The following is a 57,671-nucleotide window of genomic DNA, read 5'->3' on the forward strand; positions in this document are numbered from 1 at the left end:
GACAAGGCGGAGGCGTCGGCGGCCCCTCCGCCGAAGGCCGAGGCCATCCGCAAGGCCTCGACAGCCTCGTCCAACCGGCCGAGCTGGCGCAGGCTGACGGCCCGGTTGGTCCAGGGGCGGGGATCTCCCGGCAGCAGATCCGCGGCGCGGGTGTGGGACGCCAACGCTTCGTCCGCTCTTCCGAGACCTTGCAGGGCAGCACCGAGATTGAGATGGGCGTCGGCCAGGTCGGGCGACAGCCGTGCCGCCTCTGCATACCGGTCCGCCGCCTCCGCCATCCGGCCTTGTGCAGCCAGCACAAGTCCGAGATTGAAATGGGCGCCGACATGGCCGGGATCGCGCTCCAGCGCCCGCCGTTGCGCTGCCTCGGCCTCGGCAAGCCTGTCCAGACGTTGCAAGACGATTCCGAGATTGGCGTGATAATCCGCCACTCCGGGGACTAGACCAACGGCTTTGGAAATCAGATCAATGGCTTGAAGGTTGTCGTTGCGCTGGTGGTTGAGAACGCCGAGCAGATGCAAGGCGTCGGCATGGAGCGGTTCGGCTTGTAACACCCGCCGATACAGGGGCTCCGCAGCGTCCAGCGCTCCTTGCTGATGATGGCGCAGTGCATCGGCAAACCAGTCGGCAGGATTCACAGTTCACCTGAGGAAAGTCTGGTAAGCAGCTGAACTGCCTTTTGTATGGCGTCTTTGACGCCATCGCCAGCATCGGGCTGGATGCAGCGCATGGAGGGAAACCAGGGGCGAACTGCGGTGCCGAGCTGGGTCCAGTCGCGGCGGCCCAAACGCCAAACCGGAGTGCCGAGCGCTGCCGCCATCTCCCCGGCGGACGACGCCACGGTGATCACAAGATCGAGGTTCGCCATCAGGGCGGCGGTGCCCTCCAGATCGGCGATCTGGTCGAGGTCGGGCCAGTGGTGGAGGCACACGCCCAAGCGCTCCTCGATGGCGGCGATCTCCGCTTCCCGCCCGTCATATTGCAGGCTGACGGCATGCAGGCCGCGCAGGCGCAGCAGGGCCGCCCAATCCTCCAGTTCCGTGTAGGAGTGGCGGCGTTCGGTGGTGAGGCGCTGGCTGGTCCAGGCGATGCCGATTTTCAGGCCGGGTCCGAGAGCGTCCAGACGCGACCGCCATGCCGCGGTCCGCATCGGGTCAGGCTTCAGCCAGCCGGCGGGCGGCGGTGGGACGGGAGCGGTCCGCCAAAGCAGGCGTGGCAAGGAGCCGAAGCCCAGATGGCAGTCGGCGTCGGCCGGCCGTCGCGTCGGTTCCCGCACGGTGGTGCCGGGGAAAGAGCGCTGGAACAGCGGGACCAGCCGCGGTTCGCATTCGACGATGGTGCCGGGAAAGCGTGCCAGTGCCTCCGGCAGCAGGGCGCCGAACATCAACTCGTCGCCCAGCCCCTGTTCGGCCCACAACAGCAGACGGCGCCCGGCGAGGTCGCCACCGTCCCATTCCGGGACGTTAAAAGGGCGCTTCGGCTTCAGTCGGCCGGACTCGAAGCGGACGGCGTAGTCTTTCCACCCCTCGGCCAGCCGGCCCTGGCGCAGGCGCAGGATGGCCCGGTTGAAGCGGGCAAGCGCCTGCGCCGGATCGGCCTCCAGGGCGTGGGTGAACGCCTGCTCGGCAGCCGTTTCGTCACCGAGATCCTGAAGGGCGAGCGCAAGATTGGTGTGGGCGGCGGCATAACCCGGCCGCAGATCCAGCGCCCGGCGTTGCAGATCGGCGGACTCCACGGCCCGTCCTTGCAAGCGGCGGATGGTGCCGAGATTGGTCATCGCCTCCGCCATCGTCGGGTCGAGCCGCAGGGCGCGGGCGAAGGCATCGCCGGCCGAGGCGATCCGGTCGGCGCACTGGAGGGCAAGGCCTTGGGCGTTCCAGCCCTCGGCATCCGCCGGCTCCAGCATCAGATGGCGGCGGTGGGCTGGCAGGGCATCGACGCCGCGGCGTTGCAGCGATCCGGCCAAGGCGAGTGCAGCCGGCGCATGGTCCGGCCGGTGGGCCAGCACAGCACGCAAGGCCGCCTCTCCCTGCTCGCTCTGCCCCAGGTCGAGCAGGGTAAGGCCGAGGGCGGCGCGTGCTTCCAGCAGGGACGGGTTGGCCGCCACTGCATGGCGCAGCAGCGGTTCCGCCTCCGCCGAACGGCCGAGGCTGCGCAGCACGGCGCCGAGGTTGCCCTCCGCCTCCGCATAGTCGGGGCGGGCGCGCAGGGCGGCGCGGTAGGCGTCGGCAGCGTCCTCCGTCTTGCCCTGGGCGTTCAGCGCATTGCCCAGCGTGTTCGCCGCCTCCGGAAACGGGCGGCGCAGGCGCAGGGCGTTGCGGGCGGCGCGTTCCGCCTCGGCGGAGCGGCCGAGCGCCTGGAGGGCGTAGGCGAGGTTGGCGTGGTAATCGGGAACGTCGCGTCTGGCTGACACCGCCTGCCCGATCAGGTCGGCGGCATCGGTGAAGCGGCCGGTCTGGCAGGCGATCATGCCCAGCAGGTGCAGGGCGTCCGGCTGGCGTGGCTGGGCGGCGAGCGCTTGGCGGTAGAGCGCATCGGCTTCTGCCAAACGGCCGGACTGGTGCAGCGGCACGGCCTGCGCGACCAGCGCTGCGGCGCTTGCCGCAGCGGTGTTGCCGGATTTGCGCTGCCCGGAAATGCGCTGGTTACTCATGCCCCGTGCCGTTCCTGTTGGCTACGGGTAAGGGATAGCACGATTCCGGTGCGGTGGAATGGGGGCGCGGCAGTCACCGCGCCCCCAGCCCTCCCTTGATTTACGCCCCCACGCCGACCGGCGGGGTCGGAGCGGCGTTGACTGGGTCGGCGAGCTGGGCATCGACCACGGCGACGGCGGTCATGTTGACCAGGCCGCGGGTGGTGACCGACGGGGTGACGATGTGGACCGGCCGCTGGACGCCCAGCAGGATCGGACCAACATTCTGCGCCTCGCCCAGGATCTTCATCATGTTGAAGGCGATGTTGGCGGCGTCCAGCGTCGGCATGACCAGCAGGTTCGCCTCCCCCTTCAGGCGGCTGTCGGGCAGCACTTCCTTGCGGATGGCCGGCGCCAGGGCGGCATCGGCATGCATTTCACCGTCGATCTCGACGTCCGGCATCTGCTCGGACGCCAATTCCACTGCCGCGCGCATCTTGCGGGCGGACGGGGTGTCGGCGCTGCCGAAGTTGGAGTGGGAGAGCAGGGCCACCTTCGGCTCGATGCCGAAGCGCTTCACCTCGTCCGCCGCCAGCCGGGCGATCTCGGCCACCTGCTCGGCGGTCGGGTCGGGGTTGACGTAGGTGTCGGTGATGAAGTGGACGCCCTTCTGCGAGATCAACGCGTTCATCGTCGCGGCGACCTTCACGCCGTCGCGCAAGCCGATCAGGCCGCAGATATGCGCCCAATGCTCGTTGAAGCGGCCGGTGGTGCCGCAGACCAGGGCGTCGGCCTCGCCGCGGCGGACCATCAGGGCGCCGAAGACGGTGGGCTGGGTGCGGACCACGTTGGCGGCATGGCTGGGCGAGACGCCGCGGCGGCCCATCAGCTTGCGGTAATGTTCGGTGAAGTTGTGATAGCGCGGGTCGCGGATGATCTCGATGACCTCCACGTCCTGGCCGATCTTCAGGCGCAGGCCCATCTCGGCAATGACACGCTCGATCACCTCGCGGCGGCCGATCAGCACCGGATGCGCGATGCCGTCGTCGACCACCACCTGGGCGCAGCGGATCACGCGCGGGTCCTCGCCCTCGGCATAGACGACGCGCTTGGGCGCGGTCTTGGCCTTGGTGATGACCGGCTTCATGAACAGGCCGGACCGGATGACGTACTGGTTCAGCTGGTCCTGATAGGCGCGGAAATCGGCGATGGGCCGGGTGGCGACGCCCGAATCCATGGCCGCCCTGGCGACGGCCGAGGACACCTCGACGATCAGGCGCGGGTCGAAGGGCTTGGGCAGGATGTAGTCGGGGCCGAAGCGCAGCGATTCACCGACATAGGCCGACGCCACCACGTCCGACGGTTCGGCGCGGGCGAGGTTGGCCATGGCGTGGGTCGCCGCGATCTTCATCTCCTCGTTCACCGTGGTGGCGCCGACGTCCAGCGCACCGCGGAAGATGAAGGGGAAGCACAGGACGTTGTTGACCTGGTTGGGGAAGTCGGAGCGGCCGGTGGCGATGATGGCGTCCGGACGGGCTTCGCGGGCCAGATCCGGCATGATCTCCGGTTCCGGGTTGGCGAGCGCCAGGATCAGCGGCTTGTCGGCCATGCGGGCCAGCAGCTCCGGCTTCAGCACCTTGGCACCCGACAGGCCGAGGAAGATGTCGGCGCCGTCGATGACGTCGGACAGCGTGCGCGCCGCGGTGTCGTGCGCGTAGGCGTCCTTGTACTCGTTCATCTCCTCGTTGCGGCCCTTGTGGACCACGCCGATGCGGTCGACCAGCCAGACATTTTCGCGGCGGACCCCCAGCGACAGCATCAGGTCCAGACACGCGATGCCGGCGGCCCCGCCGCCGGTGGAGACGACCTTGACCTTCGAGATGTCCTTGCCGACCAGGGCCAGCCCGTTCAGCACGGCCGCACCCACCACGATGGCGGTGCCGTGCTGGTCGTCGTGGAACACCGGGATCTTCATGCGCTCGCGGCAGCGGCGCTCGATCTCGAAGCAGGCCGGGGCGGCGATGTCTTCCAGGTTGATGGCGCCGAAGGTCGGCTCCAGCCGGACGATGGTATCGACCAGACCATCGACGTCCAGCTCGTTCAGCTCGATGTCGAAGCAGTCGATGCCGGCGAACTTCTTGAAGAGGACGGCCTTGCCTTCCATCACCGGCTTGGCGGCCAGCGGCCCGATGTTGCCCAGCCCCAGCACCGCGGTGCCGTTGGTGACGACGGCAACCAGATTGGCGCGCGCCGTCAGCTCCGCCGCCTTCGACGGATCCTCGGCAATGGCGGTGCAGGCATGGGCCACGCCCGGCGAATAGGCCAGTGCAAGATCGCGCTGGTTGGCCATGGGCTTGGTCGCGACGACTGCCAGCTTGCCGGGCCGCGGGTTGCGGTGATACTCGAGCGCCATCGCCTCAAAATCGCCGGACATCGGGTCTCTTCCTCCGGTTAACGAGATTTCAGTTAATTCTTTGGGTTCACTTCACCTGGATGGCGGTTATAGCCCATTCGGACTGATGCGCCAACCACTGGGAATACAGAAAGGGACGATTCGAACCAAATCGAAGCGTCCCCCTGATCTTACAGGAACCTTTGCCGGGCCGGATGGATCATCTTTGGAATTTCCAAAACCGGCCCGCACATGCTTGCCGCGGGTCTTGTGCAGCTGCTCACAGACGGGCCAGGGCCGGCTCCTTGAAGTGCTGCTGGTATTCGGCGACTGCCTTGCTCTCGTCGAACTCGCCTTCCATCTTGGCGACGACGACGGTGGCCACGCCGTTGCCGATCAGGTTGGTCAGCGCACGGGCCTCCGACATGAAGCGGTCGACACCCAGCAGCAGCGCCAGGCCTTCGATCGGCAGGACGCCGGTGGCCGACAGGGTCGCGGCCAGCGTCACGAAGCCGCCGCCGGTGACCGCCGCTGCACCCTTGGAGGTCAGCATCAGGATGACCAGGATGTAGAGCTGCTGCCAGATCGTCAGGTCGACGTTGAAGGCCTGGGCGATGAAGATCGCGGCCATCGACAGGTAGATCGAGGTGCCGTCGAGGTTGAAGGAGTAGCCGGTCGGGATGACGAGGCCGACGACATGCTTGGAGCAGCCGAACTTCTGCATCTTCTCCATCATCCGCGGCAGCACGGATTCGGACGACGAGGTGCCGAGGACGATCAGCAGCTCCTGGCGGATGTAGCGGATGAAGTTCCAGATGCTGAAGCCGTAGGCCTTGGCGATGCTGCCCAGCACGACGAAGATGAAGATCGCCATGGTGAGGTAGACCGAGGCCATCAACTGGCCGAGAGCGGTCAGCGACGAGATGCCGTACTTGCCGATGGTGAAGGACATGGCGCCGAAGGCACCGACCGGGGCGACGCGCATCAGGATGCCGATCACGCCGAACAGCGCATGGCTGATCTTGTCGAAGATGTCCTCGACGACCTTGCCCTTCTGGCCCATGGCGGACAGCGCGACGCCGAACACCACCGCGAAGAACAGGATCTGCAGCATGTCGCCCTGGACGAAGGCGCCGACCACGTTGTCGGGAACAATGCCGACGACGAAGTCGATGAAGCCGTGCTCCTTGGCGGAGGTGGCGTATTTCTGCACCGCGTCGGCCTTCAACTGGCCGGGGACGATGTTCATGCCGGCGCCGGGGCGGACGAGGTTGACGACGATCAGGCCGATGCCGAGCGCGAAGGTGGTCACCACCTCGAAATACAGCAGGGCCTTGCCGCCGACCTTGCCGACCTTCTTCAGGTTGCCGATGGAGGAGATGCCGGTCACCACCGTCAGGAAGACGATCGGGCCGATGACCATCTTGACCATCTTGATGAACAGGTCGCCCAGCGGCTTCATCTCCACCGCGATGGACGGGTAGAAGTGCCCCAGCAGGATGCCGATGCTGATGGCGGTCAGAACCTGGAAGGTCAGGTTGGTGTAGAAGGGCTTCTTCACCGTGCCATGCCGGACGGCGGTCGCGTCTGCGCTCATGCTGCTCTCCTCGTGGCGTTCCTCAGAACGGCGTTCCTGGCGGGGTGCCCGTTCTTTCGTCCGGCATTCGGCGCCGGCTGGGCGGGCGGCCCCCAACTGATTGCCTATGAAAGCAAGCGGTGGGCCAATTGCTGAATCCAGCAACATCAAGCATTTGGCGAAATGGCGAGGGCGAGAATCCGCACGACACAGGGTCCGGCGATGTGCGAAAATCCACACACTTCACAGCGCTGCGGCATCATTGTTGCGGCGCAGCATGACCAGGGGCGGCGTTGCTTATCCATCCGGGCGAACAGGCGACAGATTCAACCACCCCTCCTGCCCCGGCCGTGACGCTCTCGCCGGCGGCGCAGCTGGTGGCGCGGGCGCTGGAACGGCCGCGCCGGCTGCTGCTGGCCGCCCTGCTGCTGGGCGTGCCGGTGGCGGCCGGGCTTGCGGCGGGCTGGGCCTCGTCGCTGGCGCAGGAGGATCTGCGGGAGAGCGCCCGGGCGCAGCTGGCGCTCTACAACGCCAATCTGCGGGCGGAGCTTGAGCGGCATGCCGCCGTACCGCTCGCCCTGGCGCAGGATGCGGAGGTGCGCGCCCTGCTGGCCAACCCGACGCCGGATGCCGTCGACCGGCTGAACCGCAAGCTCCAGGACATCGCCCGCGCGCTGGATGCGCTGGCGCTCTATGTGATGGACGCCAAGGGAACGACGGTGGCCGCCAGCAATTGGAACAGTCCGGCCAGCTTCGTGGGCGAGAATTTCTCCTACCGGCCCTATTTCCGCATGGCGATGGACCAGGGCGAGGGCCACCATTTCGCGCTGGGCACGACGTCGCTGGTGCCGGGCTTCTACACCGCGAACCGGGTGGTGGCGGAAAACCGCACAGTGGGGGCGGTGGTGCTGAAGCTGGGCTTCGACCGGCTGGAAGCGGCATGGACGCCGGGGCAGGAGAGGCTGCTGGTGACCGACCGCGACGGGGTGGTCTTCATCACCAACGTGCCGTCCTGGCGCTATCACGCCCTGCCCCGCCGCCTGCCGATCAGCCTGCCGATCATCCCGGAAGGCACCAGCGAGGGGTTGGACGTGCTGCCCTGGGCCTTCGGCGGTGCTGCCGACCGCATCGCCCTGGAGGAGAAGGACGGACAGAGGCGCTATCTGCTGACCTCGGTCGCCATGCCGGGCGGCGACTGGACCCTGCACAGCCTGACCAGCCTGGACCCGGTGACCGCCCATGCCTGGGTCGCCGGGCTGCTGGCCGCGGCGGCGGTGGCGATGGCGGCGCTCGCCGCCTATGCCGTAGCGCTCCGCCGGGTCGCCCTGGTGGAGCGGATCGCCCTGCAGGAGGAATCGCGGGCGGAGCTGGAGCGCCGGGTCGCCGCCGCCACCGCCGACCTGCGCGCGGCGGAGAACGAGTTGACCCAGGCGGCCAAGCTGGCGGCGCTCGGCCAGATGTCGGCCGGCATCGCCCATGAGATCAACCAGCCGCTGGCCGCCATGCGCAGCTTCGCCGACAACGCGGTGGTGCTGCTGGAACGCGGGCGGCTGGACTCGGTGCGCGACAATCTGGCGGAGATCGCCGAGCTGACCGACCGCATGGCCGCCATCACCCGCCAGTTGAAGGGGTTCGCCCGCCGCGCCTCCGGCACGCTGGGGTCTGTGTCGGTGCAGGGCGCGGTGACCCAGGCGCTGGCCCTGCTGGAGGCCAAGCTGCGGCGCGACGACATCGTCGTCGAGGCCGATCTGCCCGACCAGCCGGTCCGGGTGGTGGCTGAGGATGTGCGGCTCCAGCAGGTTCTGGTCAATCTGATCGGCAATGCCGCCGACGCCATGCGCGGCTGTCCGGTGCGCCGCCTGCGCATCGGGCTGGTCGCGGCCGAGGGGGAGGCCCTGCTGAGTGTCGCCGACACCGGCAGCGGCATCGCCGAGGCCGACCTGCCCCGCCTGTTCGTCCCCTTCTTCACCACCAAGGAAGCCGGCGAGGGGCTGGGGCTCGGGCTGTCGATCAGCCATGGCATCGTCGAGGATTTCGGCGGCAGCCTGACCGCCGCCAACCGCACCGGGAAGCCCGGCCATGGCGCCGTCTTCACCCTGCGGCTGACCGCCGCGGAGCAGCCTCCCAAGGAGCAGAGTCAATGAGCCGGTCCATTCCCGAGGTCGCCGGCACGGTGGCCGTCGGCAGCGTGATCTTCGTCGATGACGAGCGCGCGGTGCGGCTGGCCGGGCAGCAGGCGCTGGAACTGGCGGGGTTCGAGGTGACGGCCTGCGACGGGGCTGAGCGTGCCCTGCGCCATGTCGGCCGCGACTGGCCGGGATGCCTCGTCACCGATGTGCGCATGCCGCAGATGGACGGGCTGGCCCTGCTGGCGCGGGTGCAGGAGATCGATCGCGACCTGCCGGTCATCCTGATCACCGGCCACGGCGACGTGCCGATGGCGGTGGAGGCGATGCGCAACGGCGCCTATGATTTCCTGGAGAAGCCCTTCCCGTCCGACCGGCTGACCGAGGTGGCGCGGCGTGCGGTGGAGAAGCGCCGGCTGGTGATGGAGAACCGCCGGCTGCGGGCGCAGATCGCCGGCGGCGTCGACCCGGCGGAGAGCATCGTCGGCCGCACGCCGGGCATCGAGCGGCTGCGCACCACCATCGCCGCGGTCGCCGACACCGACGCCGACGTTCTGGTGTTCGGCGAGACCGGCACCGGCAAGGAGATGGTCGCCCGCGCGCTGCACGCCGCCAGCGGCCGGCGCAAGAACCCCTTCGTCGCGCTGAACTGCGGCGCCATGCCGGAATCGATCTTTGAAAGCGAGCTGTTCGGGCATGAGGCCGGCGCCTTCACCGGCGCCGCCAAGCGCCGGGTCGGCCGGATCGAGCATGCCGGCGGCGGCACCCTGTTCCTGGACGAGATCGAGAGCATGCCGCTGGCCTTGCAGGTGAAGCTGCTGCGGGTGATCCAGGAACGGGTGGTCGAACCGTTGGGATCGAACGAGCAGGTGCCGGTCGACCTGCGGGTGGTCGCCGCCACCAAGTCCGACCTGCGGCAGGCGGCGGATGCCGGGAAATTCCGGGCCGACCTCTATTACCGGCTGAATGTGGTGGTGCTGACCATTCCGCCGCTGCGTGAGCGGCGCGACGATATTCCCCTGCTGTTCCAGCATTTCGTCGCCCAGGCCGCCACCCGCTACAACCGCGAGCCGCGGGTGCCGAGCCGTGAGCAGATGCAGCGCCTGATGGGGCAGGACTGGCCGGGCAATGTCCGTGAGCTGCGCAATGCGGCCGACCGCTTCGTTCTTGGGCTGGAGGATGTGGCGCCGGTGGCGGTCTCGGCACCCTCCCCCCTGTCGCTGGCCGAACAGGTCGATCTGTACGAGAAAGGACTGATCCAGGCCGAGCTCGTCCGCCACCGCGGCAGCGTGAAGGCCGCCATCGAGGCACTCAACATCCCGCGCAAGACCTTCTATGACAAGCTCAAGCGCTACGGGCTGAGCCGCGACGACTTCCTCGACTGAGGGCCTGCGACATTTTATGGCCCATTCGGCGAACGGAATGGTCATTGTCGCCGAAGGGTTATTGCGGCACCCTACCGGGGGTTGATCGGCGGCAATCTCGGGTGCGGCGATGGACGGGGTGAATTCAAAAGCCTTCCGTTTCTTCAATCGCAGGACGGGAGAGCATTTCTATACGGCGAGCACGGCCGAGCGGGACGGCATCATCGCCGGGATGGCCGACATGAGCTATGAGGGCGTCGCCTTCCTGCAAGGGGGCGGCGCCAGCGATCCGGTGTCGGTGGCCCGCTTCGTCAGGCTGGACACGGGAGAGCATTTCTACACCGCCAGCGTCACCGAACGGGACTACATCCTCCAGAACATGGCGGACCGTTACCGGCTGGAGGACCCGCAGGCCTTCCTCGCCTCCGCGACACCGGACCATCAATTCTCCCAGCCCGTCTACCGCTTCCTCGACACGGCGACCGGCAGTCATTTCTTCACCGCCTCCGACAGCGAGCGGGACGGGGTGATGGCGAGCCTGTCGAGCTATCGCTACGAGGGGGTGGCCTTCTATGCGAAGCCCACTCCACCGCTTCCCCCTGCCCCGTCGGGCGCTTTCGACGAGACGTGGTATCTCCAGGCCTATCCGGACGTCCGCGATGCGGTGAATGCCGGCTGGATGACCGCCCGCACCCATTACGACGCCTTCGGCAGGCGCGAAGGCCGCATGCCGAACGACATGGCGGCGCTGGACGGCAACGACCATTGGATCGCCTTCGACGGAGCGCCCGGCCATGTCCGGATCCTGAATGGCGGATCCGGCGACGACATCCTCGATGGGATCGACGGATACACCATTTCCACCAGCACCATGGTCGGTGCCTACAGCGGCTACAGCGACTCCAGTGACAGGCTGTTCGGCGAGACCGGCGACGACACGCTGTATGGTGCGCAGAACGACACGCTGAATGGCGGAAGCGGCAACGACACTTACTACGTCCATTCCTCCGGCGTGCTGGTGACCGAGGGGGCCGATGCCGGGACCGATGAGCTTGTCCTGATCGAGGACAGCATCAGCGGCTATTTCAACTATTCCATGCCGGTCAACGTCGAGCGGATGCGGGTTTTCATCAATCCGATCAACAACCCGTCGGTTCCGACCATCGCGGGAAGCGGCGCAAACGACTGGATCGGTGCCGGGAGCACCACGACCCAGATCCGCCTTCTGGGCGGTGCCGGCAACGACACGCTGAATGGCGGTTACGGCATGGGTGGCGGTGCGGTCGTGGAGGGGGGCGACGGCGCCGATTATCTGCTGGCGGTCGGATACAACGACGCGCGCTTCTACACCTGGGTGGGATCGGCCAACGACACGCTCAGCGGCGGTGACGGCGACGACACTCTGGTGGCCTGGACCGGCAACGACCGCCTGACCGGCGGCAGCGGTGCCGACACCGTCCTCATCGATCTCGGCTCTCCGCCGAGCCGGCTCTGGCAGGATCCGAAGGCCTGGTCCTCCTATCCGGGGCCCGGCGGCAATTCCTATGTCCTGTGGTCGGGAACGACGGTGACGACGGTCACTGATTTCCAGCCGGGCGTCGATGTGCTGAGCTTCCGCCACACCTCGCTCAGTCTGTCCGACATCATGGAGCGCTTCACCGATCGTGCGGACGGAATGGGCGTGGTGGCCAGCTTCACCAACGGCGAACTCGGACTTCCGCCACCGGGGGTTACCGGCAACGGCTTCACGCTTTCGCTCGACAATGTGAAGCAGTGGCAGGTCTCGGCCAATTGGTTCTCGGTTTCCCCGACCTGACGGGATGGCCGCCCGAGGGCCCGGCAGGCCTGCCCTGCAACCCCCCCCATCGGGGCAGTTGACGAACGCCCAAGCTTGCCAGCGGTCCTGCCGGTTCCCATGTGCCGTCTCCACCCGTCCGGCCGGCGCCGCGGGTGGTGCTGTGGGACGGACCTTTCCTTCGTTCCCGCTGTTGTACCGATAGACCGTGCAGCACCGACGTCGAAGGGGACGGCCTGAGAATGTCACCGAGGATTAGCACCATGACCCCCCGTCTCCTTGCGGAGCTTCTGGAACCGATCCTGACCGCCGCGGATGACGACGAAGAGGGCCTGTCGGAGGCCGTGAACCTGACCGCGGAGGCCATGGCGGCGCTGGGCGCCACCGTGCTCGACCCGAACGGGCAGCCGGCCCGCGGGGTGTCCGATGAACGGGCCGTCGTCGCCGCCTTGAACACCTACGCGCACAACCTGATGCGCGACGGCCGTCTGGACGATGTGGTCGAGGCCCTTCAAGTGGCCGAGCGGATCGGCCGCATCGCCCATCTGCCGCACCACCCGCGTACCGTCTGACAACTCTTTTGGGAGAAGGGCGCGGTCGTTCGTGGAAGCGGCTTTGCGGGTGCGGGAACTCCTTCGCTCCGTGCTGCCCCTCCGTGCTGCTTGAGCGACGTGCCACCCAGCGCTCAACAGGGGAGGAGCCCTCGTGCCCACTGCGCCGCAGCCACATGCCCAGCCGTCCGTGCTGGCGAACCCGCTGGAAAGCGAGATCCTGTCCCGCCTCCAGGACGACCTGCTGCCGGACCATCTGCTGACCCGCCGCTGGTATGCGGCGAAGGACGCCGGACGGCCGGTCGTGCGCATCGTCGATGCCCTGCCGCTGCCGCTGGCCGGCGGGGCACAGGCCCAGCTCTGCCTGCTGCGGGTCGAACCGCCGGGGCGTGATCCTCAGCTCTATCAGCTTCCCCTGATCCTCGACCGCGGCACCGGCGAGGATGCATCGGCCATCGCCGGTTCCAACGATTTGCAGAGTCACGGCCGGCTGCGCGACGGCTATGCCGATGACGGCGTGGTCCGCGCGCTGCTGGGCGCCATCCTGAAGCGCGACACGGCGCCCGGCGAAACGGCGCTGTCCGCCGGCCTGACCGCCGGCCACACCCGTGCCTGCGAGGCGATGGCCGACCGGCTGCGCGCCGACGCCCCGCTGCACCGGATGACGGCGGAGCAGTCCAACACCTCCATCCGTATCGGCGACAGCGCCATCCTGAAGGGCCTGCGCAAGCTGGAGCCCGGCATCCATCCCGAACTGGAGGTCAGCCGATTCCTGACCGAGGTGGCGCAGTTCCCCAACACGCCGGCCCTGCTGGGCTGGGTGGAGCGGGCCAACAGCTCCGGCTCCACCACGCTGTGCGTCATGCAGGAACTGGTGCCGGAGGCGAAGGACGCCTGGGGGCATGTCATCGGCTACCTCAACGACCGCGTCGCCCGCTTCGCGGACAGTGACGCGGCCAAGGCCGCCGATGCCGACAGCGTCGCCTTCCTGCGCCTGCTGGGGCAGCGGACGGCCGAGCTGCACCGGGCGCTCGCCACCCCCGGCGGCGGCGATGCCTTCACGCCGGAGCCAGCGACGGCGGAGCGGCTGACGGAATGGGCGGGCGGCGTGCGCAGCCTGGCCAAGCGCGTGCTGGAACGGCTGCGTTCCGCGGGGCCGGCGCTGGACCCGGCGATTTCGGCACAGGCCAACGCGCTTGCCGCCAGCGAGGCGGCGGTGATGGCGCAGATCGACGCGCTGATCCCGGCGACCGCCGATCTCAGCGCCATGCGGCTGCACGGCGACTATCACCTGGGTCAGGTGCTGGTGTCGCGCGGCGACGTGCAGATCGTCGATTTCGAAGGCGAGCCGATGCGCCCGCTGGCCGAGCGGCGGGCCAAGCATTGCATTCTGCGCGATGTCGCCGGGATGCTGCGGTCCATCGCCTATGCCGCCGCCATGGCGCGCGACGCGTTGCCGGCCGGTCTCGACGCGTCGGCGCGCGACGCCCGTACGGCGTGGCTGTCCTGGTGGGAGGGGGCGGCATCGGCCGCCTTCCTCGACGGCTACCGCACCGCCATCGGCGATTGCCCCGGCTTCCCGCGCGATCCGCAGGCGGCCCCGGCCCTGCTGAAGCTGTTCCTGCTGGAAAAGGCGCTGTACGAGGTCGGCTACGAGCTTGCCAATCGGCCGGGCTGGGTGGCGATCCCGCTGGCCGGCGTCACCGCCATCATCCGCGCCGATGCCGGCCCCGAGATCGCCAGCCGCGACCGTGACCGCATCGCCCCGGTGGACGAGCGGCGGCGCAGCCATTCCATGCCCTTCGGGGCGGAGGTGCAGGCCGACGGCTCCGTCCGTTTCTCGATCTGGGCGCCGTCGGTGGCGTCCGTGCTGCTGTCGCTCGACGACGGCGGGCAGCCGGTGGCGATGGAGGATCAGGGCGGCGGCTGGTTCAGCCTGACCACCGCGCGGGCGCAGGCGGGCAGCCGCTACCGCTTCGTCCTGCCGGACGGGCTGGCGGTGCCGGATCCGGCCTCGCGTTTCCAGCCGGACGACGTGCATGGCTCGTCCGAGGTGATCGACCCCGGCGTCCATGCCTGGACCGACGCCGCCTGGACCGGCCGGCCCTGGCACGAGACGGTGCTGTACGAGCTGCATGTCGGCACCTTCACGCCCGGCGGCACCTTCCTGTCGGCCATCGAGCGGCTGGACGATCTGGTCGAGCTGGGCGTCACCGCCATCGAACTGATGCCGGTCGCCGACTTCCCCGGAACGCGCAACTGGGGCTATGACGGCGTGCTGCCCTTCGCGCCCGACAGCGCCTATGGCCGGCCGGAGGATCTGAAGGTTCTGGTGCAGGAGGCCCATGCCCGCGGGCTGATGGTCTTCCTCGACGTCGTCTACAACCATTTCGGGCCGGAGGGGAACTACCTCCACGCCTTCGCCAACAGCTTCTTCACCGAGCGGCACAAGACCCCCTGGGGGGCGGCGATCAACGTCGACGGCGAGCGCAGCGGGCCGGTGCGCGACTTCTTCGTCCACAACGCGCTCTATTGGCTGGAGGAGTTCCACCTCGACGGCCTGCGGCTCGACGCCGTCCATGCCATCATCGACGACAGCGACCGCCATGTCCTGGAAGAGCTGGCGGAGCGGGTTCACAGCCATTTCCAGAACCAGCGCCATGTCCATCTGGTGCTGGAGAACGATGCCAACCAGGCGCGCTTCCTGGCCCGCCACCGCGAGGGCGATCCGCGTTGGCACTCCGCCCAGTGGAACGACGACCTGCACCACTGCCTGCACAGCGCGGCGACCGGCGAGGATGGCGGCTACTACGCCGACTATGCCCACGATCCGGCAAAATGGGGCCGCACCTTGGCGGAAGGCTTCTCATTCCAGGGTGAGCCGTCGGCCTACCGCGACGGCGAGCTGCGCGGGGAGCCGTCGGCCCATCTGCCGCCGACCGCCTTCGTCACCTTCATCCAGAACCACGACCAGATCGGCAACCGCGCCTTCGGCGAGCGCATCTCCCACATCGCCAAGCCCGAGGCCGTTCGCGCCGCCACCATCCTTTATCTGCTGGGGCCCGGCATCCCCATGCTGTTCATGGGCGAGGAATGGGCATCGGCCAAGCCCTTCCCCTTCTTCTGCGACTTCGGCGAGGAGCTGGCCGAAGCGGTGCGCAAGGGCCGGGCGGAAGAGTTCGCCAAGTTCCCCGAATTCCAGGACCCCGAGGCCCGTGCCCGCATCCCCGACCCCACCGCGCCGGAGACTGCGGAGTCGGCCAAACTGGACTGGGAGGCCCGCGGGGCACCGGAACATGCCGGCTGGCTCGACTGGTATCGCCGGGCGCTTGCCCTGCGGCGGACGGAGATCGTGCCGCGGCTGGACGGCGTTCCCGGCGGTGCATCGAGCCACGGCGTGGCCGGCAAGACCGGCCTGACCGTCTGCTGGAAGCTGGGCGACGGCAGCCGCCTGCATGCCTTCGCCAATCTGGCAGACAGCCCGGCATCCGGCTTCCCCGAAGCCAATGGCCGCGTGCTGTGGACGGAGGGTGCCGGGCTGACCGGCGACACGCTCGGCCCCTGGTCGGTGGTGCTGTGGCTGGAGGAGGCCTCCGCACTCGACCGGCTGGCCGACCGCATGGGGGTGGAGCGCTCCTTCGACAATGCCGCCGGGGAAACCGTGACGGCCAGCGAGGACACCGTCCGCGCCCTGTTATCGGCCATGGGGGTGGAGGCGGGGGATGAGGCCGCCGCACTCGCCCATCTCGACCGGCTCGACGAGGAGGAGTATGGCCGCGCCCTGCCGCCGGCGGTGGTCCGCCGGGCGGGCGAGGCGGTCACCGTGCCGGTCACCCTGCCCAATGGCACCCGCACCCTGCGCTACACCCTGACGCTGGAAAGCGGGGAGACGCAGAGCGGCGTCGTCGGCTTCGGCAGCCTGCCGCGCTGCCGCTGCATCACCGCCGGCGACGTGACCTATGCCGAACGCCGCCTGCCGCTGGGCAAGGTGGCCCAGGCCGGCTACCACACGCTGCGGGTGGAGACGGAGCATGGGATTGCGGAGACCCGCCTGATCCTGGCGCCCGCCCGCTGCCATCTGCCGACGCCGATGCTGGTGGGGGAAAAGCTGTGGGGTCTGTCGGCGCAGCTCTACACCCTGCGCAGCGGGCATGACTGGGGCATCGGCGATTTCGGCGACCTGCGGACGCTGGCCGACATCGCGGCGGCGCGCGGGGCGGCGGTGATCGGGCTGAACCCGCTGCACGCCATGTTCCTCGACAATCCCGAGCATGCCAGCCCCTATTCCCCGGCCAGCCGGCTGTTCCTGAACCCGCTCTACATCGACGTCACCGCGGTGGCGGAGTTCCTCGACGATGCGGATCTGCGGAAGGAGGTCGCCTCGCCGGAGTTCCGGCAGGCGCTGGACGCGGCTCGCGCCACGGCCAACGTCGATTACACGGCGGTGTCCGGGCTGAAGCTGCCGATACTGGAAAAGCTGTTCGCCAGCTTCCAGGCCTCGGCCAAGCCGGAGCGCCGCGCCGCCTTCGACGCTTTCCGGACAGAGGGCGGCATCGGATTGGAGCGCTTCGCCACCTTCCAGGCGCTGCGCGAACGCTTCGCCGCCGAGGGCAAGGCGGACTGGCACCGGTGGCCGGCGGAATTCCACGATGCGACGGCCCCGGCGGTGGAGCAGTTTGCCAAGGAGCATTCCGACCGTGTCGCTTATTTCGCCTGGCTGCAATGGCTGGCGGACGACCAGCTGCGTCTGGCGGCGGAACGGGCCGCCGAACTCGGCATGGCCATCGGCTTCTACCGCGACCTCGCGGTCGGTGCCGATGCCAGCGGGGCGGAGACCTGGATGACGCCGCAGGCGGTGGTGGACGCCGCCCATGTCGGCGCCCCGCCCGACCTGTTCAACCCGGCCGGCCAGGATTGGGGGCTGCCGCCCTTCCATCCCCAGGCGCTGCGTGCGGCGGGATACCAGCCCTTCATCGATCTGGTCCGCGCCAACATGCGCCATGCTGGGGCGCTGCGCATCGACCATGCGATGGCGTTGCAGCATGTCTATTGGATCCCGGACGGCCGTCCGCCGGGCGAGGGCGCCTATGTCGCCTATCCGATGGAGGATCTGCTGGGCATCCTGGCGCTGGAAAGCCAGCGTCACCGCTGCCTCGTCGTCGGCGAGGATCTCGGCACCGTGCCGGAAGGCTTCCGCGAGCGGATGACCGAGGCCGGGGTGCTGAGCTATCGCGTCGTCTTCTTTGAATGGACCGAGGACGGCGCCTTCAAGGGGCCGGACGAGTATCCGGAACTGGCGCTCGCCACCGTCGGCAGCCATGACCTCGCCACGCTGCGGGGCTGGTGGGAAGGCGACGACATCACGCTGAAGGCCGAGACGGGCCTTTATCCGGCCGATGACGAGGAGGAAAAGCAGCAGGTCCGCCGGTCGGCCGACCGCGGCGCCCTGGTCGATGCCCTGCGTACCGCCGGGATCGCCCTGCCCGCCGGCTTCGACGCCGACAGCCCCTATGACGAGGCGCTGGACCATGCGGTTCACGCCTTCCTCGCCCGCACCAACGCCGCCCTGGCGGTGGCGCAGCTGGACGACCTGACGCGCGAGCGCGATCAGGTCAATTTGCCCGGCACCACCGACCAGTACCCCAACTGGCGCCGCAAGCTGTCGATGACGCTGGAGGAACTGGCCGACGCGCCGGAACCGGCGGCGGTCGCCGACATCCTGGCGGCGGCGCGTCCGTCCTCCGCCCCCGTCCGCACCTGACACCCAGGTCCTTTCCCACTCCGCCCTTCCCATTCCGAGGAGCACACACCCATGGCCCCCGCCGCCGGCAAGCCCATCCCTCGTGCGACGTACCGGGTCCAACTGAATGGCGAGTTCGGTTTCGACCGCACCGCCGCCATCGCCGACTACATCGCCCGCCTGGGCGTCAGCCATCTCTACGCCTCCCCCTATATGAAGGCGCGGCCGGGCAGCACCCACGGCTACGACATCGTCAACCACAACGAGCTGAATCCGGAGGTCGGCGACCAGAACGACTTCCGCGAACTGGTGGAGGCGCTGAAGCGCAACGGGCTGGGCCAGATCCTGGACTTCGTTCCCAACCACATGGGGGTCGGCGGCGCCGACAACGAATGGTGGTTGAACGTGTTGGAGTGGGGGCCGGAAAGCCCGTATGCCGGGTATTTCGACATCGAATGGGAATCCGACTACCGCTATCTCCAGGGCAAGCTTCTGGTGCCCTTCCTGGGCGACCAGTATGGCGCTGTTCTGGTGTCGGGCGGGTTGGATCTGCGTTTCGACAGTGAGACCGGAAGCTTCGCCGTCTGGGCCTATGACAGCCACAAGCTGCCGGTGCGACCGCAGGATTACGGCACCATCCTGGGCACCGATCACCCGGATCTGGAGCGCATCGGCGACGCATTCGCCCATCTTGCCTACGCTCGGCCCCATCAGATCGCGCGGGCCGGCGTTCAGAAGGCGGAATTGGCGACACTGGTTGCGACCCGGCCGGATGTGGCAGACGCGATCAACCAGCGGCTGTCCGTCTTCCGCGGCTATCAGGGAGAGATCGACAGCTGGGGCCACCTGCACGAGCTGATCGGCCGCCAGAATTGGCGCGTCGCCTATTTCAAGGTGGCCGCCGACGACATCAACTACCGCCGCTTCTTCAACATCAACGAACTGGCCGGCCTGCGCATGGACGAACCGGAGTTGTTCGACGTCGCCCACCGCATGGTGCTGAAGATGGTGGAGGACGGCACGCTCGACGGCATCCGCATCGACCACATCGACGGGCTGATCGACCCCAAGGGCTATTGCGAGCGGCTGGTCGCCGCGTCCTCCAAGCCCTTCTATCTGGTGGTCGAGAAGATCCTGGCCCGGCATGAGCGGCTGCGCGAGGATTGGCAGATAGACGGCACCACCGGCTACGAATACGCCAACCTGATGGGCGGCCTGTTCGTCGATCCCAAGGCGGAAGAGGCCTTCACCCGTCTCTATGCCGACTTCATCGGCCGGCGCGACAATTTCGAGGAGGTGGTGCGGCAGTGTAAGATCCGCATCATGGAAAGCGAGATGGCGAGCGAGCTGAACGTGCTGTCGCGCAAGGCGGCGCGCATCGCTCGCTCCAACCCCGCCACCGCCGACTTCACCGCCAACATCCTGCATCAGGCGCTGAAGGAGACCATCGCCCGCTTCCCCGTCTATCGCACCTATGTCGACGGCGGCGTGCCGAGCGATCTGGACCGCCGCGACATCGACTGGGCGATCTCGCAGGCGCGGCGGGTCGAGCAGGGGCCGGACAGTTCGGTCTATGATTTCCTGCAACGCCTGCTGACCACCGATCTGGTGGCCGCGCCCAAGAGCGGCTACAGCCATCGGCAGGTCACCCGCTTCGCCATGCGCTTCCAGCAGTACAGCGGGCCGGTGATGGCCAAGGGGCTGGAGGACACCGCCTTCTACCGCTACAACCGGCTGGTGGCGCTGAACGAGGTCGGCGGCCATCCCGACCATTTCGGCGTCAGCGTCTCGGCCTTCCACCGCGCTAACCAGGACCGGGCCCGCAACTGGCCCGGCAACATGCTGGCCAGCACGACCCACGACACCAAGCGCGGCGAGGACACCCGCGCCCGGCTCTACGCCCTGTCGGAGATGCCGGAGGAGTGGGAGCGGCAGGTCCAGACCTGGAGCCGGCTGCTGCGCGCCCGCCGCGGCGATGTGGAAGGCACCGCCCCGCCCGACCGCAACGACGAGTATCTGTTCTATCAGCTGCTGCTCGGCGCTTGGCCGGCGGAGCTGACCGGTGCCTCGGTCGACCGGATCGAGCAGTCGGCGATGACCGCCTTCGCCGAGCGCATCGTCGGCGCCATGACCAAATCGATGCGCGAGGCCAAGGTGCATTCGACCTGGGCCGCACCCAACGAGGCCTATGAGGGGGCGGTCGTCAGCTTCATCCACGATGCGCTGGACGTGACCCGCCGGAATGCCTTCCTGGAATCCTTCCTGCCCTTCCAGGCGTCCCTGGCCCGCATCGGCATGGTCAACGGCCTCGCCCAGACCCTGCTGAAGCTGACCAGCCCGGGCGTGCCGGACATCTATCAGGGCTGCGAGCTGTGGAACCTCAGCCTCGTCGATCCGGACAACCGGCTGCCGGTGGATTATGACGCCCGCCGCACGATGCTGGAGGAGGTCGAGGGCCTCGTGGAGCATGGCGCGGTTGCCGGCCTGCTGGAACGCTGGACCGACGGTGCCGTGAAGCTGGCGGTGACCCGTCAGGCCCTGGCGGTCCGTGGCGAGATGCCGGAGGTCTTCGGCGCCGGCGAATATCTGCCGCTGGAGGCGACCGGCGAGCGTGCCGACCATGTGGTGGCCTATGCCCGCCGCATCGGGGACGAAACCGTGGTGGTGGCCGTGCCGCGGTTGGTCGGGCAGTTGGGCGAGAAGCCCGATTGGGGCAACACCGCCATCCCGCTGCCGCGCGGCGCCGGCTGGCGCAACCGCCTGACCGGCGTGGAGGTGGAGGGCGGCGACGCGGTGATGGCGGCGACGCTGTTCGCGGATCTGCCGGTGGCCCTGCTGTCCGCCGAGGGCTGACGGCCGGCCTGGAACGGGGCCGGCCTGGAACGGGAAAGGGCGCGCGGGTGACCGCGCGCCCTTCTTCTTTACCGTACTGCCCGGATCAGCGGGCGGTGCTGCCGGTGCCATTGGACGAACCACCCATCGAGCCCGACGGCTGCTGCGTGCCGACCGGGCCGTCGGAGCCGGTGCCCATTGAGCCGCTGTTGCCCAGGCTGTTGCCGCCGGTGCCATTGGTCGAGCTCGAAGAGCCCGAGCCGGTCATCGACCCGCTGCCCATCGAAGACCCATTGGACGACGAGCCGCTGGTGGCGCCGCTCTTGCTGTCCACGCCGCCCATGCTGCCGCAGCCGAGCTGGTTGTTCGACGTACAGGGCGGGTTGGTCTGGTTGGAGTTGGTGCTTGAGCCGGCGCTGTTGGCCGCCGGGCTGCCGGAGATTGAACCGCTGTCGGCGGCGAAGGCCGGGGCGGCCATCAGGGCCAGGGCGGTGGCGGCGCCGATCATCAGGCTCTTCATGAGGATTCCTTTCGCTGTGCGGCCCATCAACGCCGGTGCGGCGGCGGGCCGGAAACTTGTCGGTGGGGAGCCGGTTCGTCCCCGCTTGCCATCACACCAACAGGCCCGGTCCGGAATGATCGCGCGGCAGGCGAAAACGAAAACGCCCGCCGAAGGGCGGGCGCTTCCTGGCAACTCAAGGACGGCGAGCGGTCAGGCCGTGCGCGCCTTCGGCAGGCCGGCGGCCATGGCGGCGGAGCCGTGGAAGATCTCCAGCGCGGCCGGCGTGGAGGACGGGCGCAGGCCGCCCAGGATTTCCCCGGCGGCGCCGACGGCCTGGACCAGCGCATCCGGCATCACCGGCTTGCGCAGCAGGCCCATGGCGAAGGCGCGGGCTTCGGCGGCATGGTGATCGAACCCGGTCATCAGCAGCGACGGAATGCCATTCTCTTCCCACAGGCGGCGGGCCAGGACCAAGCCATTCTCCCCACCGGCGAGATTGACGTCGACCAGCGCCAGTTCGGGACATTCGCGGGCACCGACCCGCGTAGCCTTGGCGGCGTCGCGCAGCGGTCCAACCACGGTATAGCCCGCATTCTCCAGAACGGCTTTCACGGCCGGACCGATCAGCGGATCGTCCTCGACGACAAGCACCTTCAAGACGGCATGCTCCCTTGAATGACGGTGCGGGCTTATAGCCCGTTCCATCCGGTTTCCGAAGCCTGTTCGGCTTCGATCAACTGAACCGCCCATGTTTGTCGCGGTTCCGCTCCGTTCAAGAGGTCGAAGGGGTACTCCCTTCCGGTCATGGCGCCCTACTGAACGTCCGGGTTGGAAACATACACCATCGCAGAGCGTTTTACCCGGACGCGAGAGAGGATACACGCAATGGCATTCGTTGAGATGACCGACACGTCCGGGGAAACCGTTTTGGTGAACCCCATCGCCGTCGCCTATCTGCGCAGCGCAGGCGACGGCGGCACCGATCTGTATTTTGCCGGCCGGGCGGAGCCGCTGCGGCTGACCGGGGCGCCGTCGGACATCGTCCGCGCCCTGGAAAACGCCGCACCCACCCCGCCCGATCCCACCCTGTCGCTGCTGGCTTGACGACAAGCTCAGGCGCGGGGGTAATTGGGGGGACGCTTCTCGAAGAAGGCGGTGATGCCCTCCGCCGCCTCCGCCCCGTGCAGGGCCTCGACGAAGAAGGCGGCCTCGCGGTCGAGCTGGTCGTCGGGCGCGCCGAAGCCGCTCTCGATCAGCCGCTTGGCCCGGCCGATGGTGAGCGTCGGCCCGTCCGCCAGCCGCTCCGCCCAGGCGAGCGCCTCGGCCAGCGTGGCGCCGGGCGCCACCACCCGGTTGACGATGGCGAGCTGGGCCAGCCGTGCCGCGCCGATCCTGCCGCCTTCAAACATGATCTCGGCGGCCAGCTGCGGCGTCGCGGCACGGGCGAGGAAGGCCGACGCTCCGCCGTCCGGGTTGAGCCCGACCTTCACATAGGCGAGCGTGAACACGGCATCCTCCGCCGCGACGATCAGGTCGCAGCCGAGCGCCACCGAGAATCCCGCTCCGGCGGCGGCCCCCTCGACGGCGGCGATCACCGGCTTGGGGCAGGCACGCATGGCGCGGGTCCAGCCATGGAAGTGCTCCAGGCTGGTGCGCGTCATCTCCGGGTCGGCCTTGGCGTTGCCGAGCAGCCGGCCCAGATTGCCGCCGGAACAGAAGGTGCCGTTGGCCCCGGTCAGGACGATGGCGCCCACCCCCGGATCCCCGGCCGCCTGCACCAGCGCGTCGCGGGCGGCGGCCATCATCTCCGGCTCCAGCGCGTTCTTGGTGGCCGCATCGTCCATCGTCAGCACCGTCACGCGGCCCTGGCGCGCGACGGTCAGTTGTCCGCTCATAGCTCGGTTCCCTCCCGGTTTTCGCTGCCCGGCCGGTATTTGAACATGCCTTCCGACGTGGCGATCAGGGCACCGGTGTCGCCGTGGCGGATCTCCGCCGCGATCCCGATGATCTTGCGCCCGCCGCCGCGCAGCCGGCCGGTGGCGATCAGCGTACCGGTGCGCGCCTGACCCAGGAAGCTCGTCGACAGGGACAGCGTCACCACCCGCCTTACCCGGCCGGGGAACGGACAGTATGTTGCCGAGAATCCGGAAACCGTGTCCAGAAGCGTCACCAGAACCCCGCCATGCACCACGCCGGCCCGGTTCAGGTGGCGGTCGTCGATGGCCATCGTCAGCTTCGCCTCGCCCTCCTCCCAGCGACTCAAGGCGTAGCCCAACAGGCGCTGGAAGCCCGATTCCGGCTCCCCGTTCAGCAGATCGTCCATACCTTGTTCGTCCATCCCCTGCCCCATCACGCGGCCGTTTCGTGCGCGAAGTAAAGCGCGTGAAGGCGCTCCAGGTCCACCCGGTCGCCGCGCGGGAAGGCGCCCATCATCGGATGGTCCACCGCCGTCATGTCGGGGAGATCGAGGGGTGCTGCCTCGTCTGATCGTTGGTCACGCTGACGGATGTGAAAATGCCTGTCAGAAAATGAAACTGAATTTTGATGATCAAAATATGTGTGGGGGATTGGAGGTCTGCCGCGCGTCTGCGCGGGCTTGCCAGCCGGACCGAAGCGGTTAACCTTTTCCCCGAAATCATGGCCCGGACCGTCGGGCCGATAAATCGCAGGAGGGTTTGGGATGATCGACCTCTATTTCTGGCCGACGCCGAACGGCCACAAGATCACGATTTTTCTGGAGGAAGCCGGGCTGGACTACAGCTTCAAGCCGGTGAACATCTCCACCGGCGACCAGTTCAAGCCGGACTTCCTGGCCTTCTCGCCCAACAACCGCATGCCGGCGATCATCGACAACGCCCCGGCCGACGGCGGCGAGCCGATCAGCGTGTTCGAATCCGGCGCCATCCTTGTCTACCTTGCCGAGAAGACCGGCAAGTTCCTGCCCGGTGACGTGCGTGGGCGCAAGACGGTTCTCGAATGGCTGTTCTGGCAGGTCGGCGGCCTCGGCCCGATGGCCGGCCAGAACCACCATTTCGTCCAATACGCGCCGGAGCGCATCCCCTACGCCATGGAGCGCTACGTCAAGGAGACCAGCCGTCTCTATGGCGTGATGGACAAGCGCCTTGCCGACAACGAGTTCCTGGGTGGAGCCGAACTGTCCATCGCCGATATGGCGAGCTACCCGTGGATCGTCCCGCACGAACGCCAGCAGCAGGATCTGGACAACTTCCCCAACCTGAAGCGCTGGTTCACCGCGATCAAGGAGCGGCCGGCGGTGGTGCGCGCCTATGAAAAGGGGCAGGAGATCAATCCCAACCGCACGCCCACGGTGAACGAGGACAGCAAGAAGATCCTGTTCGGCCAGTCCGCCGACACGGTGAAGCGCTGAGATCGGGGTCCCAATTTCCCTCTCCCCCAAGGGAGAGGGAAATTGGGACAACTTCGGATAGGTCCCTACCACTTCGCGGCACCCGTTTGCGCCGCGCAGACATTCGAGGGGCCCCGGCGTAGACGGGACCGTTCGTCTGACCAGCGTGTTGTTTTCGGTAGAGAATATCTACCGGAGATGCCGCGCCGATGAGCATCTGGCCACGCACCGACTCCGACGGCACCCTTCCGCAAAGGGCGACCGGTTCCACAACCCCAACCGGGATGCAGCCGGCCGAGTTGCGGCCGGCCGAGATACAGGTCGCCCTGCGCCCCCTGCCGTCGATGCCGGAGCTGGCACGGGCATGGACGGAGCTGGAAGGCCGGTCCGACCCCTCCTTCTTTCTGTCCTGGACCTGGATCGGGCCCTGGCTGGCGCAGTTGCCGGACGGGATCGAGCCGCAGCTGCTGGTCGCCCGCCAGGGGGGTGAGACGGTCGGGATGGCCCTGCTCTGCCCGCGCCTGCGCCGCCGGTTCGGGCTGCTGCCCAGCCGCTGCTGGATGCTGCACGAGACCGGCGACCGCAGCTATGATCGGCTGTTCATGGAGTATAACGGCATCCTCGCCGACCGCCGTGTCGCCGACGAGGTGACGGATGCGATGCTGCACTGGCTGGGCGAGCGGTTGAGCGCCAATGACGAGCTGGTGCTGGGCGGCCTGACCCTGGCGGCGGAGCGGGCGGCCCGGCGGGTTGCGGCGCGGACCGGCCACACGCTGCAACTGCGCATTGCCGATTCCGCCCAATGGGTGGACTTCGGCACGGTACGCGCGGCGGGCGGCGATTTTCGCGGCGGGCTGGGCCGCAACACACGGGCGGCGGTGAACCGCAGCGAACGGCTCTATCGGGCCCGCGGTGACCTCGAACACCGCGTCGCCACGACGGTGGACGAGGCGCTGGAGTATTTCGCCGGGCTGGAGGTGCTGCATCAGGCCGGATGGCAGGCGCGTGGGCAGGCCGGCGCCTTCGCCAATGCCGCCTTCCGCCCCTTCCACGAAAGACTGATCGCCGAGGGACTGCCGCGGGGTGCCGTGCGGCTGAGCCGGGTGAGCGCCGGCGGGCAGGCGGTCGGCTATCTCTACAACTTCGTCCACCGCAACCGCGTTCTGAACTATCAGGGCGGCTTCGCCTTCGAGGCCGACAACCGGCTGAAGCCGGGGCTGCTGAGCCATGTGCTGGCCATCGAGGACGCACTGGCCCGTGGCGAGGATTGCTACGATTTCATGTCGACCCCGGCCGGACACAAGCCGCTGCTCTCCAACGCCGAACAGCCGATGAACTGGCTGACGCTCGGCCCCGACCGGTTCAGCCGGCGGATGGAGGCGCATGTCCGCCGGGCGCGCGGGGTGATGGCCGATGCGGTCAAGCGGTCGCTGCGCGGATGGATCGCGCCGGCCAAAGGGATTTGAGCGCGGGATCTGAATGGGGAGTTGGCGATGAAGACCGGGACGAAAGCCGGGCCGCTGGCCTGCGTGTTGGGCGACATGGATCTGGTGCGCCCGCTGGGGCTGGCCGGCATCCGCTGTGCCGTGGTCGGACCGCCGGGCGGGGCGACCGCCCAGTCCCGCTTCACCGCGCAGGTGATCCCCTGGCAAGGCGGCAACGACAGGACGCTGGTCGACCGCCTGCTGCGCTTCGGCGCCGCCCAGTCGCAAAAGCCGGTGCTCTATATGGAGGAGGACGCCCAGCTGCTGATGGTGTCGCGAAACCGCGAGCGTCTGGCCTCCGTCTTCCGCCTTCCGCTGGCCGACGCCGAACTGGTGGAGACGCTGGTGGACAAGGGCCGGTTCCAGGCGATGGCGGAACGGCTGGGCCTGCCGGTGCCGCGCACCCGACGCCTGCACCCCCTGCCCGGCAGCGAGGCGCCGGATCTGGACCTGCGCTATCCCCTCATCGTCAAGCCGCTGACCCGCCGTCCGCCCTGGGACGAGATTGAGGGGCTGGGCAAGGCGATCCGGCTAGACGGGCATGATGAGCTCCGCGCCCTGTGGCCGCGCCTGATCCCGGTCGGCATCGAGTTGCTGGCGCAGGAGTTGATCCCCGGGCCGGAGACGCGGATCGAGAGCCACCATGTCTATATCGACGCCGGCGGTGCGGTGGCCGGGGAATTCACCGGGCGCAAGATCCGCACCTACCCCGTCGATTACGGCCACAGCACGGCGCTGACCATCACCGACATCGACGGCGAGAGCGCCGATGTGGCGGCGCTTGGGCGGGAGATCGCGGCAAAGATCGGCCTGCGCGGCGTCGCCAAGTTCGACTTCAAGCGCGACCCGGACGGCCGGCTGCACCTGCTGGAGATCAACCCGCGCTTCAACCTCTGGCACCATCTGGGGGCTGTCGCCGGGGTGAACCTGCCGGCGCTGGTGCAGGCGGACCTGACCGGCCGGCCCCGCCCTGCTCCAGCCAAGGCACGCCCCGGCGCCTGCTGGTGCCACATCAGCAAGGACCGGCTGGCGGCGCGGGAAAGCGGCGTGACGACGGCGCGCTGGCTGGCCTGGGTGGTGCGCTGCGAGGCGAAGGCGATCACGCCGGACGACCCGATGCCCTTCCTGCGGCCGAAGCTGGACCGGCTGCTCGCCCGCATGCCCGGCGGCATCCGGTCCGCCCGCCTCGTGAAGCCATGACCCCCGACAACCCATGAAGATCGCCCTGATCTCCGACATCCACGCCAATCTGGAGGCGTTGCAGGCGACGCTCGACGACATCCGGGCGGAGGGGGCGGAGCGCATCGTCTGCCTCGGCGACATCGTCGGCTACAACACCGACTTCGCCGCCTGCATCGCCCTGCTGCGGCAGGCCGGGGCGGTCTGCATCGCCGGCAACCACGACCGGGCGGTGGCGGGCCTGATCGGCACCGACGGGTTCAGCGGTCCGGCGGCGCGCGCCGTCGCCTGGACCGGGGCAAGGCTGGACGAGGACAGCCGCGCCTTCCTGGCCGGCCTGCCCCTCACCGCCGATGTGGACGGGACGCTGGTCGCCGTCCACGGCGCGCTGCATCCGGAGGTCGGCAAAGAGCTGGTCCGGCTGGACGATGACGGGAAACGGGACTTGAGCCTGCGGGCGCTCGCGGCGCATCCATCGGGCGCGCGGATCTGCGCCTTCGGCCACACCCACCGGGCCGGGTTGTGGGAATGGCGCGACGGCGCGGTGCATGCTTTGCCGTTGGATGGGGGAGCGGAGTTGCGGGCGGACGGGCTCTACCTGATCAACCCCGGCACGGTGGGAGAGCCGCGCGGTGCCGATGCCCGGGCCTGCTTCGCCTGTTACGACACCGCCGCACGCCGCGTCACCCTGCATCGTGTCGCCTATGCCCGCCGCGCCGCCCTGGCGAAGACCCGGCGGGCGGGGCTGGCGCCACGTTTTGCCGCAGTTCCCGCACCCATTCGGATGAAGTTGATCGAAATACTGAGACTTCTTGGGGTCTACGATTGGTTGAAGCGTGCTCTTCCCCGCCATGTGCCATCAATATGACAATCCCGTAACGCGGCTTTGCTTCAACAAAGACTGGAAAATGAGCATAATCCGGCACGGGGGCAAAGGTGACGCCGGGCTATGGACATTATCGGTATTTCAATCGGCGCTGCCGGCAGGGTGCGGACCCGGCCCGGCAGGACATCGTCGTCCCTGACCGCATCGCTGGCGCTGGGCCTTGTCATCGGCCTCGCCACGATTCTGCCGGCCGCGACCCTGCCGGCCCAGGCGCAGGAGACTGATGCCTCCCCCAAGGCGAGCGTGGCGGACAGCGGGCCGGTGCGGCTGACGATCCTCTACACCCAGGGCACCACCGACCTGGACGAGACCGCCGGGCGCGGCGGCATGGCCCGGCTGGCCGGCACGATCCGGCAGGAGCGGGCCGCCCATCCCAACCTGCTGGTCCTGCATGGCGGACAGACGCTGGCGCCGTCGGTGCTCGCCTTCTACGACCAGGGCGCCCACATCATCGACCTGCTGAACGGCATGACCATCGACGCGATGGCCGCGCTGAACCGCGAATACCACCATGGCGACGACCGGCTGAGCGCCCGCGCCTTCGAGGCCGGCTTTCCCATCGTTACCACCAACGCGGTCGACCGCTCCACCGGCCGCACGCCGGACGGTCTGGAGGCGGCGGTGGTGCTGACCGCCGGCCCCTTGCGCATCGGCGTGATGGCGGCGACGCCGGTGCTGACGCGGGAGACCACCCGAACCCAGCGCACGGAATTCCGCGATCCGGTGCGGGCGCTCACCGCCAAGGCCGCGGCCCTGCGGGCCGAGGGCGTCGATCTGGTGGTGGCGATGACCGGCTATGCCGGCGACACCCACCGCAGCGTGCTGGCCGCCCGCCCGGCCGACATCGTGCTGTACCAGGACCGCAGCCGCCCCTTCGCCGTCGATTACGACGGCCGGTTCCTGTCCGCCACGGTCGGGCCGCAGGCCGCCTGGGTGCTGGCGATCGACCTGACGATACAGCGGACCGCCGGACTGGACGGCCAGACGGTGGTGAGCTGGATCCCGGCGCCGCGCCTGATCGATACGGCGACGGTGGCGCCCGATCCGGCGGTGCTGATCCAGGCCAAGGCCTATGCGGCGCGGCTCGACACCATGCTGCGGATGGAGGTGGGACGTCTCACCGCTCCCCTCGACACCCGCAAGGAGTCGCTGCGGACAGGGGAGAATGCCTTCGCCAATGCGGTGGTCGACACGCTGCGCGAGGCGCTGGACGGCGACGTGGCACTGTTCAACGGCGGCGGCATCCGCGGCGACCGCCAGTATCCGGCCGGCACCCTGCTGACCCGGCGCGACATCTACACCGAACTGCCCTTCCACGATGTCGGAGTGGTGCTGGACGTCTCCGGACAGCAGCTCTGGGATGCGGTGGAGAGCGGCGTGTCGGCGGTGGAGCAGTTGCAGGGCCGCTTTCCCCATCTGTCCAATGCCCGGGCCGAGATAGACCTCGCCCGCCCGCCCGGCCAGCGGCTGCGCAGCCTGTCGGTCGGCGGCAAGCCTGTTGCCTTGTCCGGCCGCTACCGTCTGGCGACCAGCAGCTTCCTGGCGGCGGGGGGCGACGGTTACGGCATCCTGGCCGGCGCACCGCGGCTGGTGGAGGACCGCAACACGGAATTCGTCTCCACCCAGATGATCGACCAGATCGCCCGCAGCGGCGAGTTCGTTCCCCGGCTGGACGGCCGCATGACGGTGAGGCGGTGATGGACGGGTTCTCTTCCACCGCCTTGTCGTCACCCCCCTTGCCGGCAAGCGATGCGGCGGTCATGGATGGCACGGCACGGCGCAAGCCGCAGGCGCCGCCGGGCCGCCCGCGGCGGTTCGGCATCGCCGTCCGCATCACGCTGGGCCTGTCGGTGATGGCGCTGCTGGTGCTGCTGATCGGCGGCGTGTCGATGTCCTCCTTCCGCCTGTTCCGGGCGGAGGTGGCGGCGCTGTCCACCAACACCCTGCCGGAAGTGATCACCAGCGCCGAACTGCACGGATCGTTGCAGAAGCTGGTGGCGCAGCTGCCGCAGCTCGCCGCCGCGGCCTCGACGCCGCAGCGCCGGTCCATCTATGACGGGCTGGTGACGGAGCTGGATTCGATGCAGCTTCTGGTCGCCCGCATGCGCGGGCTGATGAAGGAGGGCGATCCCGGCGCGGGCGAGCGCGACGGCAATGTCCGCCTGCTGGAGCAGACCCGCTCCACCCTGCTGATCCTGGCCGCCACGGTCGCCGACCTGAACGCCGAGGTCACGCGCCAGATCGAATATGGCGACCGCCAGGCCGAAGCCGCACGCGCGCTGAGCCGGCTGGCGGCGGCGATCGAGAGCATGCCCGACACCGGCGCCTGGGCGGCCCGCATCGGGGCGCTGATGGCGCGGGCGGCGGGAGCCACGCAGCTGGATCATCTCAGCCGCCTGAAGGGCGAGGCGCGGTCCGCCGAACGCACGCTGGCCGAACTGGCCCGCCTGTCGGGCGGCGCCCCGGACCCCACCGGGCAGATGATGTCCACCGTGCAGGAAGAGCTGTTCTCCCTGCTGGTGGCGCCGGGCGGGCTGTTCGAGAGCGCCATCGACAGGCTGCAGGCGCGCAACCGCGCCCAGGCGCTGACTGGTCAAGCCCAGGTCCTGGTCGAGACGGTCGAACGCTCCACCCGCACGCTGTACGATTCCATCCGCGACCAGTCGGCCGAGCGCACCGATGCGCTGGCGGCGCTGATCGCCGAACGCACCCGCACGGTGATGGTGCTGGCCGGAACATCGCTTCTGCTGGCGGTGTGCGTCTATTTCTTCTTCCGCCGGTTCCTGTCGACGCGGCTGGTGGCGATGAACCGGGCGGTGCTGGCCCGGCTGTCGGGAAGCCGCCAGTCCCCCCATTGCGGCATTGCGGCGGCCGGCCGGCCGGGTCGGGCCGACCAGCCGGTTCCGGTCGATCAGCCGGTTCCGATCCCGGTGGACGGCGACGACGAGATCACCGACATCGGCGCCTCGATCCGCTATTTCATCGAGGAGATCGACCGACGCCAGCAGGCCCTGGCCGACAACGAGCGGCGCTTCCGCGATCTGGTCGAAGGCTCGATCCAGGGCATCGTCATCCATCGCGATTTCCATGTGCTCTATGCCAACGACAGCTTCGCCGCCATGCTCGGCATGACGGTGGCGGAGGTGGTTGCCCTGCCCTCCCTGCTGTCGGTGGTGGCGGTGACGGAACGCCAGGCGCTGATCGAGGGGTACGACCGGCTGCTGGAGAACGGGCAGTCGACGCCGCGCCGCCGCATCCGAGCCTGCCGGTCCGACGGCGCCGGGCTGTGGGTGGAGCTGACCGGCCGGCGCGTCGACTGGATGGACGGCCCGGCGATCCAGGCGGTGGTGGTCGACGTGACGCGCGAGGTGGAGGCGGAGCATGCCCTGCGCCAGTCGCGCGATGCCGCCGAACGCGCGCTCGACGAACTGAAGGCGACCCAGGCCAGCCTGATCCAGGCGGAGAAGATGGCCTCGCTCGGCCAGCTGGTCGCCGGCGTGGCGCATGAGGTGAACACCCCCATCGGCATCACCATCACCGGCGCCTCGCAATTGCAGGCGCTGATCGGCGAGCTGTCGGACCGCCACACGGCGAACGCGCTGAAGAAGTCGGACTTCCAGCGCTTCCTCAGCGACGGGATGGAGATGGCCAGCCTGATCCTGTCCAACAGCACCCGTGCCGCCAACCTGGTGCAGAGCTTCAAGCTGGTCGCCGTCGACCAGTCCAGCGACGAGCGCCGCCCCTTCCTGCTGCGCGATTACATCGACGAGCTGCTGCGCAGCCTTCACCCGACCTACAAGGCGCGGACGGCCCTGACCATCGACGTCGCCTGCCCGGCCGACCTGGAGCTGGACGGCTATCCCGGCGCGCTGTCGCAGATCCTGACCAACCTGATCATGAATGCGCTGGTCCATGCGCTGGATCCGGAACAGCCCGGCCGGATCGCCATCGCCGCCCGGCTGCTCGGTCCCGACATGGTGGAGCTGTCGGTCGGCGACGACGGCAACGGCATCGCGCCGGACGTGCTGCCGAAGATCTTCGATCCCTTCTTCACCACCCGGCGCGGGGCGGGCGGCAGCGGGCTGGGGCTGCACATCGTCTACAATCTGGTGACCGGCCGCCTGCACGGCACCATCGGGGTCGAGAGCCGTCCCGGCGAAGGCACCCGTTTCACCCTGCGCTTTCCCCGAGTCACCGCGGGCGCCTAGAACCGGCGGCGGCTTTCCCATCCGTCCGATCCCGCCTGCGTTTGTCCGCAGACGATCGGACATGCGCAGGTATGGCGCCATCCGCCCAATCCACGCCTGCCCGCCGGTGCCGGTTGAATTCACGTGCAAACAGTCGGTTTCCTATACAAGCTTCCAGTGTTTTTACCGTTATGCGGGAGCTTGATCGCAATGAATTTTAATCGGCGAGATTTTCTGGCAACGGCAACTGCTGCTGCGGGTTCCTCCCTGCTGCCGTTCGGCCCGGCGCGGGCGGCAACGGCGAAATACGTTCGCTACAGCGCGACCAGCGACGAAGGCAAGGCGATGCTGCGCAGCTACGCCACGGCGGTGCAGAAGATGGTGGCCCTGCCCCCGGACCATCCGCACAACTGGTTCCGCAACGCCTTTGTCCATTTCATGGACTGCCCGCACGGCAACTGGTGGTTCTATGTCTGGCACCGCGGCTATATCGGCTATTTCGAGGAGACGGTGCGCAAGTACAGCGACAATCCGAATTTCGCCTTTCCCTATTGGGACTGGACGCTCCTGCCGCAGATCCCCAACGAGATGTTCGACGGCGCCCTGACTCCGGTCAGCGAAGCCTTCCTTCCCTACACCAAGGATCTGACCACCTTCACCGCCTACATCAAGCCGGCGATGAAGGCCTATTGGGACACGCTGAACGAGGCCCAGCGCAAGCAGCTGGACCTTCGCGGCTACAGCAGCTTCGACAAGCTGTGGGACGACGTCACCGGCTGCAGCCACGGCAAGTGCGATCCCGGCAACCAAGCCTTCGCCGCGACCGACCGTGCGCGCTACCTGACCCGCGAGAACCCGAAGCTGGACGACAAGACGGCAAAGGCCTGTTCGCCCCACACGGTGCTGACCGGCCTGCTGCCGGTGGACTACTACAACGCCGACGTGACGCACAGCTTCACCAGCTCCAAAACGGCGTCGCACAACGTCATGCCGGGCAAGGACACCCAGTTTTCGGTGCTGGAAGGCCAGCCGCACAACCTCGTCCACAACTACATCGGCGGCGTCGGCCCGTGGGATCCGGGCCCCTACGGCAACATGACCAACTTCCTGTCGCCGGTGGATCCCGTCTTCTTCCTGCACCATTCGAACATGGACCGCCTGTGGGACGTGTGGACGCGCAAGCAGCAGCGGCTGGGCCTGCCGATCCTGCCGACCGACAAGGAGGAGCTGTCGCAGCTGTCCCGCGAACCCTTCCTGTTCTTCGTCCGCGCCGACGGCAGCTATGTCCTCGACGGCCGCGCCGGTGACTATCTCAGCACCGAACGGTTCCAGTACGAGTACCGGCATGGCTTCGGCGACGCGGAATCGGCACAGGTGGCGGCGGCAAAGCCATCTGCTCCGGTCAAGGGCACGGTGGCCAAGGGCGTGGGATCGGTCCAGCTGTCGGCGGCGCCGTCCAGCCCGGTGGTGATGGCAGTCAAGGTGACCCGCCCGGCCGGCAGCAATGCCCCGCGGAACTTTGACCTGCTGATCAACGCACCGGCCGGCGTGACGACGGTGGCGGCGGACAGCCCCTATTACGGCGGCACCATCGGCTTCTTCGGTCCGGCCATGCACGGCATGGCGGACGATGCCACCTTCACCCTGCCGCTGCCCGAGCCCGCGCGCACCGCGGCACTGGCCCAGAGCCCGGCCGCGCAGGCGCCTGCGCCGGCAACCGCAACGCTGGAGGTCCGCATTGTCCCATCCAACGGCTCCGCCACCGCCGCGCCGGCGGTCAAGGGGGTCTCGCTCCACACCCTCTAGGGCTTGGCGCCGTGCCAAGCTGCCGGCCGCCCTGCTCGCGCTGCTGGTCCTGCTGACGGGCCAGCCCGCGGGCGCGGCACCGGCCGGTCAGTCCGGGAGGCCGGACGGGAATGGGGAAACGACGCTCGCCCTGCCGCATCCGCCGAGGCAGGGCGAGGCCGCCATCCTGGCGGTCACCCTGGGCGTGCTCACCCGCGGGCAGACGGTGGAGGTCACGACGATGGACGGCCAGCTCATCGGAACCGCCGCCCCTTTCGGCCCCCAGCGCGGTCAGGGCGCCGGAACGGTCACCATTCCAGTGCCGGCCGGGGCCATACGCGACGGTCGCCTGACGCTCCGCCTGCGCATCACCGCCTCCGGCTCCCCTCCCCGTCCGCCGACGGCTGAGGAGGTCGGAGAGCTGCGGCTGTCCGTCATCGGCCCACCGCCCTGACGGCGGCGGTCAGCGCACCGGCCCGTCGAACCAATGCCGGCCCTGGCGGTCTTCCACCTCGATCACCCAGACGTCGGGGTCGTAGCGGAGCTGGCGGGCGATGTAGGCGTCGGCATCGGCCTCCGGCACCGGGTCGGCGCCGGTGCCGCGCGCCCAGAACAGCCGCTCGCCATCGGCCTCGCGTGTCTGGACCAGCACGGAGAAGGTCCGGTCAAGCCGGTTGATTTTCAGGATCACGGTGCCGCGGCTGGGATCGCCCTTGCGGACCACGGTCATCGCCACGCCCTGGGAATCGGCCGTGCGGATATGGGCCGAGACCCAAAGATGCGTCGGAAGGCGGTCGTCCATTGCCGTGACGGGCTCCTGATCGTCAGCTCTCGCTGACCTGGGATTTTCGCTGGTCTTCGACCCTCGCTCTGCCCGGCCGGCCGGTGTAGAGAAGAGTGCATGGCTACACTCCTGTACGCTCTCAACGCCGCCGTCAACCACCACATGGCCGGCCATGCCGATGCGGCGGCCGACGCCTACCGGAGGATTCTGGCGGCGGACCCGGCCCAACCCGACACGCTGCACCTGTCCGGCGTCCTGCGGGCGCAGACCGGCGACGCGGCCGCCGCCGTGCGATGGATCGCCCGCGCGGTGCGCGTCCGCCCGTCCGCTCCGGCGCCCTGGGGCCATCTGGGAGCGGCCCTGCGGGCGGCGGAGACACCGGAGCGGGCGGAACCGGTTCTGCGGCGCGCCCTGGCGCTCGATCCGGCCGACGGCGACGCTCTGGAGGCGCAGGGCGCCTCCCTGCATGCGCTGGCGCGTTATCCCGATGCGCGGCGCTGGCTGAAGCGTGCGGCCCGGCTTCGGCCCGGCCATGCGGCGACCTTGCTCAATCTCGGCACCGTCCTGCGCGACCAGCGCCGGTTCGACGAGGCGGAGGCCTGCTTCGACGCCGTGCTGGCGCGCCAGCCGTCCCGTGCCGACGCCCATCTGGCCCGCGCGGTGGGGCGGCTGGTGCGCGGCGACCTGCGCGCGGGATGGGAAGGGTTCGAGCACCGCTGGCAGCGCTTCGCCACCCCGCCCTGGGCCGGACAGCCGCCGGGCGGCGCCACCATCCTGCTGCACATGGACCAGGGCTTCGGCGACGCCATCCAGTTCGTCCGCTACGCCCCGCTGGTGGCACAGATCGCCGCGGCGGGTGGCGGGCGGGTGATCCTGGAAAGCCATATGCTGCTGTACCGCCTGTTCAACCGCTGCCTGGGATCGTCGATCCAGGTGCTGTCGCGTGGCGAGGATCCGCCGCCGCATGACATTCACTGTCCGCTGATGAGCCTGCCGCGCGCCTTCGGCACCGGTCTGCCGGACATTCCGGCCACCGTGCCCTATCTTGCCCCAGACCCCGGCGACGTTGCCCGCTGGCGCGACCGGCTGGACGGGCTCGATGGACCGGAGAAGGGCGGTGCGGCCCTCCGGGTCGGGCTGGTGTGGGCCGGCAACCCCCAGCACCGCAATGATCGCAACCGCTCGATCCCGGCAGCGGCCCTGCTGCCGCTGCTGATGGTGCCGGGCGTGCGCTTCGTCAGCCTGCAGACTGGCGAGGCCGCCGCCGCGCTGGACCGCCTGCCCGGCGTGACGGTGCCGAACGCGATGGAGCGGGTGCGCGACTTCGCCGACACCGCCGCCATTCTCGCCAACCTCGACCTGCTGGTGACGGTGGACACCGCCATCGCCCATCTTGCCGGGGCGATGGGCGTGCCGTGCTGGCTGATGCTTCCCCATGTGCCGGACTGGCGCTGGCTGCTCGACCGGGCCGACAGCCCTTGGTACCCGTCGCTGCGCCTGTTCCGCCAGCCGCGCCCCGGCGACTGGGCCACGACGCTCGGCACCGCCGCCGCCGTGCTGAAGGCGCAGGCCGCCCGCGCCGTCCGGACCGCCCGATAGAGGCGGCAACTTCGGCGGGAGCTTTCTGCCCCTCCGCCCCGGCGGCACTAGGCGAAACTTTCCTACCGGGCGGCAATTTCCGGCCCCGCCATACAGCTTGTTCAAAGAATACAGCGTTTTCAATGGCTTGAATCCGGAGCGGGAGTTGGCACTCCGCTTGCTAGATAGGGCGCAGAAGACCTTTGCCCTTTCTTTCGGAGACCCCCGGCCATGAGCATCTTCGGTTCGATGACAACCGCCGTTCTCGGCCTGAATGCCCAGTCGAAGGCGCTCGGACATATTTCGGACAACATCGCGAACAGCTCGACCATCGGCTACAAGCGTGTCGATTCGGCCTTCGAGACGATGGTCCTTCAGTCCAGCCAGCGTCTGCACGAGCCGGGCGGGGTCACGGCGCAACCGGTCTTCATGAACAACATCCAGGGCAGCCTGACCCAGGTGCAGAGCCCGACCAACATCGCCATCCAGGGCCAGGGCTTCTTCAGCGTCACCAAGGTGGCGACCCAGGGCTCCAGCACGCTGGTGCAGACGCAGACGGGCACGGTCAATTCGTCGGCCGCCTTCTACACCCGCGCCGGCGACTTCGAGCTGGACAAGAGCCGCTATCTGGTCAACAGCGCCGGCTACGCCCTGAACGGCTGGCTGGTCGATCCTGTGACGGGCGTCCTGCACAAGGACCAGGTGGCGCCGATCCAGGTCAACTCGCTGATCGACAAGCCGGTGGCGACCAACACCATCGACCTGGCGGCCAACCTGCCGGCGACGCCCAAGGAAGGTGAAAAGGTTCCCGACAGCAGCATTCAGATCTTCGACAGCCAGGGCAACCCGCGCACCGTCAACTTCAAGTGGCGGCAGCAGGCGGACAGCAGCTGGCGCATGGTCCTGGACGCGCCCGGCTCCAACACCAAGCCGGTCGACGGCACCTTCACCGGCAACCCCGCCACCGTGACCTTCGGCCAGAACATCGCCGGCCAGACGGCGGTGGCGCAGGTCAACGTCATCACCATCGCCGGCAACAACACCAACGGCCAGGACAACCTGCGCATCGGCGACACCTATTCGGTGAAGGTCGACGGCACCAACTACAGCCTGAAGATCACCGCCGACAACATCGGCTCGATCCGGACCTACTCCGGTCTGGCCGGCGCGCTGGCCAACCAGATCAACTCCGCCTCGCCGGCGGCGTCCGTGCTCGCCACCTCGTCGGGCCAGACGATCCGCGTCACCGCCCGCGAACCCGGCACGCCCTTCAAGCTGAACACGGACGTGGTGTCCGGCACCAACACGACCAACACCATCGTCAACCAGACCTCGACGGCGGCGACCGCAAGCGCGGGTGAAATCGACAAGTTCCAGTTCCCGCAGACCCAGGTCGAGGTCGGCGACTCCTTCACCATCAACGTGAACGGCACGCCGATCAGCTACACGGTGACCGCCGCGACCTATCAGAGCTATTCGTCGGTGAGCGACGTCGTCTCCCAGCTGGCCGGCAAGATCAACCAGGCGCTGGGATCAAGCGTTACCGCCTCGTCGGCCGGCAACATCCTGTCGATCCAGGCCAATGCGGTGAACACCAACGTCACCTCCAGCGCCACGGTGACCAACTCCTCCACCGCGGTGAACACGATGAGCTCGCTGCCGTCGGTCTCCAGCGTGGCCGGCGTCCGCCAGAGCCGCACCGTCACCCTGACCGGCACGCCGGGCGACATCGGCACCCAGTACACACTCAGCATCAACGGCACGGCGGTGACCTACAGCACCACCGGCGAAGAGATGACGATGGAGGACATCACCGCGGCGCTGGCGAACAAGATCAACTCCAACACCTCGCTGCCGGTGACGGCTACCGCGCAGGGCGGTGTCATCACCGTCACCTCCAAGACCGCGGCCAGCCCGACCAACACCAACACGATGACCGGCACCGGCACGGTGACGCTGAGCGGATCCACGGTCGACATCGGCGACACCTACAACATCACGGTCGGCGCCACGACCTATCCGCTGACGATCACCAACGCCAATTACGGCCTGTACGACACGCCGGCCAAGGTCATGCAGTATTTCGCCTCGGTCGTCCCAGGTGCTACAGCCAGCGGCAACACGCTGACGGCGGCCGGTGCGACCGGCACGGTCGTCGACGCCCCCGCCGCCCAGTTCACCCTGGACCAGAGCGCCGTCGCCGGCCAGACGCCGGCCCATATCGGCCTGACCTTCGGCAAGACGCCGGAGACGGTCGGCACGCTGACCAACATCTCCACCGCCCTGGTCGGCACCGGTTCGGCGGTCAGCGCCGCCAACCAGTCCGCCGGATCCGACGCCAACGTCACTTTCACCGTCGATTACGGCTTCGGCCCGCAGCAGATCACGCTGAACCTCGGCAAGTACCAGAAGCCGGGCGGCCTGACCCAATATGCCGGCGAGGAGATCAACGTCACCCAGCTGGTCCAGAACGGCGCGCCACGCGGGCAGTTCAAGGACGTGGTGTTCGGCGACAACGGCACCGTCATGGTCAACTACGACAACGGACGGTCGAAGATGGTGGCGAAGGTGCCGATCATCACCTTCAACAACCCCAACGCCCTGCAGCGCGAATCCGGCGGCGTCTTCATCGAGAGCGAAGAGGCCGGCAAGCCGAACTTCAACGATCCGGAGACGAACGGCGCCGGTGCCGTGGTGGCGAACAGCGTCGAAAGCTCCAACGTCGACATCGCCGACGAGTTCACCAAGATGATTGTCACCCAGCGGAGCTATTCCGCCAACGCGAAGATCGTCACCACCTCGGACGAAATGCTTCAGGAAGTGCTGGGGCTGAAGCGCTAAGCGCGGCCCTGACCTTTTGATGTCCTGATCGCTTCCCTACCGATCGCCAGCTTTCCGATCGCCGGTTCCCTGATCGTTTGAATGGGGGGCGGCAGCCGTCCCGGCACCGCCCCGACCATCCCGATCCGTGAAAGGTCTCCCGCCATGTCCCTCTTCGCAGCCTTGAACAGTGCCACGGCCGGGCTGCGCACGGTCCAGTCCAGCGTCAAGCTGGTTTCGGACAACATCGCGCAGGCCAACGACCCGAACCGCACGCGCCACACCGCCCAGCAGTCGGTGGACGCCAGCGGCCAGGTCGTCAGCACGACCTATCGCCGGGAGGTCGACAAGGCGCTGATGGCCCAGGTCATGGACCTGACCTCGCGCGATGGCGGATCGCAGGTGACGACCACCTATATGCAGCAGTTGGGCGACCTGATGCGGACCACCAACGGGACGCCGCTGCTGAACGACTATTCCGACAAGTTCCAGGCCGCGATCAAGACGCTGTCCACCTCGCCGGAGGACGAGACCGCCCAGTACCAGCTGGTCCAGGCGGCCGAAAACTTTTCGCGCGAAATCCGCCGCGTGTCGGAGGGGGTGGAGCAGATCGACCGCGACATGAAGACCGACATCACCAAGTCGGTCGATACGGTCAACGACCTGCTGAAGCAGATCAATTCGATCAACAACGACATGGTGTCGCTGCAGGGCCAGGGGGCCGCCGCCAACACCGTCGCCGACAAGCGCGACGGGCTGGTCCGCGAACTGAGCACCTATATGGGCATCCGCACGGTGGAGCGGCCGGACGGCCGGCTGGCGATCTTCACCCCGTCGGGTCTGGCGCTGGTCGATGCGCAGCCGGCAAATCTTTCCTATGACGGCGGCAACATCAACCTACAGGTCGGCAATCAAGTCACCTCGATCAACAACCACCTGACCACCGGCAAGCTGGGCTCGCTGATCCAGATGCGCAAGGACGGCTCGACCACCGAGCCGCCGACCCCGGCCAGCGGCGACCCGACGACGGAGATCATCCGCAAGCTGCGCTCGCAGCTGGACGAGTTCGCCAAGGCCTTCACCGGTCCGACCAAGCCGGGCGAGCCCACCAGCTTCGCCGACGCCTACGACAATGCCAGCCCGGCCGCCGCCGGCGAACAGGCCAACCAGTTCTTCACTGGAACCGACCGTTTCACCATCACCATCAACGCCAAGCTCCTGGACAACACCAGCAAAATCAAGCAGTCCGCCATCGGCGACTTGGTCAAGGCGGTCAATGCCGCCGGCCGCAGCTTCAGCGCCGACGGCCTGCAGATGAAGGACACCACCTACAGCGCCATGGGCAGCGCCATCACCGGCACCTGGATGGCCGCGGCCAAGACCGCCAGCACCGCGGCCACCTCCAACAAGGAGTCCATGCAGCTCCTCAGCGAGCGCTACCAGTCGCAGACCGGCGTGAACATCGACGAGGAAATCGCCCAGCTCCAGCAGCTCCAGACCTCCTACCAGGCTTCGGCACGGGTCATGCAAGTGGCCAATGCAATGTTTGATGCGCTGGAGGCGGTGGTCCGATGAGCTCGATAACGGGAGTCAGCAGCTACTCGAAATATCTGAGCCTTGTCCGGAACCTGTCCGGGGGCCAGAACGACATCAACAAGCTGTCCGAACAGCTGACCACGGGGAAGAAGTCGGTCGATCTGAACGCCTATGGTCCGGAGGTGCAGAAGCTTCTGGACCTCAGGGCGGAGATGGCGAAGAAGACCAACTACATCCAGAGCATCAACACCGCCGCACCGCGCGTCGCCGCGACGGACAAGGTGCTGACCTCGATGGAATCCATCGTGTCGAGCTGGACCTCCAGCACGACCTTCCCCTTCCAGCCCGGTCCGCCCAGCGTCACCACCCCGACCAACACCAATCCCGACGGGATGAAGCTGTCGATCGACGCGTCCAAGTCGACGCTGACGGTCGGCGCCAAATACACGGTGACCGCGGTCCCGTCGCAGCAGGGCACCAACGGCACCTTCGACGTCACCGTGACCGACGGTCTGGGCGGCAAGACCACCCGCGCCATCAACCTGGGCACCACCCCGCCCAACGACGGCAAGGGCTACAACTTCAACATCTCCGGCGGCCCCGGCGAGGGTGCGATCCTGAACCTGACCTTCGACAGCCTGAAGGCGGCGTCGAGCAGCAGCTTCTCGGTCAGCTTCCCGCAGGCCGACCAGGTCAAGGACCGCGCCGAAGGCGCCATGCGCGACATCCAGGCCCTGCTGAACCAGCGCTTCGGCGACCGCTACCTGTTCGCCGGGTCGCGCTTCGGGACGGAGCCGGTCACCGACCTGACGGCGACGACGCAGACCAGCAAGATCACCCTGAACGGCGCGGTGGTGAACACCGACGATTATTTCGAGGTGACCGTCTCCGGCAAGACCTTCGGCTATCAGATCCAGGCGTCCGACCCGAAGACGCTGACCTTCGTCGCCCAGACGCTGACCACCCAGATCAACGCGGCCACCCCGCCGCTGCCGATGACGGTGTCGACCTCCAACGGCATCATCTCCCTGGTCGGCCAGCAGCCTGGGCAGAAGTTCGACCTGTCCGCCCGCGTCGTCAACTCCGCCACGGTGGAGAACACCGCGACTGCGCCGTCGACCACCCAGGCGCCGACGGCCACCCTGCCGCAGATCGACCGCTTCACCCTGAACGGCGCGGCGGTGGACATCGGCGATACCTTCGAGTTCACGGTCGCGGTCGGCGATCCCGACGATCCCTATAACCAGAACTATTATCTGAAGAATCCGACCGAGCCGCACGACCTGCCGCCCTATCAGTCCTACAAGGTCAGCTACACGGTCAGCGACACCGACTATGCCGCCGGCGTCACCAATGTCGGGCAGGTGGCCGACAAGCTGCGCCAGCAGTTCGGCAATCTGAACCCTGCCCCGCCGGTCACCATCGACGCGCTCGGCAACGGTCCGAGCATCGCGCTGACCAGCACAGCCAATGCCGATCCCAACCACCCCGGCCGCTCGTCGCTGTTCTCGACCAGCGCCAAGGTGACGAACGGGTCGCTGCAGAACACCATCTCGGTCGGCACGCTGCCGCCGGAGCAGGACAGCCAGACCGCCGTGCCCAATGCCGAGCCGCCGGACCTGCCCTTCTACGATTCAGAATATCTGACAAAGGGCAAGAATGCCGACGCGTACCGCAAGTCGCAGGTGACGATCGACGACAATTTGAACCTGACCTACGGGGTCAGCGCCGACGATCAGGCGTTCCAGACGCTGGTGAAGGCGATGCAGCTGGTGCGGACGGCGGCGGCCAACCCCGGCAAATGGACCGAATACAGCACCCAGGCGCGCGAGATGCTGACCCAGGCATCGGACCAGATCCGCTCGGTCCACGCCAAGGTCGCGTCCGACGCCGCCACGCTGGAGACCAACAAGGACGCCCACACGGACTCGGTCGCCACCCTGACCGACCGTCTCGCCAACATCGAGGGCATCGACCAGACCGAGGTCGCGGCCCGGCTGAGCAGTGCGATGAATGTCCAGCAGGCGACCTACACCGTTGCCGGCCAGACCCAGAAGCTGTCGCTGCTGAATTATCTGGCCTGAAAAAGAAGGGGGCGGCCGGACCGGCCACCCCCCTTGCTTTCCGTCAGAGTCCGCAGCCAATCACTTGGAGCGGCCGGCCGACTGGGTGAAGTTGTCGTAGGGCAGCTCGGCCACGCGGAACCACAGCTGCACCTCCTCCAGGAAGGGCTTCCAGCTGTCGTAGACGGCCTTGAAGTCCGGGTTGGTCTTCGCGATGTCGTCGTACAGCTCAAAGGCGATCTTGTGGGCGGCCTCCATCAGGTCGCGCGGATAGGGGCGCAGCAAGGCGCCCTTGGCGACCAGACGCTTCAGCGCCTTGGCATTCTCGGCGTCGTAGCGGGCGGTCATCGCGCCGTTCGCCTCGGCGCAGGCCGCGGTCATGATCGCCTGATAGGACTTGGGCAGGGCTTCCCATTCCTTCTGGTTGATGTAGAGCGAGACCTGCGGCCCGCCTTCCCACCAGCCCGGATAATAGTAGTATTTGGCAACCTGGACGAAGCCCAGCTTCTCGTCGTCATAGGGGCCGACGAACTCGACCGCGTCGATGGTGCCCTTTTCCAGCGCCGGGTAGATGTCGCTGCCGGCGATTTGGGTCGGGGCGGCGCCCAGCTTGGCCATGATCTGGCCGGTGATGCCAGCGATGCGGATCTTCAGGCCGTTGAAGTCGGCCAGCGACTTGATTTCCTTGCGGTACCAGCCGCCCATCTGGGCACCGGTGTTGCCGGCCGGGAACTGCACGATGCCGTGCTTGGCGAAGAAGGTACGCATCACCTCCTGGCCGCCGCCATACTGGAACCAGGCGTTCTGCTGGCGGGCGTTCGGGCCGAAGGGGATCGCGGTGTCGAAGGCGAAGGTCGGATCCTTGCCGACATAATAGTAGCCGCAGGTGTGGCCGCACTGGACGGTGCCGTTCTGCACGGCGTCCAAAACCTGAAGACCGGGGACGATCTCACCGGCGGCATGCACGCGGATCTGGAACTTGCCGTCGGTCGCCTCCGACACGCGCTTGGCGATCAGCTCGGACGTGCCGACGAGGATGTCGGTGCTCTTCGGGAAGCTCGAAGCCAGACGCCACTGGATGGTCGGCTGGCTCTGCGCGATGGCCGGGGCCGCGAGGGTCGAGGCGGCAACGGTCGAAACGGCACCGACACCGGCCTTGGTGAGAAACGCTCTTCTTTCCACTCCCGCTACTCCGCAAGATTATTGCTATTGCCGACAATTTCCACGACCCGCGATGAATCAGGGAATTTCAGCGACTTAGGCGAGAGCGTAACAAAGCATCCGATGCGGCGCCCTGCATCGCATAAATGTGCATGCCTGCCTTTCGAGGGTGTAGCCGGCACCCTCGAAGAGCTTATGCGGGGGAGGCTCAGGCCGGGTTGCGCAAGCGTCCCAGGAAGACCGACAGCGGCGGCATCACCAGCGTCCGTCCGTCGGCGGTCAGCTCGGGCACCGGGGCGCCGGGCGCGCGGGGAACCAGCAGGGCTTCCGGCTCGCCACGGCCGCGCAAGGCGAATTCGGCCGGCCGGTCGGCCATGTTGAAGACGGCGAGCAGGCGGTCGTCGCCAGTGCTGCGCTCGCCCATGCAGCGTTCGAAGGACAGCAGGTCGCCATGCTCCTCGACCGCGGAAACGCCGCCACTGCGCAGCGCCTCCAGGTCGCGGCGCAGCGAGAGAGCGGCCCGCCACACCGCCAGCGGGCTGCCCGCCGTCCGTTCCTGCCGGTCGACGGCGAGGCCGCGATGGATGTCGGGCACCGGCAGCCAGGGGTCGGCGACGGTGAAGCCGGCATGGGGCTCGCCGGCCCGCCAGGGCATCGGCGTGCGGCTGCCATCGCGTCCCTGGAAATCGGGCCAGTAGGTGATGCCGAACGGGTCGCGCAGCTGGTGCTGCTCCAGCACCGCGTTGGGCAGGGCCAGTTCCTCCCCCTGATAGAGGCAGACGGTGCCGGGCAGCGAGGCGGCCAGCATCGCCAGCAGGGCGTTGAAGGCCTGTGGATCGGCACCGGCCGGCAGCCAGCGGCTGGCGGCCCGCTCCACATCGTGGTTGGACAGGCTCCAGCAGATCGAGTCCGGCCGTCCGGCGGCGCTCAGGGCTTGGGCGAATCCCATCGCGCTGAAAGGCTGCTTGGCCAGCGACAGGGTGTAAGCGGCGTGCAGTCCCTGCGGCGTGCAGTAGGCGGCGATGCGCTGGCCGGCGCCGGGCTGGCTGGACAGCTCGCCCAGAAGGACGCGGCCGGGATAGCGCTCCACCGTTTCGCGCAGGCGGGACAGGATGCTGCCGATGGCCGGGTGCATCATGTCGTAGATGTGCTGCTGCAAGGCGAAGGGCTTCAGCGGCGGTTCGGACCCGCGCCAGACGGCGGCGGGGTTGGAGCGCAGCTGCGGGTCATGGGCGAAGAAGTCGACGGCGTCGATGCGGAAGCCGTCGACCCCGCGCTCCATCCAGAATTCGGCCGTCTCGCACAGCGCATCCATCGCCGCGGGGTGGTGCAGGTTCAGCGCCGGCTGGCTGGACAGGAAATGGTGCAGGTAATATTGCCGCCGCCGCGGCTCCCAACTCCAGGCGGCGCCGCCGAACACCGACAGCCAGTTGTTCGGCGCGGTGCCGTCGGGCTTGGCGTCGGCCCAGACATACCAGTCGGACTTGTCGTTGTCGCGCGACCGGCGGCTTTCGACGAACCAGGGATGGGCGTTGGAGGTGTGGCCGCAGACCAGATCGACCAGCACCTTCAGGCCCAGCCCATGGGCGCGCTCGATCAACCGGTCGAAGACGGCGAGATTGCCCATGCGCGGATCCACGGCCCGGTGGTCGGCGACGTCATAGCCGAAGTCGGTGCGTGGCGACGGGTAGAAGGGGCTGATCCACACCCCGTCGACACCCAGCGAGGCCACATGGTCCAACCCCTCGATCACGCCGTCGAGGTCGCCCCAGCCGTCGCCGCCGTGGTCGCGGAAGCTGAGCGGATAGATCTGGTAGAGCGCCGCCCCGTTCAGCCAGGACAGGTTCGGGCCGGACGATTGGGAAAGGGAGGGAGTGTGGGGCAAGGCAGCAGGCTCCGCGCCGGGTGGTGCACATGCGGGTCGCAGAGGTGCGGCTCGCGGTATCAGCTTCCTGCCTCATGGCTAACGAAAGGTTACCGACCGTTCGTCGTCACAGGACTAGGACGTTCGACAGGACCGGCCATCGGGGCAGAAACTTGCGGGTGGGTGCCCTGGGACTTGGCCGCATTGAGGCGCTGCGGCTATACCAGCGGCGCGGTCATGGCGGGTCTGGCCGAGAGGCGGAAATGCGGCGGGACGGGACGGCGGTTGAAATGGCCATGGCGAAAGGCGAAAAACGGCTGGGCCGTTATCGGCTGCTCGACCTGATCCGGCAGGACGGCGACCTGCGGCTGCACCGCGCCCTGGACGCCAAGGGGCAGGCGGTGGCGCTGTGGACCGTGCCGCTGGCCCGCCTGTGCGCCGATGCCGCCGGGCTGGAGCGGTTCCGGCGGATGGCGGGCGCCGCGGCGCGGCTGTTCCACCCGGCCATTCCGGCAATCCTGGCCTCCGGCGAGCTTGCCGGCACCGCCTTCGTCGCCACCGCACCGGCCGATGGGCCGACGCTCGCCACGAGGCTGGCCGACGGACCGCTGGAGTGGGAGGACACCGTCGCCACTCTGGACCGCGTGCTGGACGCGCTTGCCGCAGCCCATCGGGCCGGTGTGATCCATGGCGCGCTCGGTGTCGACACTGTGCTGCACGCCGGACCGGCGTCGGTGGTCGCCGGGTTCGGCCGTGCAGCCTTGACCGCGGCGGCAGCGGACCGGAGCGGCGATCTGGCCGCCGCCGTGGGGCTGACCGAACGGCTTTTGGCCGCGCACGACCAGCGGCCGGGGGTGTCGGCCCTGCTGGCGACATTGCGCAGCGATGGGGCCGGGGCGTTTCCGGACGCAGGTGCGCTGCTCCGGGCTGTCACCGCGTTGACGGGAGCGTCCGTTTCGTCGGCCGGCGCGGCACCGGCGCGTGCCCGCCGCTGGCCCCGGTTGCTCGGCGGCGTTGCCGTACTGGGCGGTTTGGCTGCGGCAGCGGTCTTGAACCGGCCTGCCCCGTCCGTGCCGCCACCTATGGCTATGGCCGGAGACGCAGCACCCGAACCGGCATCCCGGCCGCCTGCACCGCACTCTGCACCGCCCTCTGCGCTCCCCCCTTCATTGCCCCCGGCCCCTCCTTTGGCAGCCCCCCGGCAGCCGCCGGTCGCGGCGGTGGCGGAGGCGCTGCGCTCCATTCCCTGTGTGCTGGTCGGCGTGGAAACGACCGGGGGGAGGCTGCTGGTTTCGGGAACGGTCGCCGGGGAGCGGGCGGAGACGGCGGTGCGCGAAACGGTCGAGAGGCTTGCCGCCGGCTGGGACCATGGCTTCGACCTCGCCACTGCGGATGCGCAGTTCTGTGCCCCTCTGGGCAGCGTCGCCACGGCGCTGGATACCAACCGGGCCTTGGCCGAGCCGTTGACGGTGAGCCTGCTGGAGGGGTCGGCGCTGAATGCCGACGATCCGTTGATGCTGGAGATCCGGGCGCCGGCCCGTCCGGTCCGGTTGCAGGTCGATTACTTCACCATCGACGGCGTCGTCGTGCATCTGCTCCCCAACCCGTCGGACAGTGCCATCGCCCTTGCCGCAGGCGCATCGCGCCGGCTGGGCGAGAGGGGGAAGGACGGGAAGCCGGCGAACGGGCGTTCCTGGACCATCGGCCCGCCCTATGGAACCGAACTGCTGCTGACCATCGCTACGGCGGAGCCTCTCTTCGCCGCCCCGCGGCCGGAGCAGGAGCCGGCAGCCGACTATCTGGCCGCATTGGCCGACGCGCTGGCCGCGCTGCCGGAGGATGCCCCGGCGGCGCTGGCGGATGCGCGCTTCATCGCCACCGGGCCTTGATCGGCAGGGTGACCGGGAAGACTCGATAGATCGATCCTGCCGGGACGGTCAGGCGGTCGCGGCGAAGCGTCCGACCACCACCGTCACATTGTCCATTCCTCCAGCCGCGTTGGCGGCATCCACCAGCGCGGCAGCGGCCAGGGCGGGATCGGATTCCTGGCGCAGAATGCGGGCGATGACGCCGTCCGGCAGCATGCCGTTCAGCCCGTCCGAACAGAGCATGACGACATCGTCCGGCATCAGCGACTGCACGCTGACCTCCGGCTCCACATCCTCGGCCGTGCCGAGAGCGCGGACGATGATGTTCCGTTGCGGTGCGGTTCCGCGCGCGCCATTGTCCAGCCATATCTGATAGAGGCTGTGGTCGCGGGTCAGGGTGCGCAGCTCCCCGTCGCGCAGGCGGTAGACCCGGCTGTCGCCGGCATGGAACACCGCCATGCAGGCGGTTCCGGGAATCCGCCAGACCCCGGCAACGGTGGTGCCCATGCCGCGCCCCGACGAGAATCCGCGGGCCTGATTCAGCTCGTGGATCGCCCGGTTGGCCTGCAGCACCGCGGACCGTGCAACCGACAGCGCATGGCGTACCGCCGGTTCGGTCGCCGCCGGGTCGGTCTGGGTGCGGTCGGCATCGTCACGCTTCGCCAAGGCGATCGGATCGGACGGGGCTTGGTCCCGCAGGATGCCGGATATCACCTCGACCGCCTTGCGGCTGGCGATGTCGCCGCCGGCATGACCGCCCATGCCATCGCAGACGACCGCAAATTCCCCGGCAATGCCTACCTGGAAATCGTCCTCGTTGCGGGACCGGGCGCGGCCTACGTCGGTCAGGCCGGCGACGGTCAGGGCAAAGGCGGCGTTCGGCATTCAGGCGGCGGCTCCCATCTCGCATCTGGGCCGGCTCGATCGGAACCGGTCCCATCAGGGCCGAAACCACCGGCGGGATACCGGCGGCAATGGAAAGGAGCGGCGGCCGTTTGCCCGATAATGGCGTATGCCCCGTGAAAGATACAGCGGCGATTGCACTGGGGGTGTTACAGGCCGGAGATTGAAAGTGCCGGGAGGTTGCAGCGGTCGCCGCCCCGGCGATGCTCCGCTGGTGTCGGACATCCGATGTGGTAAGGTTTCCCGATAGGCCGTCGGACGAGGAATGGACCGCCATGGTCGGCAGTATCGGCATCGCTCTCAGCGGCTTGACCGCCCAGACCCGGCGGCTCGACGCCTCGGCCGCCAACGTCGCGAATGTCCGCTCCACCGGGGCCGTTCCGACCACGGACGGTAGCGCCGACGGTAAGCGTGCGGCCTATCAGCCCGTCGCGGTCGCGCAGAGCGATGCCAACCCCGGCACGCGCGCCACCTTCACGCCGATCACGCCGGCCTATCTGCAGGAGTATGCGCCCGACGACAGCGCGGCGAACGGTGACGGCATGGTCGCGGCGCCGAATGTCGATCTGGCGACCGAGCGCATCAATCAGATGGCGGCCAGCCGGGCCTATGGCGCCAATGCCGCGGTCGTGCGTACCCAGGACGAGATGCTGACGTCCCTGCTCGATTCAAAAGTCTGATTGTCGAGGTCTGCCGGCTACAGGTCAGACCGTGATGTTCAGGTTCTGCCCACGGGTCGGCGTAACATTGCCGCCACCGGAGCCGCCACCGGAGCCATTGCCCGACTGAATCAGGGTTTCGACCGTCGCCTGCTGCTGTTCGGCATTCTGGTTCAGCGCCTTGACGCCGAAAGCCATCTGCCCCTGTGCCTGCATCAGGGACATCGCCGCACCGGCGGTCGATGACGTGACATCCATGGCCATCCTGCCCCCTGCAAACCGTGCCCTTGAAACAGGGTGTTCTCAGATCACGACGTTGACCCGACCGGCGGATGTGCCGGCGGAAGACGCTGTGACCGAAGCGGAGTGTGCCACAAATGCCGCGGCGGCGGAAGCGGTCGACGTGACCGGGGCTGCGGTCCGGGGGGCGGTGCCGGCCGTCGCCGACCTATCGGTCGCACCGCGCCCATAAGCCGCAGACTGCCCGCCAGCTTGCCCTTCCGTTTGGCCGCCCTGACCGCTGTCGCCGACGGTCAGCTTCAGCAGCGAGGCGCGCTCCGCGTCCTTTTCCTTCTGCTGGGCTTCCTTGTACTGCTTCAGGGCGGCTTCGGTCGGAATCTGCGAAACGGTCTTTCCGTTGGCGGGGTCGCGGTACAGCATCACCAGCCGCGAAGCGTCGGTGTCATAGCTGAAGGCGATGGTCGGGAAGCGGTTGACCAGCGGATCGGTTCCACCGGTCGTGTCGGCGTCCGCCTGAGGGAGGGTGCTGGAGGCCGGAGTCCGGGTGCCAGCCCCTGGTTCGACGGCATCGCTGCCGCGGGGCGTCATGAAGGCGAACGGCCGCGAGACCGTCGATGTGGCCACCGCCACGTTCATGACCAGATTGTCCGGATCGGTGAATATCGAACATTAAATTACCTTAACCTGGACTGTGCGTAAAGAGTTTCTTTACACTTATTTGGAGTGGGGGCTCTAACCCATATGGGGGAAGGGGATTTCCAGCAGGGAAAATATTTATGTCGAAAACTAAGATCTTCCCCTCCACAGGCTTGCGGTGGCGGCATCGGTCGTCCTAAAGCGTTGAGCCATGGCCACCATCCTCGAAGCCTTGACGCTGGCGCTCGACCTGCATCTCGTCGGCCGTTTCGGCGAGGCACAGGAACTCTACACCCGCATCCTCGATGTCGAGCCGGAGCAGCCGGACGCCCTGCATTATCTGGGCGTCCTCGCCGGACAGATCGACCGGGGAGAATTCGGCCTGACGCTGATCGGCAAGGCGCTGGTCCTGCGGCCCGAGGCAGCGGACATTCACGCCAACCGTGCCAATCTGCTGCGCGGGCTCGACCGGCCGGACGAGGCCGAAGCATCCTACCGTCGCGCGCTGGCGCTGCGCCCCGATTTTGCGGAGGCCTGGACCGACCGCGCCTTCGCCCGCCATGGCCGCGGCGATCCGGCCGCCATCGACGCCACCGCCACGATGCTGGAGCGCGCCCTGCGGATCGAGCCGGCGCTGGATCCGGCGCGGGAAAGGCTTGTCGGTCTGCTGCATGCGCGCGGCCGGCTGCGGCTGGAGTCCGGTCAGGCGACGCCGGCGCTGGCCGATCTGATCCGGGCCGCGGCACTCGACCAGCAGGATGCCGACATCGCCTTCCTTCTGGGCAATGCCCTTTTCGCCGCCGGGCTGCGCGCGGATTCGGTGATCGCCTTCCGCAACGCCCTGGCCCTGGTGCCAGACTTCCTGTCGGCAGCGCTGAATCTCGGCATCGCGCTGGCCGCGACCAACCATGCCGCCGCGGCACTGGCCCCGCTCCGCCATGCCGTCCGCATCGACCCGGCCCATCCGGCGCCCCGCGACACGCTGGCCCTCGCGCTGCGTTCGCTGGGCCATGCCGAGGAGGCTGACGCGCTGGTCCGCCCGCCGCCAGCCCCGCCGCCGGCCAAACCGGATCCCAAGCCCGCTCCGTTCCGCCGGCCGCGCCGGCGTTCCTAAACCGCTGGCCTAAAACGCCGGCCGCTCGGCCAGCACCACCAGCCCGGTCACCGGTTCGCCGCTCTCGAAGCGCAGCCGGTCGTGGTTGCATCGCCACAGCACAAGTCCGGCATTCGCCACCGCGGTGCGGATGTAGGAGTCGGCATGGGCATAGCGGCCGTGGGTGGCGACGCGGTGGGGCCGTCCGTCGGCATTGTCCAACGCCTCCACCGTGAAGGCCAGCCGGCCGCCGGGGCGCAGCGCGGTGCAGGCAGCGGCCAGAGCGTCGTCGAGGATGCCGAAATAGCAGAACACGTCGGCCGCCATGATCAGATCGAAAGCCAGCCGATGCGCCGTCAGGAAGCCGACCAGTTCCGCCTCATGCAGCCCGTCATACAGGCCGCGGGCACGGGCGCGGCTCAGCATGCCCTCCGACAGATCGACACCGACCAGCCGGCGGGCATAGGGCCGGAGCGCTGGCGCGCACAGCCCGGTGCCGCAGCCGGCATCCAGCACGTCGAGGTCGCCGGCAGGCTCTTCGTCGGACAGCAGACCGGCGAGAAGGGCCGGCGCCCGGTAATCCAGCTCGGCCAGCTTGCGGTCGAATTCATCGGCGAACAGGTCGAAGGTCTGGCGCACATAGTCGTCGGGCGCACGCGGGTCGGCCTCCTCACCGGCGATGGCGGCGCCGATGTGGCGGGCCAGCGGGTTGTCAGGATGGTCGCGCCGCCACAGCCGGGCCAACGCCGCCGCATCCTCCTCCCCGCCCTGTTCGTGCAGCAGATAGAGCACGGCGCCAAGATTGTCGTGGGCGTCGGCCCAGTCCGGCCGAAGGCCCAGCGCCCGGCGGTAATCCACCGCCGCCCCGCCGAAGCGGCCGAGGTCGCGCAGCAGGTTGCCGCAGTTGTTCCACGCCTCCGCATGGTCGGGGCGAAGGGCGAGCGCCTGACGGAAGGCGGCTTCCGCCTCAACCGGCCGCTCCGCCTGACGCAGGACGGAGCCGAGATTGTAGTGCGCCATCCCCTCATGCAGGCCGTGGAAGACGGCGGCCCGGTAGGCGGCGGCGGCCTCCTCCAGCCGGCCAAGCACGCGCAGGGCGTTGCCGTGGTTGTTGTGGGTGCCGGCGAGCGTCGGGTCGGCGGCCAGAGCCCGGGCATAGAGCGGCTCCGCCCCCGCCGCGTTACCGGCCGCGGCCAGAGCGTCCGCCTGCCGGCTGAGCTTCACCGCGGGTGGCACGGCCATTCCCGCCAGTCCCCTGCGCACCCCGCCCCGCAAGGACGAGCGTGACCCTGCCATCGCGTGTTCCCCCCTTCTCCCGCAGGTCGATTCCCCGCCGATATCAATGGCATCTTTACCGTGATCCACCGATGATGGCACTCCCTTTGAGGGTGCGGGCAGTCAGGGACGGGGCCGGAACGTGGCGAAGCACACCAACATGCTGGCGCAGGCAGTGGCACACCATCAGGCCGGGCGTGTCGCCGAGGCGGAGTGCGGCTATCGCGACGTGCTGGCCGCCGACCCGCGCAACGCCGACGCGCTGCATCTGCTGGGGGTGCTGGCCCTGCAATCGGGCCATGCGGACGAGGCGGTGACCCTGATCGGCAAGGCCCTGGCGCAGGCCAGGGGAGTCGCCGATTACTGGGACAATCTGGGCAGCGCGCTGTTCGCCGCCGGACGGCCGGACGAGGCGGCGCAGGCCCACCGCAACGCCACCATCCTGGACCCGCAGGGGGCGCAGCGGCGGCACAATCTGGGCAATGCGCTGGCAGCCCTTGGCCGTCACGACGAGGCGCAGCGGGCCTTCGCCTCGGCGCTGGCGCTGAAGCCGGATTATGCCAAGGCCTGGTACAATCTCGGCAACGGCCATGCCGCGCTGCACCGCTATGACGGGGCGGTGACGGCGCTGGACCGCGCGGTGCGGCTGGCGCCGAGCATGGTGGAGGCGCACAACAATCTCGGCGACGCTCTGGCGATGGCCGGCCGGCTGGACGAGGCCATCGCACAGCACCGGCTGGTGACCCGGCACCGGCCCGACGATGCCACCGCCTTCTACAATCTGGGCGCCGTCCTGCAACAGAAGGGCGCCTTCGAGAGTGCCGAGATCGCCTATCGTCAGGCGCTGAAACGCAACCCGCGCCACAGCGCCGCGCTAAACAATCTGGGCAGCGTCCTGAAGCGGCTGGGGCGTCCCGATCAGGCGGAGCTGTGCCACCGGCAGGCGCTGGACCTGCACCCGGAGTTCGTGGAGGCGCGCTACAATCTCGGCAACGCCTTGCAGGCGCAGGGGCGCTACGAGGAGGCGGCGGCCTGCTTCGAGGAGGCGCTGGCTCAGCAGCCCGACCTCGCCACCGCCACCTACAACCTGTCTCTGCTGGCGCTTCTTCACGGCGACATCGCGCGCGGCTGGGCCGGGTACGAGCGGCGTTTCGCCGCCGGCGAGGCGGTGCCGAACCGGCGCTTCCCGATTCCGCGCTGGGATGGAGCGGTGCTGCGCGGCAAGAGGCTGCTGATCTGGCGCGAACAGGGCGTTGGCGACGAGATGATGTTCGCCTCCTGCTATCCGGACGTCGTCGCCTGGGCAGGCGGACCGGTCACCATCGAATGCGATCCGCGTCTGGTGCCGCTGTTCCGCCGCTCCTTTCCGAAAGCCACGGTGCGGGCTGAAAGCTGCACCGGTGACGCTTTCGGCGAGCCCTTGCGCGAAACCATCGATCCGCCCGACTGCGACCTCCAGGTTGCGGCGGGCGACCTGCCGGAACTGCTGCGCGGCAGCCTGTCCGCTTTCGAGCCGCAGGGCCCCTGGCTGGTGGCGGACCCAGCGCTGGTGGAGCGGTGGCGGCAGCGGCTGGCGGCGCTGGGTCCGGGCCTGCGGGTCGGCATCGGCTGGCGCAGCCAATTGATGACCGCCGACCGCAAGGCTTCCTACGTGATGCTGGAGCATTGGGGACCGCTGTTCGCCGTGCCCGGCCTGGTCTTCGTCAATCTGCAATATGGCGAGTGCGAAGAGGAAATTCGGGCGGCGGAGGAGCGCTTCGGCGTGACCATCCACCGCTGGGCCGATCTGAACCTGAAGGACGATTTCGATGGCGCGGCGGCGCTGACCGCCAACCTGGATCTGGTGATCTCGCCGGCGATGTCGGCGGGGGAACTGGCCGGTGCGCTGGGGGTTCCGGTCTGGCGCTTCGGCGGCCGCGACTGGACGCAACTTGCCACCGGCGCCCGCCCCTGGTTCCCGGCCATGCGGCTGTTCCGGCCGAATCCCGGCGAAGGGCTTGAGGCCGCGATTGCCCGGATGGCGAGTGCGTTGCGTGCCAACGCGACACCACGGAGCAGGGCGCCCAGTCCGGCAGTAATCGGGGCTGGGGAGGGTGGCTCCGGGACCGCCGACGCCACAGATCCGGACCCCGACCCGGACAGGCTCCTGGAGCTTGCGGTCGGCGCCCACCGCAGCGGTGCTTATGACGAGGCGGGTCCCCTCTATGAACGGGTGCTGGCAAGCCGCCCGCGCGACCCGGTGGCCTTGCACCTCTCGGGCCTGCTCGCCCACCAGTCGGGCGCGTCGGCGCGAGGGGAGGGGCGCATCGCCGCTGCGGTCGCCGAGGCCCCCGAGTATGCGACGGCGCATATCAGCCTGGGGAATGTCCGTCTGGCGCTCGGGCGGGGGGAGCAGGCGGCGGCGAGTTTCCGGACCGCTCTGGCGGTCCAGCCCGATAGCGCAGCGGCCTTGACCAACCTAGGCAACGCACTCGACGCGCTGGAGCGGAGCGCCGCCGCGGCCGACCTTCATCGCAAGGCGGTCACGGCCGACCCGGATCTGGCGGAGGCACACGACAATCTCGGGGTCGCCCTCGCCCGGCTGGGCCGCTGGGCCGAGGCGGAGCGGGCGCATGCACAGGCGCTCCGTCGGACACCGGGCCTGGAGGCGGGGTGGATGAACCTGTCGGTGGCGCTTCGCCGCCTCGGCCGGCTGGATCCGGCGGAACGGGCAGGGCGCCGTGCCTTGGCGCTCGCCCCCGCCCTCGCCGACGCAATGGCGAACCGTGGCCGACTGCTGCGCGAACTGGGGGATGCCGCTGCGGCAGGTCCATGGTGCGCCCGCGCGCTGGCGGTTGAGCCCGGCCACGCGGCGGCGGCCTTCAACGGCGGATTGCTGGAGCTGACGGCCGGCCGGCTGGCGCGGGGCTGGGATGGCTATGACCGCCGCTTTGACACGCGCGACATGGCGGCGGCATTCCGGCGCCCCGGTGCCCCTCTCTGGGACGGCGGGCCTCTGTCGGGGAAACGCCTTCTGGTCTGGCGTGAGCAGGGCATCGGCGACGAGCTGATGTTCGCACAGCGTTTGCCGGAGCTGGTTGCCCTGGCCGACCATGACGGCGGCCATGTCGTGGTCGAGTGCGATCCCCGCTTCGTGCCGTTGTTCGCCCGCTCCTTCCCAGAGGCAACGGTGCGTCCGGCCCCCGCCACGCCCGGCGAGCCGTCGTCCGACATCGACGCCCATGCCCCCATCGGATCGCTGTCGCGCCGATTGGGCGGCACCTTGCCCGACTTCGCCGCTCTGGGACCGGCTTTGCGCGCCGACCCGGCAGCAATCGAGACCTGGCGGCGTCGCCTGTCCGGATTGGGTGACGGCCTGCGGGTCGGCATCGCTTGGCGCAGCAGCCAGCTCGATCCCGACCGCATGCCCGATTACACGCGCATCGAGGATTGGCGGCCGGTGCTGACCTTGCCCGCCCTGATCCCGGTCAACCTGCAATATGGCGACTGCGAAACGGAACTGGCGGCGGCGCACAGCACTTTCGGCCGCGCGCCGCATGACTTTGCCGACATCGACCTGCGCGACGATCTCGACGGTACGGCGGCGCTGATGTCGGCCCTGGATCTGGTGATCGCTCCGGCGACCTCCACCGGCGAACTGGCCGGAGCGCTCGGCGTGCCGGTCTGGCGGCTGGGACGCACGGGCGATTGGACGGCGCTCGGCACCGGTGTGCGGCCTTGGTTTCCGTCGATGCGACTGTTCTGGACCGGTCCGGGCGAACGGGTGGCCGACCTCCTTCCCAAGGTGGCGGCGGAGCTTGAACGCTTCCGCCGGACCGGCGGCGGTTTCCGGGATCCGGACGTCAAAAGGCCGGGGTGAGGCGGTCCACCTCAACCCGGCCTTTAACCCCTATTCAAGGGTGAAGATCAAAGGTCGCTGCTGTGATTGGGGGGATCAATTCATCGGGCCGGGGCGCGTCAGGCGATCGATCTCTTCCTTGACGTGCAGCTTTTCGAGTTTGAGGCGCTTTACTGCGCTCTCATCCGGCCATGAGCGCTTCTCCTCGTCGAGGATCGCCCGGTCCAGACGCATGTGCTTTTCCTGCAGAGACGAAAGGCGAGCTTCAGTGTGCATGAGTCGCTCTCCATGTGATCAGTCCGCGTCCCGCCTCAATGTGACGGTCCGGTAACAGCAGTGTTCACCCATCCGAACCGCCGAACAACCTAAATCTTGCGTTTTATGCGGTCAAACCATGCGAAAAGATGCCTCAACCGTTCAGACGTATGACAGTGGGTCGCAGGGGTGGGGTCTTGAAATCACTTCGCGCACCACCATCCGGAGGCCAACAGACCCTTTGGACCAAAGGGTTATGCCGCCGGTGGCAGGGCAACGGCCGGTCCGGCGATGCCGGAAAGCGCCCTGCGCACCTCGTCACGGCCAGGCTGAAGCACCAGCGCACGGCGATACCAGCCGGCAGCCTCGCTCCTGCATCCCACCCGCTCGAGGATCGCGGCGAGCCTGACGGCGACGGAGGGAACCGTGGGATCGAGGCGAGCGGAGCGTCGCAGCGCCTCCGCCGCGGCCTCGGGCCGACCGAGGCTCTCCAGCGCGATGCCCCATTGATGCAGCACCGCCGCACCGGTGTCGAGCCGTGCCGCCCGGCCATAGGCTTCCGCCGCCGCAGCGCTATGGCCGGCTTCGCGTTCGGCATGGCCAAGCCCCTCCAGCGCCGTCAGCAGGGTGGGCGACAAGGCCAGGGCATGGTGGAATCGGCGGGCGGCATCCTCCGGCCGGTGCAGGGCGCGCAGGATTT

40 protein-coding genes (2 of these 40 only partly in view) are annotated in these 57,671 nt (G+C 68.5%); 23 read left to right on the forward strand and 17 right to left on the reverse strand.

Annotated features, from left to right (window positions below; genetic code table 11):
* From TSH64_RS28065 to TSH64_RS28080, 4 genes are all read right to left on the reverse strand, one after another.
* A protein-coding gene (locus tag TSH64_RS28065; protein ID WP_109450125.1) for a tetratricopeptide repeat protein crosses the window boundary here: on the reverse strand, window positions 1–638 show its 5' end (the start). The gene continues 3,478 nt to the left of window position 1, outside the view; the window shows 638 of its 4,116 coding nt (coding positions 1–638); its start codon is at window positions 636–638; its stop codon lies off the left edge, out of view.
* Window positions 635–2,653, reverse strand: a complete 2,019-nt coding sequence (locus TSH64_RS28070) for a tetratricopeptide repeat protein (protein ID WP_247873192.1) — start codon at window positions 2,651–2,653, stop codon at window positions 635–637. The genes TSH64_RS28065 and TSH64_RS28070 overlap by 4 nt, the downstream gene beginning before the upstream one ends.
* A 100-nt stretch (window positions 2,654–2,753) precedes the next feature.
* Window positions 2,754–5,066 (reverse strand): NADP-dependent malic enzyme, encoded by a 2,313-nt coding sequence (locus tag TSH64_RS28075; RefSeq protein WP_109450127.1) that lies wholly within the window; start codon window positions 5,064–5,066, stop codon window positions 2,754–2,756.
* A gap of 238 nt (window positions 5,067–5,304) precedes the next feature.
* The gene (locus tag TSH64_RS28080; RefSeq protein WP_109450129.1) at window positions 5,305–6,621 is read right to left on the reverse strand and encodes a dicarboxylate/amino acid:cation symporter; all 1,317 of its coding nucleotides are present in this window, start codon (window positions 6,619–6,621) and stop codon (window positions 5,305–5,307) included.
* A gap of 329 nt (window positions 6,622–6,950) precedes the next feature.
* Between TSH64_RS28080 and TSH64_RS36670 the strand changes: the two genes are divergently transcribed.
* The 6 genes from TSH64_RS36670 (at window position 6,951) to treY (ending at window position 21,029) form a co-directional block, all read left to right on the forward strand.
* Complete coding sequence (locus TSH64_RS36670) at window positions 6,951–8,744, forward strand: ATP-binding protein (protein ID WP_282188126.1); 1,794 nt, start codon at window positions 6,951–6,953, stop codon at window positions 8,742–8,744.
* The gene (locus TSH64_RS28090) at window positions 8,741–10,111 is read left to right on the forward strand and encodes a sigma-54 dependent transcriptional regulator (protein WP_199237682.1); all 1,371 of its coding nucleotides are present in this window, start codon (window positions 8,741–8,743) and stop codon (window positions 10,109–10,111) included. Before TSH64_RS36670 ends, TSH64_RS28090 begins: the two co-directional genes overlap by 4 nt.
* 109 nt (window positions 10,112–10,220) lie before the next feature.
* A complete protein-coding gene (locus tag TSH64_RS28095) occupies window positions 10,221–11,906 on the forward strand; it encodes a calcium-binding protein (protein WP_109450131.1) in 1,686 nt (561 codons plus the stop codon).
* A 242-nt stretch (window positions 11,907–12,148) separates the two neighbouring features.
* Window positions 12,149–12,457, forward strand: coding sequence for a hypothetical protein (locus TSH64_RS28100; RefSeq protein ID WP_109450133.1), 309 nt, complete (start codon window positions 12,149–12,151; stop codon window positions 12,455–12,457).
* Between the two features lie 133 nt (window positions 12,458–12,590).
* A complete protein-coding gene (gene treZ, locus TSH64_RS28105; RefSeq protein WP_109450135.1) occupies window positions 12,591–18,197 on the forward strand; it encodes a malto-oligosyltrehalose trehalohydrolase in 5,607 nt (1,868 codons plus the stop codon).
* A gap of 51 nt (window positions 18,198–18,248) precedes the next feature.
* Window positions 18,249–21,029 carry a malto-oligosyltrehalose synthase gene (gene treY / locus TSH64_RS28110; RefSeq protein WP_109450137.1) on the forward strand — a complete coding sequence of 927 codons (2,781 nt, stop codon included), beginning with the start codon at window positions 18,249–18,251 and terminating at the stop codon, window positions 21,027–21,029.
* Window positions 21,030–21,114: 85 nt separating this feature from the next.
* Here the strand turns inward: treY and TSH64_RS28115 are convergent, their stop codons facing one another.
* A complete protein-coding gene (locus tag TSH64_RS28115; RefSeq protein WP_109450139.1) occupies window positions 21,115–21,528 on the reverse strand; it encodes a hypothetical protein in 414 nt (137 codons plus the stop codon).
* 192 nt (window positions 21,529–21,720) lie between these two features.
* The gene (locus TSH64_RS28120) at window positions 21,721–22,161 is read right to left on the reverse strand and encodes a response regulator (protein ID WP_244592578.1); all 441 of its coding nucleotides are present in this window, start codon (window positions 22,159–22,161) and stop codon (window positions 21,721–21,723) included.
* A gap of 249 nt (window positions 22,162–22,410) precedes the next feature.
* On the opposite strand from TSH64_RS28120, the gene TSH64_RS28125 reads away from it, so the two are divergent.
* Complete coding sequence (locus TSH64_RS28125; RefSeq protein ID WP_247873193.1) at window positions 22,411–22,614, forward strand: hypothetical protein; 204 nt, start codon at window positions 22,411–22,413, stop codon at window positions 22,612–22,614.
* An 8-nt stretch (window positions 22,615–22,622) separates the two neighbouring features.
* Here the strand turns inward: TSH64_RS28125 and TSH64_RS28130 are convergent, their stop codons facing one another.
* Together TSH64_RS28130 and TSH64_RS28135 are read right to left on the reverse strand one after the other, a co-directional pair.
* Window positions 22,623–23,405 (reverse strand): enoyl-CoA hydratase family protein, encoded by a 783-nt coding sequence (locus tag TSH64_RS28130; protein ID WP_109450144.1) that lies wholly within the window; start codon window positions 23,403–23,405, stop codon window positions 22,623–22,625.
* Complete coding sequence (locus tag TSH64_RS28135; protein ID WP_247873194.1) at window positions 23,402–23,848, reverse strand: PaaI family thioesterase; 447 nt, start codon at window positions 23,846–23,848, stop codon at window positions 23,402–23,404. Before TSH64_RS28135 ends, TSH64_RS28130 begins: the two co-directional genes overlap by 4 nt.
* A gap of 342 nt (window positions 23,849–24,190) precedes the next feature.
* Between TSH64_RS28135 and TSH64_RS28140 the strand changes: the two genes are divergently transcribed.
* From TSH64_RS28140 to TSH64_RS28175, 8 genes are all read left to right on the forward strand, one after another.
* Window positions 24,191–24,898 carry a glutathione binding-like protein gene (locus TSH64_RS28140; RefSeq protein WP_109450148.1) on the forward strand — a complete coding sequence of 236 codons (708 nt, stop codon included), beginning with the start codon at window positions 24,191–24,193 and terminating at the stop codon, window positions 24,896–24,898.
* 188 nt (window positions 24,899–25,086) lie between these two features.
* On the forward strand, window positions 25,087–26,343 hold the full coding sequence (locus TSH64_RS28145; RefSeq protein WP_109450150.1) for a GNAT family N-acetyltransferase: 1,257 nt from the start codon (window positions 25,087–25,089) through the stop codon (window positions 26,341–26,343).
* 27 nt (window positions 26,344–26,370) lie between these two features.
* Window positions 26,371–27,561, forward strand: coding sequence for an ATP-grasp domain-containing protein (locus TSH64_RS28150; protein WP_109450152.1), 1,191 nt, complete (start codon window positions 26,371–26,373; stop codon window positions 27,559–27,561).
* Between the two features lie 13 nt (window positions 27,562–27,574).
* Window positions 27,575–28,408 carry a metallophosphoesterase family protein gene (locus TSH64_RS28155; RefSeq protein WP_109450154.1) on the forward strand — a complete coding sequence of 278 codons (834 nt, stop codon included), beginning with the start codon at window positions 27,575–27,577 and terminating at the stop codon, window positions 28,406–28,408.
* Between the two features lie 81 nt (window positions 28,409–28,489).
* Window positions 28,490–30,124 carry a 5'-nucleotidase C-terminal domain-containing protein gene (locus TSH64_RS28160; RefSeq protein WP_109450156.1) on the forward strand — a complete coding sequence of 545 codons (1,635 nt, stop codon included), beginning with the start codon at window positions 28,490–28,492 and terminating at the stop codon, window positions 30,122–30,124.
* Window positions 30,125–30,186: 62 nt separating this feature from the next.
* Complete coding sequence (locus tag TSH64_RS28165) at window positions 30,187–32,634, forward strand: ATP-binding protein (protein ID WP_247873195.1); 2,448 nt, start codon at window positions 30,187–30,189, stop codon at window positions 32,632–32,634.
* Window positions 32,635–32,823: 189 nt separating this feature from the next.
* Window positions 32,824–34,419, forward strand: a complete 1,596-nt coding sequence (locus TSH64_RS28170; protein ID WP_109450161.1) for a tyrosinase family protein — start codon at window positions 32,824–32,826, stop codon at window positions 34,417–34,419.
* Window positions 34,352–34,852, forward strand: coding sequence for a hypothetical protein (locus TSH64_RS28175; RefSeq protein WP_199237683.1), 501 nt, complete (start codon window positions 34,352–34,354; stop codon window positions 34,850–34,852). Before TSH64_RS28170 ends, TSH64_RS28175 begins: the two co-directional genes overlap by 68 nt.
* Window positions 34,853–34,861: 9 nt before the next feature.
* Here the strand turns inward: TSH64_RS28175 and TSH64_RS28180 are convergent, their stop codons facing one another.
* The gene (locus TSH64_RS28180; RefSeq protein ID WP_109050458.1) at window positions 34,862–35,200 is read right to left on the reverse strand and encodes a DUF1491 family protein; all 339 of its coding nucleotides are present in this window, start codon (window positions 35,198–35,200) and stop codon (window positions 34,862–34,864) included.
* A 99-nt stretch (window positions 35,201–35,299) separates the two neighbouring features.
* On the opposite strand from TSH64_RS28180, the gene TSH64_RS28185 reads away from it, so the two are divergent.
* The 4 genes from TSH64_RS28185 (at window position 35,300) to TSH64_RS28200 (ending at window position 43,200) form a co-directional block, all read left to right on the forward strand.
* Window positions 35,300–36,781 carry a tetratricopeptide repeat protein gene (locus TSH64_RS28185; protein WP_109450163.1) on the forward strand — a complete coding sequence of 494 codons (1,482 nt, stop codon included), beginning with the start codon at window positions 35,300–35,302 and terminating at the stop codon, window positions 36,779–36,781.
* A 210-nt stretch (window positions 36,782–36,991) separates the two neighbouring features.
* Complete coding sequence (locus TSH64_RS28190) at window positions 36,992–39,601, forward strand: flagellar hook-basal body complex protein (protein WP_109450165.1); 2,610 nt, start codon at window positions 36,992–36,994, stop codon at window positions 39,599–39,601.
* Window positions 39,602–39,745: 144 nt separating this feature from the next.
* Window positions 39,746–41,155, forward strand: coding sequence for a flagellar hook-associated protein FlgK (flgK, locus tag TSH64_RS28195; RefSeq protein WP_109450167.1), 1,410 nt, complete (start codon window positions 39,746–39,748; stop codon window positions 41,153–41,155).
* On the forward strand, window positions 41,152–43,200 hold the full coding sequence (locus TSH64_RS28200; protein ID WP_109450169.1) for a hypothetical protein: 2,049 nt from the start codon (window positions 41,152–41,154) through the stop codon (window positions 43,198–43,200). The genes flgK and TSH64_RS28200 overlap by 4 nt, the downstream gene beginning before the upstream one ends.
* A 60-nt stretch (window positions 43,201–43,260) precedes the next feature.
* On the opposite strand, the gene TSH64_RS28205 is transcribed toward TSH64_RS28200, so the two are convergent.
* Together TSH64_RS28205 and TSH64_RS28210 are read right to left on the reverse strand one after the other, a co-directional pair.
* A complete protein-coding gene (locus tag TSH64_RS28205; RefSeq protein WP_109450171.1) occupies window positions 43,261–44,361 on the reverse strand; it encodes a TRAP transporter substrate-binding protein in 1,101 nt (366 codons plus the stop codon).
* 187 nt (window positions 44,362–44,548) lie between these two features.
* Window positions 44,549–46,225, reverse strand: a complete 1,677-nt coding sequence (locus TSH64_RS28210) for an alpha-amylase family glycosyl hydrolase (RefSeq protein WP_247873196.1) — start codon at window positions 46,223–46,225, stop codon at window positions 44,549–44,551.
* A gap of 269 nt (window positions 46,226–46,494) precedes the next feature.
* On the opposite strand from TSH64_RS28210, the gene TSH64_RS28215 reads away from it, so the two are divergent.
* Entirely contained in the window at window positions 46,495–48,093 is a 1,599-nt protein-coding gene (locus TSH64_RS28215) for a serine/threonine protein kinase (RefSeq protein ID WP_247873197.1), read from the forward strand.
* Between the two features lie 48 nt (window positions 48,094–48,141).
* On the opposite strand, the gene TSH64_RS28220 is transcribed toward TSH64_RS28215, so the two are convergent.
* The gene (locus tag TSH64_RS28220) at window positions 48,142–48,957 is read right to left on the reverse strand and encodes a protein phosphatase 2C domain-containing protein (RefSeq protein ID WP_109450175.1); all 816 of its coding nucleotides are present in this window, start codon (window positions 48,955–48,957) and stop codon (window positions 48,142–48,144) included.
* A gap of 293 nt (window positions 48,958–49,250) precedes the next feature.
* Between TSH64_RS28220 and TSH64_RS28225 the strand changes: the two genes are divergently transcribed.
* Window positions 49,251–49,655: a flagellar basal body rod C-terminal domain-containing protein gene (locus TSH64_RS28225; RefSeq protein WP_109450177.1), complete on the forward strand. Its 405-nt coding sequence runs from the start codon at window positions 49,251–49,253 to the stop codon at window positions 49,653–49,655.
* Between the two features lie 24 nt (window positions 49,656–49,679).
* Here the strand turns inward: TSH64_RS28225 and TSH64_RS28230 are convergent, their stop codons facing one another.
* Both TSH64_RS28230 and TSH64_RS35710 read right to left on the reverse strand, forming a co-directional pair.
* Window positions 49,680–49,898 carry a hypothetical protein gene (locus tag TSH64_RS28230; RefSeq protein WP_109450179.1) on the reverse strand — a complete coding sequence of 73 codons (219 nt, stop codon included), beginning with the start codon at window positions 49,896–49,898 and terminating at the stop codon, window positions 49,680–49,682.
* Between the two features lie 39 nt (window positions 49,899–49,937).
* The gene (locus TSH64_RS35710) at window positions 49,938–50,510 is read right to left on the reverse strand and encodes a hypothetical protein (RefSeq protein ID WP_158285421.1); all 573 of its coding nucleotides are present in this window, start codon (window positions 50,508–50,510) and stop codon (window positions 49,938–49,940) included.
* Between the two features lie 211 nt (window positions 50,511–50,721).
* On the opposite strand from TSH64_RS35710, the gene TSH64_RS28240 reads away from it, so the two are divergent.
* Entirely contained in the window at window positions 50,722–51,624 is a 903-nt protein-coding gene (locus TSH64_RS28240) for a tetratricopeptide repeat protein (RefSeq protein ID WP_109450184.1), read from the forward strand.
* Window positions 51,625–51,633: 9 nt separating this feature from the next.
* On the opposite strand, the gene TSH64_RS28245 is transcribed toward TSH64_RS28240, so the two are convergent.
* Window positions 51,634–52,845 (reverse strand): tetratricopeptide repeat protein, encoded by a 1,212-nt coding sequence (locus TSH64_RS28245; protein WP_247873198.1) that lies wholly within the window; start codon window positions 52,843–52,845, stop codon window positions 51,634–51,636.
* Window positions 52,846–53,020: 175 nt separating this feature from the next.
* On the opposite strand from TSH64_RS28245, the gene TSH64_RS28250 reads away from it, so the two are divergent.
* Entirely contained in the window at window positions 53,021–56,737 is a 3,717-nt protein-coding gene (locus tag TSH64_RS28250; protein ID WP_109450188.1) for a tetratricopeptide repeat protein, read from the forward strand.
* A 75-nt stretch (window positions 56,738–56,812) separates the two neighbouring features.
* Here the strand turns inward: TSH64_RS28250 and TSH64_RS28255 are convergent, their stop codons facing one another.
* On the reverse strand, window positions 56,813–56,992 hold the full coding sequence (locus TSH64_RS28255) for a YdcH family protein (protein ID WP_109450190.1): 180 nt from the start codon (window positions 56,990–56,992) through the stop codon (window positions 56,813–56,815).
* 233 nt (window positions 56,993–57,225) lie between these two features.
* Window positions 57,226–57,671, reverse strand: the 3' portion of a protein-coding gene (locus TSH64_RS28260) for a tetratricopeptide repeat protein (protein WP_109450192.1). It continues 238 nt past the right edge of the window; 446 of the gene's 684 nt are visible here — the last part of the coding sequence; the start codon falls outside the window, past its right edge — the gene reads right to left on this strand; it ends in the stop codon at window positions 57,226–57,228.

It is taken from the genome of Azospirillum sp. TSH64 (genome assembly GCF_003116035.1).
Taxonomy (GTDB): Bacteria; Pseudomonadota; Alphaproteobacteria; order Azospirillales; family Azospirillaceae; genus Azospirillum.

What these genes read in the sequence shown, in the direction of transcription:
- TSH64_RS28070 (WP_247873192.1), bottom strand. Translation starts at nt 2,653, where the DNA reads ATGAGTAACCAGCGCATTTCCGGGCAGCGCAAATCCGGCAACACCGCT.
- TSH64_RS28075 (WP_109450127.1), bottom strand. Translation starts at nt 5,066, where the DNA reads ATGTCCGGCGATTTTGAGGCGATGGCGCTCGAGTATCACCGCAACCCG.
- TSH64_RS28080 (WP_109450129.1), bottom strand. Translation starts at nt 6,621, where the DNA reads ATGAGCGCAGACGCGACCGCCGTCCGGCATGGCACGGTGAAGAAGCCC.
- TSH64_RS28090 (WP_199237682.1), top strand. Translation starts at nt 8,741, where the DNA reads ATGAGCCGGTCCATTCCCGAGGTCGCCGGCACGGTGGCCGTCGGCAGC.
- TSH64_RS28095 (WP_109450131.1), top strand. Translation starts at nt 10,221, where the DNA reads ATGGACGGGGTGAATTCAAAAGCCTTCCGTTTCTTCAATCGCAGGACG.
- TSH64_RS28100 (WP_109450133.1), top strand. Translation starts at nt 12,149, where the DNA reads ATGACCCCCCGTCTCCTTGCGGAGCTTCTGGAACCGATCCTGACCGCC.
- treY (WP_109450137.1), top strand. Translation starts at nt 18,249, where the DNA reads ATGGCCCCCGCCGCCGGCAAGCCCATCCCTCGTGCGACGTACCGGGTC.
- TSH64_RS28115 (WP_109450139.1), bottom strand. Translation starts at nt 21,528, where the DNA reads ATGAAGAGCCTGATGATCGGCGCCGCCACCGCCCTGGCCCTGATGGCC.
- TSH64_RS28125 (WP_247873193.1), top strand. Translation starts at nt 22,411, where the DNA reads ATGACCGACACGTCCGGGGAAACCGTTTTGGTGAACCCCATCGCCGTC.
- TSH64_RS28130 (WP_109450144.1), bottom strand. Translation starts at nt 23,405, where the DNA reads ATGAGCGGACAACTGACCGTCGCGCGCCAGGGCCGCGTGACGGTGCTG.
- TSH64_RS28135 (WP_247873194.1), bottom strand. Translation starts at nt 23,848, where the DNA reads ATGGACGAACAAGGTATGGACGATCTGCTGAACGGGGAGCCGGAATCG.
- TSH64_RS28140 (WP_109450148.1), top strand. Translation starts at nt 24,191, where the DNA reads ATGATCGACCTCTATTTCTGGCCGACGCCGAACGGCCACAAGATCACG.
- TSH64_RS28145 (WP_109450150.1), top strand. Translation starts at nt 25,087, where the DNA reads ATGAGCATCTGGCCACGCACCGACTCCGACGGCACCCTTCCGCAAAGG.
- TSH64_RS28150 (WP_109450152.1), top strand. Translation starts at nt 26,371, where the DNA reads ATGAAGACCGGGACGAAAGCCGGGCCGCTGGCCTGCGTGTTGGGCGAC.
- TSH64_RS28155 (WP_109450154.1), top strand. Translation starts at nt 27,575, where the DNA reads ATGAAGATCGCCCTGATCTCCGACATCCACGCCAATCTGGAGGCGTTG.
- TSH64_RS28160 (WP_109450156.1), top strand. Translation starts at nt 28,490, where the DNA reads ATGGACATTATCGGTATTTCAATCGGCGCTGCCGGCAGGGTGCGGACC.
- TSH64_RS28165 (WP_247873195.1), top strand. Translation starts at nt 30,187, where the DNA reads ATGGATGGCACGGCACGGCGCAAGCCGCAGGCGCCGCCGGGCCGCCCG.
- TSH64_RS28170 (WP_109450161.1), top strand. Translation starts at nt 32,824, where the DNA reads ATGAATTTTAATCGGCGAGATTTTCTGGCAACGGCAACTGCTGCTGCG.
- TSH64_RS28180 (WP_109050458.1), bottom strand. Translation starts at nt 35,200, where the DNA reads ATGGACGACCGCCTTCCGACGCATCTTTGGGTCTCGGCCCATATCCGC.
- TSH64_RS28185 (WP_109450163.1), top strand. Translation starts at nt 35,300, where the DNA reads ATGGCTACACTCCTGTACGCTCTCAACGCCGCCGTCAACCACCACATG.
- TSH64_RS28190 (WP_109450165.1), top strand. Translation starts at nt 36,992, where the DNA reads ATGAGCATCTTCGGTTCGATGACAACCGCCGTTCTCGGCCTGAATGCC.
- flgK (WP_109450167.1), top strand. Translation starts at nt 39,746, where the DNA reads ATGTCCCTCTTCGCAGCCTTGAACAGTGCCACGGCCGGGCTGCGCACG.
- TSH64_RS28200 (WP_109450169.1), top strand. Translation starts at nt 41,152, where the DNA reads ATGAGCTCGATAACGGGAGTCAGCAGCTACTCGAAATATCTGAGCCTT.
- TSH64_RS28215 (WP_247873197.1), top strand. Translation starts at nt 46,495, where the DNA reads ATGGCCATGGCGAAAGGCGAAAAACGGCTGGGCCGTTATCGGCTGCTC.
- TSH64_RS28220 (WP_109450175.1), bottom strand. Translation starts at nt 48,957, where the DNA reads ATGCCGAACGCCGCCTTTGCCCTGACCGTCGCCGGCCTGACCGACGTA.
- TSH64_RS28225 (WP_109450177.1), top strand. Translation starts at nt 49,251, where the DNA reads ATGGTCGGCAGTATCGGCATCGCTCTCAGCGGCTTGACCGCCCAGACC.
- TSH64_RS28230 (WP_109450179.1), bottom strand. Translation starts at nt 49,898, where the DNA reads ATGGCCATGGATGTCACGTCATCGACCGCCGGTGCGGCGATGTCCCTG.
- TSH64_RS35710 (WP_158285421.1), bottom strand. Translation starts at nt 50,510, where the DNA reads ATGAACGTGGCGGTGGCCACATCGACGGTCTCGCGGCCGTTCGCCTTC.
- TSH64_RS28240 (WP_109450184.1), top strand. Translation starts at nt 50,722, where the DNA reads ATGGCCACCATCCTCGAAGCCTTGACGCTGGCGCTCGACCTGCATCTC.
- TSH64_RS28245 (WP_247873198.1), bottom strand. Translation starts at nt 52,845, where the DNA reads ATGGCCGTGCCACCCGCGGTGAAGCTCAGCCGGCAGGCGGACGCTCTG.
- TSH64_RS28255 (WP_109450190.1), bottom strand. Translation starts at nt 56,992, where the DNA reads ATGCACACTGAAGCTCGCCTTTCGTCTCTGCAGGAAAAGCACATGCGT.